Consider the following 57671-nt stretch of genomic DNA (forward strand, 5'->3'; position numbering starts at 1 on the left):
AATGGGATGTTAGCTCAGTTGGTTTAGAGCACCTGCCTTACAAGCAGGGGGTCACTGGTTCGAATCCAGTACGTCCCACAAAAAGAGATAAAGGGCATACCTAAAATATAGGTGTGCCCTTTTTTTATTGCCTGAAAATCAATTTTTTGTGTATTAAAGTTAATGTGAAAAAATTTATGTATATTTTAATTGATTTATCAATTTATGTTCTAACTTTGCTCGGCAAATAATCACAGTTAAATTATTTGCTTCAATGGCTATCGATCCAAGTAAAGTTTTGTACGAGGCACTCACATATGATGATGTGCTTTTAAGACCAGGTTTCTCACAAATCCTTCCTAGAGAAACTACTACAAAAACCATGTTAACAAAAAACATTGCGTTGAATATTCCTTTAGTTTCAGCAGCAATGGATACTGTAACAGAAGCTGATTTAGCAATTGCAATGGCATTAGAAGGAGGCTTAGGCTTCATTCATAAAAACATGACAATTCAGCAACAGGCTTCCCAAGTACGAAAAGTCAAGCGTTCGCAATCAGGTATGATTTTGGACCCAGTTACCTTAACTGCGAACAAAACATTGTTTGAAGCAAACGAGTTAATGAGGGAATACAGAATCGGGGGTATTCCTGTAGTTGACGAAGAAGGACTTCTAATTGGTATTCTAACAAACAGAGATCTTCGCTTTCAAAAAGACTTAAACATCGCTGTTAAAGATGTAATGACAAAAGAAAATCTTATAACAGCTGATGATGGTATCACACTAGATGAGGCTCAAGATATTCTTCAAGAGCATAAAATCGAAAAACTTCCAATCGTAAGTAAATCAAACAAACTTGTAGGTTTAGTGACTTACCGCGATATCTTAAAAAACAAGAACAGACCAAATGCTTGTAAAGACCAATATGGTCGTTTAAGAGTAGGTGCTGCCGTAGGTGTTACTGCAGACTTAATGGAAAGAGTTTCTGAATTAAAAGCAGCTGGTGTAGATGTTGTCGGTTTAGATACCGCACATGGTCACTCTAAAGGTGTGATCGATGCTTTAAAGAAAATCAAAAAAGAATTTCCTGACTTAGATGTAATCGTTGGTAATATCGCAACAGCAGAAGCAGCAGAAGCTTTAGCAGATGCAGGTGCCGATGGTATCAAAGTAGGTGTTGGACCAGGTTCAATCTGTACAACACGTGTTATTGCAGGTGTAGGTGTACCTCAGTTATCAGCTGTTTTTGAAGCTGCATCTGTTTTAAGAGAAAGAGGAATTCCATTTATCGCTGATGGAGGTGTTCGATTCTCTGGAGATTTAGTAAAAGCGGTTGCTGGTGGTGCTGATGTTGTAATGATCGGTTCATTATTAGCGGGTACTGATGAAGCTCCAGGTGATATGATCATCTTTGAAGGTCGTAAATTTAAAGCCTACAGAGGTATGGGATCTGTAGAAGCGATGAATAAAGGTTCTAAGGATCGTTACTTCCAAGATGCAGAAGATGACGTGAAGAAGCTAGTTCCGGAAGGAATCGCAGGTCGTGTTCCTTACAAAGGACGCGTTGAGGAAGTATTATATCAATTAGTTGGTGGATTAAAGGCAGGTATGGGTTACTGTGGTGCCGGATCTATTGAACAACTAAAAGATGCGAAATTTGTAAAAATTACTGGTGCTGGTGTTAAAGAATCTCACCCTCACGATGTAACAATTACAAGAGAAGCTCCTAACTACTCTTCAAAAGGGTAGTTGTAAAGATACATCACAAAACATGGGTTGAATACTATAATGGTATTCAACCCTTTTTTATTTACAGGAAAAATATTTTCTATTAAGCTTAATTAATGAGAATTAAATCAACTTTTATATTCAATTGATGTACATTTGTTATATATTTAAACAATTAAGTGTTTAAAAAATACACTTTTCTGTTTTGTGATTAATTTAAAAGAATGAAAACAATAGCAACTCCTTTAGCAGAAAGAATGCGTCCACAGACAATTAATCAAGTGGCAGGTCAGAAACACTTATTAGGTGTGGATGGTGTGTTTACGAGAATGGTAGAGAGTAAAACAATACCTTCTATGATTTTATGGGGACCTCCAGGTGTTGGTAAAACAACTTTAGCCAGACTTTTGGCTGAAGCAACTACCAGACCTTTTAAAACTTTAAGTGCTATTAGTGCTGGAGTAAAGGATGTGAGAGAAGTAATTAAGGATGCAAGCTATGCTTATGGTACCATCTTGTTTATTGATGAGATTCATAGGTTCAGTAAATCACAGCAAGATGCTTTACTGAATGCTGTTGAAAAAGGTATCATTACATTAATCGGGGCAACTACAGAAAATCCTTCTTTCGAGGTGAATTCTGCTTTAATATCAAGAAGTCAAGTATACGTGCTTGAGCCGTTGAAGAAAGAAGATTTAATATGGTTAATCAATAGAGCATTAAAGGAAGATGTAGTGCTAAAGAAGAAAAACATTGTCATCGATGAAAATGTCGCATTATTAAGATATTCTGGGGGTGATGCTCGTCGATTAATGAACCTTCTGGAACTTTCAATAGATGCAGCAAAGGAAGATGATAATAGTGAAATACATATCAATGATGAGTTAGTAGCCTTGGTAGCTCAGCAGAAAGCTGTTCATTATGATAAGAAAGGGGATTCACATTATGATATTATTTCAGCATTTATAAAATCGATCCGAGGTTCTGATCCAAATGCAGCTGTTTATTGGTTAGCAAGAATGATTGAAGGAGGTGAAGATCCTAAGTTTATTGCTAGGAGATTAATAATTTCTGCTTCTGAGGATATTGGTAACGCAAATCCAACGGCATTGATTATGGCTAATAATTGTATGCAAGCTATCAATTTTGTCGGCATGCCAGAAGGGCGAATTATTCTATCTCAATGTACTACCTATCTTGCATGTTCTCCAAAAAGTAATGCCTCGTATACTGCCATTAAAGATGCTCAGAAAATAGTGCAAAAAACAGGTGATCTACCAGTTCCTTTGCATTTGCGAAATGCATCTACATCTTTAATGAAAGAACTTGGATATGCTGATGCTTATTTATATCCACACAATGATCCACAAGGTTTTATTCCTCAAGAATACATGCCAGAAAGTATGGAAGGGAATACGATATATCAGCCTAAACAAAATGCTAGAGAACAGGAGATGTTGAAGCGTCTTCAATTAATGTGGAATAAAAAGTATAATTACTGATTAAAGGCTCTATTTTGTGCTGATGTTTGTCAATGTTTATTAACAGTGGTTTTATGATATTGTCTTAAAGCACAACTAAACAACCATTAAACACCTGTAATTATGATAAACTCTGTAAAAAGAAAGTTTCCTATCTATGATATGCGAGGAACTTTCGCATTAAGAAACACAGTTCGTATTCCATTTCTAGGAATGAATGTATCACAAATTCATGAAGGTAAGCCAATTTTTAACGCAACTAAAAGAGCTTTACAAATTGGGTATAGACATTTTGACTGTGCTACGAAGTATAACAACATAAATGGTGTAGGACAAGCAATCAAAGAATCTCAAATTGATCGTAATGATGTCTTTATCTCACTTAAAATTGGAGATGAATTTCAAGGTTTTGAAAATACAATAGAAGTGTATCATCAGCTAATAGCTGAATCAGGTTTAAGGTATATTGACTTATTATTGATCGAACATCCTCTAGAAAATGTAGTAGGAGAAACCTGGAGAGCTTTGGAGCAACTTTATGTTGAAAGAAGAGTGAGAGCCATTGGGGTTTGTAATTATACAAAACCTCAGTTACAGGAGTTAGTGATGCAAGCTGATGTATTTCCTGTAGTAAATCAAGTAGAGTTTAATGTTTTAAAGGCGGATCATGAATTGATGGAGTATTGTGTGGATAAAGGCATACAACTAGTCTCAATTGGAGCCTTAAAACATGGTGAAATCTTAGATCTTCCGGAAATACAAGAATTGGCCATAAAATATAAAGTAGAGCCATCTCAGATTGCATTAAGATGGATTCTGCAAAATGGTGTAGTTTCTATTCCTCAAGCTGAATTAAGAGAACACTTATTAATCAATTCAGCTCTATTTAATTTTGAACTTAGTGATGAAGATATGCTGCTTTTAGATCAGCTATCTCAAAAAGAATTAGTACAATTCTAATATTAATATTGTACTTATAACATTAAACGGTCTGATATTTAGTCAGACCGTTTTTTTTACTTAACTTCTCATTTGTTAATAAACGTAATTGGAATAAAGGTTGCTTGTATTAAACACAATCAACAAACTAGACTTAATAAGACATAATCTATCAACCATATGCGTATACAAGTAATTTGTGTTGCGTCTGATGCTATCGAAGCCGAAAACCACAGAGAGTTAGGGTATTTGATTGCAGATGCTCTTCAGGTTTCTTTTAGAGAAATGAAAAGAACCGATGTAGAAGTATCTGTGACTGTTGATCCTGTACCCAATGCCGAATTTGATATTGTAATTTGGTTACTATTGGGTGAGGTGGAAGAAGATGTAGCATTAAATTATTCGCAACGAAATTATAAAGTTTTATTGCATGATATTCACCCTGAACAGCAGCCAGCGTCTCTAGTTGGGGTAAGAAGTTATCATCTGTCAAAATTTGAGACTAGAATCGGAAAAACCGTTACGTTAACAGTTCCTTTAATTGAGGGGTACCGTGTTTATTTTTGGTTAGTAATATCGGACATCGCTCATGATATATATGACGACCTGAACCCTTCTGAAGTACCTAAAAGAATGATTTTTCTTGGAGATACTTCAGATGATTTAAGAATGGAGCGTTTACTTCTCAAAAGAGATTTAAAGGCTTTTGGCTTCGACTCACTACCTAAAAAAGATTATACCTCAGATACAGAACGTATATCTTTGGAGCAATGGCAAGATCTTGAACGTTCTGAAATTGCAATTCATTTAGCAGGAGGAAGAGAAGGAATAGCGTCAGATAATGAAGTTTATTCCATTCAAGAATGGCAAGAGAAGGTGTCAGAAACCTATATTAAACAAAAAGAAGGAAGCTTGAAAAAGCTGGTTTGGCTTCCTCCGACCATAAGATTTACATCAGATAAACGTAAGTTTTATGTAGAAAAACTATTGAAAAACATTGATGAGCATGAACTAACTTTGACTTTTAAGACAGACTTGGAGAAATTTAAGTCTATACTTCACAATGAATTAAGTGCTAATGAACAAGAAAATTCAATCAGCGACGTTGATGAAGTATATAAAAAGAAGGTTTATGTAATGAGTGATATAATGGATTCCGATAAAGTCAATGGCCTAGTAACTAAACTGGATGCTATGGGTTTTGGAGTACTTACATTAGCTCAAGGACAAGGTGCAAAGTTAATGCGCCGTCAACATCAAAGACATTTGCAGTTGTGTAATAGCACAATTGTTTATGTGGATCAGGCCCCAACGGAATGGATTATGGCCAAATTGCAAGATAATTTAAGAGCCTCTGGACTTGGAAGGAAGGAGCCTTTAAATATCAAAGCAATTGTTGTTTCCAGTTTTACAATGGCAAATGAGTTGACAAAAATGCTGGATGAAAATCATTTATATAAATCAGTTGGAGTTTTTACGGATGATGATGTAATGATTTCAGATGATTTACTTAGTTTTTTATCTGCACTTTAGTAATATTGTTGTAATTTTAAATGTTCTAATTCGCTGACTTTCTCTATGAATTCTTTTTCATCGACAAATACTGATGCACAGAAGTTGATGCTGACAGGGCAATTCAATCCATTCCCAGGATTGAGACCTTTCCGTACGGATGAGACTTTCTTGTTTTTTGGTAGGGATGGTCAAACCGAAGAGGTATTATGGCGATTAGAAAAAAATAGATTTGTTGCCGCACTTGGTGCTTCAGGTTCAGGTAAATCATCTTTGATTTATTGTGGCTTGATTCCAGCGCTTCAAGGTGGTTTTATGGAGAAGCAAGGCTCCAAATGGAATGTGTCAAGTTCTCGCCCGGGAACTGATCCGATAAAAAACCTTGCACTTGCTGTATTACAGTCCACTAAAAATTTCCATACAAAATCAGTAGAAGATCAGGAGTTACTCTTAAACGTAGCTGTCACTATGTTATTAAGTTCATCAAGAGGACTTGTGACATTAGTTGAAAGGCTACGAGAAGATGAAGGAGACAACTTCTTGATTTTAATTGACCAGTTTGAAGAGTTATTCCGATTCTCGAGATTAGAATCTGAAGACCTTTCAATGGGTATGGCTTCTGCCTTTGTGAAATTATTAGTTGAAGCAACTAAGCAAAGTAAAGTGCCAATTTATGTAGTAATGACCATGCGTTCTGACTACATAGGTGACTGTGCTCGCTTTCCTGAATTAACCTATTTGATTAATGAGAGTCATTATTTGATTCCTCAGATGACAAGAGATCAAAAACAAGAGGCGATTTTGGGGCCAGCGGCTGTAGGTGGTGCTAATATTAGTTCTAGGTTACTTCAGCGATTACTTAATGATTTAGGCGATACACAAGATCAACTTCCAATTATGCAACACGCTCTTATGCGTACGTGGGAATATTGGAGTGTGCATTCAGATTTAAATGAGGAGTTAGATGTTCATCATTATGAAGCAATCGGTGGTATGGCTGAAGCCTTATCACAACATGCCGATGAAGCATTTAGAGAACTTTCTGAAGAGGAAAAGTTGATTTGTGAGAAGATTTTTAAAGCACTTACCGAAAAAGGGGAAGACGGTCGAGGAATCCGTCGTCCAACGAAAGTGAAAAATCTTGCTGAGATTTCAGAATCAGAAGTGGCTGTAGTTATTTCAATTGTTGATAGATTTAGAACATCAGGTAGAACATTATTGACACCTGATCAAAGTATAGATATTGATTTTGATTCCGTAATTGATATTTCCCATGAATCATTGATGCGTGTATGGATACGTTGTCGTGATTGGGTAGATGAGGAATTTGAAGCAGTAAAAATATATAAACGTCTTTCGGAAGCAGCCACTTTATATCAACAAGGTAAAGCTTCTTTGTGGAGACCACCAGATTTATACATTGCCATACAATGGCGAGAGCGTTTTAAACCCAACTTATCTTGGGCGGTTCAATATGAACCTTCTTATGAGAGAGCAATTACATTCTTAAAAAGCTCTCAAGAGGAATACGAAGAAGAGCAAAGGGTAAAAGAGCGTCTTCAGAAACGTATTGTTAAGCGTACGAAGGTTATTGCATTAATTCTTGCAGCAGCAACTATTGGAGCAATTATGTTGGTAATTTTTGCACAATTGAAGGCAAGAGATGCAGAATTGGCTGCAATTGAGGCAAAAGAGTTTGGTGAAAAAGCAAATAAAAGTGCGAAAGCAGCAGCAGAAGCCTTAGCTAGAGCCGAAGAAGAGCAACGTAAAGCCGAATTAGCGGCAGAAGAAGCTCAGAAGCAAACGGCAATTGCTCAAGCTGCCTTAGATTCTGCAGAGTACCAAAAGAATTTGGCTATAGAACAGACACGTATTGCCTTGCAGGCACAACAAGATGCAGAGCAACAACGTCAAACGGCAGAAAAAGCAAAAGAAAATGCCATTGCCAGTGCTCAGATTGCGGATGATAGATCTAAGGAAGCAGAGATTTCTCGTCAGAATGCTGATAGAGCAAAAGCATCTGCGGATACATTAAGGTTCCTTTCTATTGCTCAAGCTTTAGCCGTTAAGTCTTTACAAATTAAGGATCCAGAACAGAAAGCATTATTAGCATCACAAGCTTATGCTTTTAATCAACAATACAAAGGGTTAAATCCTAACCCCGACGTTTACCAAGGTCTTTATCAATCTGTAAAAGGTTTTAAAGGTGAAGATTTCAATTTAATGAAAGGGCATGATGATTATGTGAGAACATTATATTATGATGCTGATCAAAATACATTATTATCTGCAGGTTCAGATGGAAGTATCCGTAAGTGGGACGAAAATTCATTAGAATCTGAAGTTTTATCAGGAGATAACGGAGTCATTAGAGGCTTGATAATCTCTAAGGATAAGGGAAGAGCTGCAATCTATTCTGAAAATGGAATGGTGAAAATCTTTACATATCCTGATTTTAAAACATTGAAGAAAATTAAAGTTACTAAAGGTCAATTGTGGGCAGGAGTTTTTGATCAATATGGTGATCGAATTTTCTTAACAGGACAAAGTAAAAAAATATATACTGTAGATACTGAAACATATTCAACATCTGTATTAACAGAATCAGATAAGAGAATCACAAATCTTAAAGTGTCTAATTTAGATGGTAGTATATGGGCAATGAAAGAATCGGGAGCGGTAGTGAAATACTGTCCTGATGATAAATGTGCCGAAACAACCATCTATGCTGATAAAGGTATTGCAGGTACTGCAATTGCATTTTCTAAAGACGGGAAAACGGTTGCTCTTGGCTTCGAAGATGGTAAACTAATTCTATGGGATAGAGTAAAAGGAGCAGAGATCGACAATCTTCAAGGACATGATACTAAGGTGACAAGTTTGAAATTCGATAATGAGACTAAGAGACTAGTTAGTACTAGTTTAGATGGGTCTGCTCGTATTTGGAATGTTATTCCTGGTAGAACTAATGAATCTCCTATCATCTTAAATGACTTAGGCTCATGGGCTTCTGAAGCATCTTTTGCAAATCAAGGAAGTGTATTATATGTAGGTACTTCAGGACACGACTTGAGAAGGTATGAATTAGATATTCCTACACTTTCAAACTCAGTATGTTCATTAATGCCTAGAAAAGAAATGACCGATAAAGAATGGGGACGTTACGTTGGTGAAGGTATTGAAAACCGTAATGTTTGTGATGGAGGAGATGTAGAATAAATTCGCTTTTTATTCAATTATTTATGTTGACAAAACTGATAGACCAAAAATTACTTTTTAGCATCACTCTTATTTTTTTATTATGTAATTCAGTGTTTGCTCAAGAATGTGAAGAGGCTTATAACAGAGCCAACACTCTATACGCGGAAGGTAAGTTATTACAAGTCCCATATGAACTTAATAATTGTATTGAAAGAGGATTTGAATCTTCTGCAAAACAATTAAATGCAAGGAGACTAGTAATTCTTTCGTATTTATATTCTGATAGAGTAGTCGAAGCAGAAGATGCTATGCTTCAACTTTTAAAAGAAAATGCAGAGTATAAGCCAACTTCATCAGATCCTGCTGAATTAAGAAACCTTTATGAAAAGTTTAGAACTCGTCCAATAATGTCTTTAGGATTAGTTGGAGGGGCAACTTATAATCAGGCAACGGTTTCAAATACTTTTGGTGTAGGAGCCAAAGAGAACTATTCTAATGTAGAATACCAACCTCAAGTAAGCTTCAAAGCAGGTGTTTCCTTCTCTTTCTATTTAAGTCAGGTGATCCAAATTAATATATCACCTACCTATGAGAGTATAGTGTTTGAGACTGTCGAAAGACCTTTAGATTTCTCTACGACTACCATGAGAGAGAATCAAAATTGGTTGCATTTTCCTTTAACAATGAGGTTTGTAATTCTTCCTAAACAAAAAGTAAAACCTTTTATAGGACTAGGAGGAAGTGCAAGAATGCAGATGAATGCGAGCATAGAAGGTACTCAGGCATATGACAGTGAAGAAATTGCAGATATAGAAGCCACTACTATTGATATTTCTAAACAACGACAAGAAATGCTTTACGATGCGATTGTCCAATTGGGAATTCAGTTTAAAACACGTTTTTCTCACTGGTCAATTATTGGTTCATACAGTTATGCATTTCAAGATTTTAATAAACCTAATTCTCGATATGATAATAGTGAACTAATTTTTAGTTACGGTTATATTGATAATGATGTAAAGATGGATGTTATATCATTGACTGTTGGTATAGCATACGACTTTTACAAACCTAAGAAATATAGAAAATACAAAACACTGGACTAACATGATCAAACGCTTAGCATATTTTCTGATAATTTTATTGATGGGTTGTGAAACGGTAGATTCATATACATCAGAAGAAACATATATCAAGTTTTATGGAACGGAAGGTGAAGAAATTGGTCGTGATTTACTCGTTCAGGATGACGGTATGTTACTGCTGGGGACTACATCGTCTTCATCGTATTTAACTTCGATTTTATTGATCAAAACAGACCTAGCAGGAAATGAAATATGGTCCTTGGAATTGGTAGAGGATTCGACACAAACATTTATTATTGATGATGCTGTAGGTTTACTTCAGACGTCAGATAACGAAATTGTTGTGCTTGGTAATAGGGCTGTAGATGGAGAAAGATATGGAGTTCTTTTCACTATCAATTTAGAAACACCTTCAATTACTCTTTTCCAAGAAGTAAGAGCAGAAACTAAAGATGTTAACCAAGCTGTATTTAATGATATTGAAAAAATCACAGAAGGTGGATTTATAATAATAGGAGAGGTGAGAAACTTTGAAAACCCAAGTGTTTCGAACTCTGATTGGGATGTGATTAGTATTAAATATGATGAATCTGCAGGTAGACAATTGGAAAGGATCAATGGTTTTCAAGATAACCTAGATGATTACGGAGCTTCTGTAGTAGAAGGAGAAGATGGTAATTTTTATTTGTTTGGATCAGTTACCATCAATAAAGTGAATGATCAAGGGGCAACAGTACCTGTTTCTGATATTAGAACAGTTCGAGTGAACTCTTTTCTAGTGCCTGTTTGGGATAAATATTACGGGACAGCTAAAAATGAAATAGGTAATGAAATTACAACTTATAACAGTGATAGATATGTAATGGGTTCTCAAGAAAACTCTGAGAATAATATGGATATCATTATTTCGAAATTAGATCAGGATGGAGATCCAACCCTTTTTCAAACTATAGGAGAGGAAGGTATTGATCAAGGTTATCATATGGAAATTCATCCTTCTGGAATATATATTACAGGTAAAACAAACTCAGGTAGAGCAGATTTTAACATTTTTATCATGAAAATTTCTTTCCAAGGCGAATTGATTTGGACAAAGAAATTTGGATTTGAAGGAGATGATGAAGGTAGAAAAATTAATATTTTAGATGATGGTTCAATATTAGTTGTAGGTTCAGCTGTTTTTGGTAATTCAAGAAAGATATGTCTGTTAAAGACTGATTCTGATGGTAATTTATCGAAGATACCTACTAATACTGAGAATTAACTGATATCAGAATAATACAAATACTTACATCGAATTTTGTTAAAATGATAAACATATATCCTGAAACTTACGTAAATTATTAAAAGTTAATAAAGTTTAATAAGTTTAAGGGTTATAGGTAATCATCTATTTATTCTATCGAATACTTATCATCATTTAAACTAAACACATATTAGGCTTTAACGAATTTCAAAAGTCGCTGATACTATTACTATGAATAAATACTACTCCCAAATATTTAAATTTTCAATTGCATTTATTTTCTATTTTTTCAGTGGTTCAATATATGCTCAATCAGTTTCGAACTTTGACAGAATTCTTTCTGGATCAAATAGAACAAGTTCGGCAGTTCTTGCCTATGAACTTCATGGATCTGGGCTTAATCCATCAACTTCAGATTTTACTGTTGAAAAAGATGATGGAGGATGGACAACAATTACTAGTAATGTAGAGGTTTTTCTAGTTCAAGTAACTGTAAATACGGATTATGATGTTTATATCTTCTTAGCTGGAGAATATGAAGATGGATTAGATTATAGAGTAAATTATTCAGGAGATGGTCTAGATGAAGATTCTGAAGTATATGAGATTGATATAACGGAGGGTGATGAGTCTACAGTTGTTTCGAACGCATTAAGTCCAACAGCAGATTTAGGTTCATCAAATACAGATAAAATTACAAGCTTAGATCGCTTGGTATTTACTGCAACGGCGACATCAGGAGAAACAATTTATATAAAAAATGGGACTACAACGATTGGTAGTACAGTTGCAACAGGAGGAGTGGATTTAATTGTGACAACCTCTTTAGCAGAAGGAGATCATGACATCTTTGCCTATAGTATTGATACTGATGGAAGATTGTCTTACACATCAACACCAATAGCAGTAACTATCGATCTAACTGACCCTGCTATGCCAGATGAGCCTACTTTTTTAGCAAACTCGACAAATGATACAGGTCCTTTATCTAATGATAAGGTAACGAATAATACAACACCAACTATTAATGTAGATAATATAGATCATGTATCAGGTAGTCAAATTGTGATCACGAGTAATATTGATGGTGAAGTTGCAAGAGTATCGACTTCAGGTACTGATCAAGATATTACTTTAAGTGCTCTTAGTGATGGAGAACATGAATTAACAGCACATATCGAAGACTTAGCAGGTAATGAAGGAGATGCTTCAGATCCATTAACCAGAGTAATTATCGATACGGATGCTCCAGAGAAACCAAGCTTAAGTTTAACAACAGACACGGGGTCCAGTGATTCTGATTTAAGAACAAAAGAATCTTCTCCGTCATTCTCAACGGATGCCGAAATTAATTCACTAATCACTTTATTGGAAGGGAGTTCAAATGTTGGGACTATTAAAAGTACAGGAACTACAAGTATTACTACAAATACAGCCTTAACATCTGCAAATACATATAATTATACAGTTACCGCAACAGATTCAGCAGGTAATGTTTCTACAGCATCAGATATTGTAGCAGTTGATTTTAATAATTCAGCTTTATCAAATATCACAAGTGTTGCTTTAGATGGTGCCTCTGATTCGGGATTAGGAGGGGACTTTATTACAAATATCAACACCCCTACATTCAATTGTGTATTTCCTAGTGCAGCAAATACACTTGTCGTGACAAGTAATTTGGATGGAAATGTTGGTGGAGGAAGTATTTCTTCAGTTAACCAGTCCTTTATGTTGTCAACCCTTCAAGAAGGCAACCATAGATTAACTTTCTATTTAGAAGATGTTTACGGTAATGTGAGTGGAAACACAACAGTTGATCTTGAAATAGATAGAACAGCTCCATCTGTACCAACGCTTGCTTTTGATCATAGTAGCTCGGACTTGGGAAGGGATAATATGGATTCTAAAACCAGTGATAATACACCAACATTTACAGTTACTGGAGATGTTGGTTCAACAATTAGAATATATGTTTCAGGTTCGCCAGTTGGCAATGTTTTCTGTACAGGAACAAATAGTATAACAACATCAGTAATTGCAAATGGTAATACTTCCTTTACTGCAAAAGCTATTGATGATGCTGGAAATGAATCATCTTCTCCGGCTGCAGTTCTTGTAGATATTAAAAATAATACATCTATTTCTGCACCAGCTACTTTTACATTAAAAAGTACTTCAGACAGCGGATCTTCTAATTCAGATAAAATAACTAATAATACAACACCTGAATTTGAATTAACAGGTGTTCCTAATGGTGATACCCCAGAAGTTATTATTTCTAGTAATATTGATGGGGAAGTAGCAAGAGTAGCGACTTCACTGACAAGTTTAGACATTACATTGCTTTCAGCATTAAGTGATAATACACATACACTTTCTGCTTATGTAGAAGATATTTATGGTAACCAAGGTGCAGTAGAAATGGAAAGTATCACTATCGATACTACACCACCTTCATTGTCAGCGGTGTCGATAAGCTCTGATAATGGTGTTTCAACTTCATTAGCTGAGAATAATGATGATGTTACTCTTTCATTTACCTCAGATGAAACATTAGTAAGCCCTTTTTCAGCAACCTTAGATGGATCATCGATAGCTGCTTCTGTTTCAGGTCTGAATTATTCAGTGGTAAAAACAATGTCCGTAACTGGAGGTTCATCTTATTCTCCTATATCGTTCTCAATTGCAGCTCAAGATATTGCTGGTAACACAGCTTCTGCGGTTACGTCAACCAATGATGCTAGTAGCGTGACAGTATTTCCAAACTTATCAAGCACTATTACAGCACCAGCAACAACTAATTATTGTGATGGTGAAAATACAGGGTATACGATTACAGGTACTGCTGTGGGTGGTGGATCTGGATCCTATTCATATGATTGGGAAAGAAGTAAAGATTCTGGTCCATATGCATCATTGACAAGCTCAGGTGTTAATTTCACCGAGAATGAAGTGCTAACATCAGGAACATATAATTATAGAAGAAAAGTAACAAGTGAAGGCATCTCAGGTTATTCTAATGTTATTTCAATCACTGTTAATGATGATATAGCCAATAATATTGTTGATACTCCTTCGGATGATGAGTATTGTAACTCGGTGGCTGCGAATGCAATTTCACTTACTGCTCAAACTCCAACTGGAGGTACAGGAACTTATTCATATCAATGGGAAATAAGTTTAAATAATGGGTCATCTTGGTCGAACGCAGGTACTTCAGCAGATTTGACGTATGGTTCGGCAATCAATACTCTAGGTACAATTCTTTTTAGAAGAACTGTAACAAGTAGTGGTTGTTCATCTGTTTCCAATGAAATTGAAATAAATATTATTCCAAGCATCACCGATAATACATTAACTAATTTGTCTGGTGGAGCAACGATTTGTATCAACGAACCTATAGTTATTATTGGTTCTGCTCCAAATGGAGGTACTGGAGGGTATTCTTATCAGTGGCAGCAAAGAATTGGAATGGGGTCTTTTACCGATATTTCTGGTGAAACGTCTCAGAGTTATTATAATGCTTCTGTTTCAACTTCAGGTAATTACCAAATAAGAAGAGTAGTTACTTCTGGAGAGTGTAGTCATACTTCATCTCCAATTATGATTTCAGTTCCTAGTGAACCGTCAGGTTATGCTTTAACTCCATCGACAACCAATTATTCCGATCAAACTTCAACTGCGATTGCGTTGAGTGTTACAGGCTTAGTTTCAGGGGAAGATTTTTACTGTTCTGGACCAGGTGTAATTACTTTAGGAGAAGGTGCGGGTAATAATTCATTTTATCCAAATATTGCAGGAGTGGGTAGCCATACTATTGATTATCATATTACATATGGTGATTGTGAAAAGGTTGTACCTGTATCTTTTACAGTATATGATGGATCAACAGTAATGAACTTAGATCAATTGTATTGTGAGGATGAGTCTGCAATCACATTGGATATTCCTGATGAGTCTTCATTTCCTGGTACATCACCATATACTTTAGTAGATTTTACAGGACCAGGCGTAGCTCCAAGTGGAGGTGATTATGTCTTTACTCCCGAAGATGCATTAAGTATGGGGGCCGCAGACGGTGCGACAGAAACAGTTACAGTTACTGCAAATTACACGGATGCATTAAGTGTACCTTTCTCTATTACTCAAGATGTATCTATTACCAAAACACATGTAGCTTCAATTAATTTAAGTGACCCTTCATTTTGTGTTACAGATGCTGATGTTACCATTAATGCAAATGTTGACGGAGCGTTACAGACAACAAATGGAGAATTTCAACTTGGAAGCGGGCCTGTTGTAAATAATGAGATAACAATATCGCCATCGTCAATGACTCCCGGGAGTCATGTTTTAACATATACTTATCGTGATGTGAATGGTTGTACTGCAACTGATGATATCACAATCGAAATTAACGAATTACCCGATGTCAGCTTCAGGTATTTAGATCCAGCCGATGATGGTAATTTCTGTTTCGACGAAGGATTGATCACTTTGGTGGGTGAGGTAGATGATATGGATGTGACCTCAGGAACTTTCTCAGGGAACCCAGGTATTACAAATATTGGAAATGGTCGAGCAACATTTGATCCTTCTTTAGCAGGAGGTGAATTATATGATGAAGATGAAGATTTTACAATCACTTTTACATATACAGATGGTACAACAAACTGTCAAAATAGTGTTGACTCTACTGTAAATGTATTTGGTTATGATGAAGTATTTATCGCATCAAACAATGCAGATTCTGTATGTTTTTCTGTTGAAGAAGTGATTTTCACTCCAATGGAAGGTTTCTCTCAATATTCAGGATCTGGCTCATTTACGATTGATACGGGTGGATTAACTAGTAATCCAGATGGTACGGCATCATTTGATCCAGAAACTGCTGCGATTGCTGCAGGAGAGACAAGTACTGGAGATTATTCTCGTCACATTCTTACGTATACTTACAGCAACTCAAGAGGTTGTGATTTAAGCATAAAGGATACGATTTATGTGAGACCATTACCAGAAAAACCAACATTAGTATCTACAATCCCTTCTTACTGTTCTGATGATACGGACTTAGCCGATATTCAAGTAACAGGGGAGTCAGGTGCACAGTTTACTTGGTATTCTGATTCTGATCTAACTTTAGTTTCTAGTACAAGTAATATCCTTGAACCTAGTGATGCTCCTTCGATTACTTCAGATTCTGTTGTTACATACTATGTGAGACAAACAAATGTGGAGACATGTACCAGTGATACTTTGCAAGTGCATATTATGATTTATGCTAAACCACTTGCACCATCATTATCAATAGCCAACGATACGGAGTATTGTTCAGGTGAAACAGTAACAGCACTATCTGTTGCTTCAGCAGGACAAAATATTAAATGGTATACTTCAAGTGCATTAGGAACGCCTGTAGGTTTAGGAGATACATTTACTCCTGTATTGAATACAAACGTTTCAAATGATTCTACGGTAAGTTATTATGTTACAGAAACTATAAATGGTTGCGAAGGCCCTTATTCTGTTTTAACGATAGATATCAATAAAACACCGGATGCTCCAACTGCTAACTCGGTACCTCAGGTATGTTCAGGAGGAGTTTTACCTCAATTAAGTGTATCCACAGGTAGTGATGTAAATTGGTATGCAAGTGCAGATAAATCAGGTGGTGCATTAGTTACAGGTACTACAACCTATACACCATCTTTTGATACCAATGTAGTGAATGATTCCACAGTGAGTTTTTATGCTACAAGTACCTCATTAGATGGGTGTGAAAGTGATGTAACTCAAATTGATGTTGTTATTACCGCATTGCCTGCATCTCCAAGTATTAGTGCAATAACTCCTTATTGTGAAGGAGATCCATTGCAATCTATCACAGCAACTGGTGAAGTTGGGGCCACATATACTTGGTATTCAGATGAAAGTTTAGACCCATTATATGTGGAGTCGACATCGCAGGTGTTTGATCCGATGAGAGACGCACCAAGTTTTGCAACTTACGATACATTAAACTTTTGGGTAGTTCAAACGTCAGGTGGTTGTACTTCTTTAGCCACTAAAGTTGATATTCCTGTATATCCTACTCCAGCAAAACCAACAGTGGATAATATAAATCCGATCTATTGTTCTGGAGAAACGATAAATGCTATTAATGTTACGTCTGGATCAAATATTAGATGGTATAACGATCCTTCTTTAACAACAGTCATATCATCTAGCACATCATATACACCAATTGATCCAAATGCATCCAATGATTACACTCAAAAGTATTATGTAACACAAATACAGAATGGTTGTGAGAGTGATACAACTGAGATTACTTTGGTCATTAATAAAAAACCAGATGAACCAACGGTAATTGGAGATATGAGCTATTGTTCAGGCGAAACCGTTTCGGCTTTAGCAGTTACAGGGTCGGTTGATAATGATGTGAGATGGTATACTGCTGACGATAGGGTGAATCCTGTATCCACAGCACTAACATATACTCCTTCAATTTCTACTGTAGTTACTACAGAGGAAACACATCTATTTTATGTGACTGATTCACACCTAGGTTGTGAGGGACCAGCAAGAGAAGTAACAATCGTAGTACACCCACTACCTACCTTAAGTATTGTAGGTTCATTAACTGAAGAAACTACATATTGTAAGAGTGTAGGTAATGTAGGTATGACAGGTACGCCAGCTGGAGGTAACTTTATTTCTCCTACTGGTGCAGTTGTTAACCAATCTGGTAGTACGTTTAATATCGATATGGAAGACTCACCACTAGGTAGTCATACGGTTAGATATATTTATACAAACGATAATAATTGTCAGGATTCAATTGATTATACATTCAATATTGTGGATGTACCAGAAGTTGATTTCTCATCACAAGTATTCTGTAATACACAACAAGTAGAGTTTACAGATTTAACAACGATTGGTGATACAACGACTATTGTATCTTGGACTTATAACTTTGGAGTAGATGGGGTAGTAGTTCTTACTGACCCTGATCAAGCAAGTGTTTATACTCATGACTTTGCGACTCCTGGAGATAAAACGGTTACATTAACAGTAGAAACCAGTCAAGGATGTACTAATATTTCTACCACTAAAAATATATTTATCGGTTCACCTCCAACGGTTGAATATGAATGGTTAGTTTCTGAATTTGATGCCAACATGTTGTTTACCGATATGTCAGCACCTGCAGACAGAGATACTATTGATTCATGGGACTGGGATTTCGGTGATGGTAATTCTGAAATCATAACTTCAGCGAGTGGAGCAACGGATGGTAGTACATCTTATAGGTATTCTTCTCCAGGTGTTTACGATGTTACATTAACAGTAAATACAACAAGAGGTTGTTCTAGAGTATTAACTGAAAGCGTATATGTTCTTCCAAGAGTTTTCTTAACATCTGAAGATGATGAATATATCCAAAACTTCAATTTAGATGATGGTGATTGGGTGCCTCGTGGAGATGATTATAGTTGGGAATATGGTATGGCAACAGGTGAAAACCTAACATCAACTTCTAATGCTTGGGTGACAGATTTGACATCAAATTACAATATCAATGAGGAGTCGTATTTACATACACCTTCTTTTGATCTTAGCGGTTTAAGTAGACCAATGATGACATTTGATATGCAATTAGATGCTGAAACAGGAGCCGATGGTGTTGTACTTCAGTATTCATTGGACTCAGGACAAACATGGTTAGTTCTTGGAGCTGTTTCAGATCCTATCAATTGGTATAATAGTAGTAACATTCGATCAAACCCTGGTAATCAATCATCAACTTCTGAGGCTCCAGATCCAATTGGTTGGACGGGTTCAGCCACTGAAGATGGCGGTATATTTAATAATTCATTATCTATTCGACATAGTTTAGACCAATTTATTGGTGAGGAACACCTTAGGTTTAGATTTGCCTTTAGATCTAACTCAGATTTGGAAGATGAAGGTGTTATGATCGACAACTTCTATATTGGGAATCGTCATAAATCTGTTGTTATAGAGACCATGACGAATGCAGGAGAAGCATCAATTAATAGTAATATGGTCACATTAGATTCGTTGATGAATCCATTAGCGCTTGATGTAATCTCTATTAATTATCATGTGAAACAAGATGGATTGTCTGATTCATTGAACTTGGATAATCCAGAACCGCCATCTGGACGTACTTTCCAATATGGTATTTCAGATGCTCCAACTACTATTGTTGATGGTAATGCATTCTTAGGTTATACTTTTGATTTTGTACAGAACAATAATCATATCAATCCGATCATGTCTAGAATATTATTGGATCCTGAATTCGATATTTCTATCCAATTGCCGGATGTAGGTGGTGAAGATGAGATTGAAGTAAGTGTTACGGCCAACAAGGCCTTCTCTTCTGATGAAGTGGAGATTGTAGTACATTTAATCACTGTTGAAAGAGAGATTAATGGTATCGAAACTTCTGAGGGCTTCTTAACTCATAAAGATGTTATGAAGTCTATGAGTCCAGCTCCTGGTTCTGAAGGAACAAGTTTTGTAGGTAGAAGTTGGGAAAATGGAAGTGCCGAAACATTTACTGTAGCATGGGATAATCCACAAGTTTACAGTACTGATCAGGCAGAAGTAATCGCACTAGTTCAGGATAATATCTCAAGAGAAATTTATCAGGCTATAAGAGTAAGTGTTTCTGATCTAGTATCAACTGATCCGAAAAATGTCACCTCAATATCAGATGATTTAGAAGGTTGGTCACTGTATCCAAACCCAGCAAGTCAGTCTGTTAAAGTTTCTGCCCCATCATTGTTGCAAAATTGTGAGTGGATTTTATCAGATATAAATGGTAAAAAAGTAGCTGAAGGTGCTTTCTCTGGAAACAATTATTCTATTGATCTAGATCGTTTCCCTACAGGTGTATATGTGATTCGACATATTCACGATGGAGATAAAATTGGAAATGCTTTAAAATTGGTAATTACAAAATAGAATTTCCTTTTTACATAAATTCAAAAACACACACTCTTACAGCAGTGTGTGTTTTTTTTATTTGTATGGAAATGTTAGAAGTATAGATTGAAATTATGTTTAATCTCTCAGTGATTCATTCTATCTTTGCACAAATTTTAAATCTATGATAGAGACATTAACAGCAGAACAGGTTAAGCTTCAAAAGCGATTACATAAAAATGTTTGGAAAGCAATTGATGACTATAAGCTTATTGAGGATGGAGATAAAGTGATGGTTTGCTTATCTGGAGGAAAAGATAGTTATACTATGTTAGATATATTATTACATATTCAGCATACAAAAAAGTATGATTTCGAGATTATTGCTGTTAATCTTGATCAGAAACAGCCGGGTTTTCCAGAGCATATTTTACCCGAGTACTTAGATAAATTAGGTGTTGATTATAAGATTTTGAATAAAGACACGTACTCGATTGTAACTGAAAAGTTGGGTGAAGGGAAGACGATGTGTTCTTTATGCTCTAGATTGAGAAGAGGTACTTTATATACTGCCGCAGAAGAATTAGGTGTAACAAAAATTGCATTAGGTCACCATAGAGATGATATCATTGAGACATTTCTGTTAAATATGTTTTTTAGCGGTAAGTTGGAAGCAATGCCACCAATCTATAAAACAGACGACCAAAAACATGTTGTTATAAGACCTTTGGCATATTGTAAAGAGAAAGACATTGAGGTGTTTTCTGAATTAAAGGAATTCCCTATTATTCCATGTAATTTATGTGGCTCTCAACCAAAACTTCAACGTCAAATGGTTAAAAATATGTTGAAAGAATGGGAGAAAGATTATCCAGATAGATCAGAAGTTATTTTTAATTCATTGAAAAACACTTCTCCATCTCACCTATTAGATAGAGATCTTTATGATTATCAAAACTTCAAAATGATAGAACCACCTATCAAGAGTTAATTGATATTGTATATAAATATGAAAAGAGGCATTTTAAATATTAAAGTGTCTCTTTTTTTGTTTGCTTTTATTCTTCTATCTTAATACTAGAATTAGAAGGTAAGGAAATATGGACTCACTCTGGCACATGCATAATTTTGATTTATATTCAATTTTATGCCCAACGAAAATTAACAACTACTTTAAAAATAATGGCTTAATGTTCAAAAAAGGAGAAGTGATCTACTTCCCTGAAGACGAAGAACAGAAAATCTATTTAGTGAGTAAAGGAAAGGTCAAATTATGTAAATACAATCAAGATGGGGAAGAAATAGTAAAACTGATTTTATCTAAAGGTGAAATATTTGGAGAGAAAATTCTTCTAGGTCAGCAGAAAAGAGATGAATATGCAATTGCTGAGGGAGATAATACTGCCCTATGTCTTTTATCTATTGAAAAAATGAGAAACTTAATGAGAGATAACGAACAGTTTGGTTTGTATATCTATAAGCTCATCGGTTTGAGGATAAAAAAAATAGAGAGAAGATTAGAAATTCTTGTATGTAAAGATGCTGATGAACGCTTGATTGAATTTATTAAAGATATTTTTGATGATGATTTTAGCGATGGAAATACTGTAAAACACCATTATTCTCAGAATGATATCTCGAAGTTAATCGGAACATCAAGAGAAACCGTTTCTAAATTAATGAGCAAGTACAAGAAGTTAGATATACTAGATTATACACGATCTTCTATCACTTTAAAAAACAAAACGAATTTGTTACAGATGCTTGACACCGAATAACCTAATATTTTCCATAAAAAGTGATGATTTTACACTAATCAAAAATGTAAAAAATACAATTTATAGTATCTAGATTCTTTGTGTTATAAATAAAACATGCTTTTGATATTTTGTCATAATTCATCTTATAAATACGAAATATTCATTATAATGTGGTATTTATTAATGATTTATTAAAAAATACTCTTATATTTGAAAGTGTTGTGAACGTAAAAGCTTTGTGAGGAAAGAACAAAATACAAATAGATAGTAATTATTATTCTTAGATTCTTAAAAATTAGGATTGCTATATAGCTAACAACAGACCTCCAAAGTCCAACAATTATCGAAAATCGGAAGACGCTTTATTTATGGAACACAGATTAACGGCCTTTAAGGACAATTGTGGTTTTGGTATGATTGCCAACTACAAGAATCAGCCCTCAAGGCAAATGACTTTAGACGCTATAGAAGCCTTATCAAGAATGATTCACCGTGGTGCAATTGCAGCAGATGGTGTGAGTGGTGATGGTAGTGGTTTCTTATTCTCAATGCCAGATAAATTCATGCGAAAAGAAGCTGAACTTAATGGTATTGACCTTCCGCAACGTTATGCTGTTGCAATGATGTTCTTGACAGATGCGGATAAACAAAAAGAATTATTTTCTGAATACTGTGAAAGAAACGATTTAAAGGTATTATTCACTAGAAATGTCCCTTTAAATACAGAAGTATTAGGTAAGCAAGCTTTTGAATTGCTACCAGATATCGTTCAAGCATTTGTAGTACCAAATGCCTTGATGTCTACGAAACGTTTCTCAGCTCTCTTATACCTTACAAGAAAAGAAGTAGAGCATGCTTTAAGAGAAGACGAAGGATTCTATATTCCTTCATTCTCAGAAAAAGTAGTTTCGTACAAAGGATTAGTAATGCCAACTCATATCAAAGAGCTTTTTGTTGATTTACAACAAGAAGAATTTGAGGTGTCATTTGCTGTATTCCACCAACGTTTCTCAACGAATACATTACCTCAGTGGAGATTAGCTCAACCATTTAGAACATTAGCTCATAATGGTGAGATTAACTCTATCCAAGCGAACCGCTTTAATTTCTCAATTAAGCAAGAGGTATTAAAATCAGAGGTATTTACTGAAGAAGAATTAGAAAGAATCTTCCCGATTTTAGTACCGGGTGGATCAGATTCAGCTTCATTAGATAATGCTTTTGAATTCCTAGTAACGGCTGGCATGGATTTCTTCCAAGCAGCTCGTTCAGTAGTGCCTGCACCATGGCAAAACGTACCAAACTTAGATGCTAAACTTAGATCATTCTATGAATATGCAGCAAGTAACTTTGAGGCATGGGATGGTCCAGCAGCATTAAACCTATGTGATGGCCGTCACTTAGGCTGTGTGCTAGATAGAAATGGTTTAAGACCTGCAAAATATATCATCACCAACGATAACAGAATTGTTATTAGTTCTGAGTATGGTGTAATTGATCTTGAGGAAGATAATATCAGAGAGCAAGGTAAATTGCAATCTGGCCAAATGATTGGTATTGATCTTCGTTATGGGACAATTTTAAAGCATGATGAAATTAATACATACCTTAAAGAGGCTAGACCTTGGGGTAAATGGATTCATGAAAATAGTGCATATCTAATGGAACATGTGGATAAGAACTTCTTAACCATGGACGATTATAGATATGACGATATTGTAGACAAGCAACGTTACCATAACTACACAAACGAAGTGTTAGAAGGTGTTGTTCGTCCGATGATTGAAACTGGTAAAGAAGATACAGGTTCTATGGGTGATGATACACCATTAGCTTGTTTCTCAAATGTTCAAAGAAACTTTACTGATTTCTTCCGTCAGAAATTCGCTCAAGTAACCAACCCACCGATTGACCCACTACGTGAGAAAATGGTAATGTCAACGGCAGTTACTTTTGGTAGAAATAACAACGTATTAATTGATGGGCCAAACAATGCACATCGTTTGAAATCAATGTCTCCAATTCTTTCTTATGAGCACTTTGATGTGTTAAGAAGATTCGGCTTGAATAACGATTCGTTGTATGATCCACATTACACAAATAAAACCTTCAGTACTGCTTTTACTACAGATTTAGAAAAAGCATTACATGATTTAGGTGAAACAGTAGAAAACTCTGTAAGAGACGAGGATACTTCTATTGTGATGTTAGATGATAGATATTTATCTAAATCACAAAAGCTGATCCCAATGCCAATGGCTGTTGGTTATGTAAGTAACCACCTTGCTAAAAAAGGCTTAAGATCTCAAGTGTCTATCGTTGCAATTACAGGTGAGGTGTATGACTCCCACTCAGCAGCCGTTCTATTAGCAACCGGAGCAACAGGTATTTACCCATACCTATTGTTTGGTACAGCACTTCAAGTAGCAGAAAACTTAGGTGCAGACTCGTACATGACTCGTAAGAAATCATTAATTAAAGTTCAAAAAGCTTTAAATGCTGGTTTATTAAAGATCATGTCGAAAATGGGTATTGCAACAATTGAATCTTACCAAAACTCATCTCTATTTGATGTGATTGGTCTTAGCAATTCAATCGTTGATCAGTGTTTCCAAAGAAGTGAAGCTCTAATCCCAGGTCTTGACTTCTCTGATATTGAAGAAAGAATTGAAGCTTATCACAAAGCTGCTTACAAAACAAGATTCATCAAAAAGATGTATCCTCTTGAAGTAGGTTCTTTCTACAAGTACGCTGAAAATGGAGAATATCATGATTTCGCTCCTAAAGTAGCACAAAGTATCAGAAAATTTGCTGTAACAGGTAAATCTGAAGATTATGCTGAATTAAGAGATCAGATTAATAATAGAGGTTTACGTATGATTCGTGACTTCTTTGTATTCAAATCTGATAGAAAGCCGATTGATATTTCTAAGGTTGAACCAATTGAGGCAATTACAAAGAGATTTACATCTGCAGCGATGTCTCTAGGTTCAATTTCACCAGAAGCTCACGAAGCTTTAGCAGAAGCAATGAATACAATTGGTGGTCAATCTAACTCTGGTGAGGGTGGAGAAGATCCTAAGCGTTTCAATACAATCAAAAACTCTAAGATTAAGCAAGTTGCTTCTGGTAGATTCGGTGTAACACCACACTACTTAAGAAATGCTGAAGAAATTCAGATTAAAGTAGCACAAGGAGCCAAGCCAGGTGAAGGTGGACAGTTACCAGGTTCAAAAGTAACATCTTTAATTGCAGAATTAAGATGTACAATCCCAGGTGTAACACTAATTTCTCCTCCTCCACACCACGATATCTACTCAATTGAGGACCTTGCTCAATTAATCTATGATTTAAAGCAAGTGAACCCTAAGGCCCGTATCTGTGTTAAGTTGGTATCAACTGCAGGTGTAGGTACTATTGCAGTAGGTGTAGCAAAAGCATATGCAGATAAAATTATTATCTCGGGTGCTGATGGTGGTACTGGTGCAGCTCAATTAGGTTCAATTAAGTTTGCAGGTAACCCTTGGGAACTTGGATTGGCTGAAGCACACAATGCACTAAAAGTGAACTCACTTCGTCACTTTGTAGAAGTACAAACTGATGGTGGCTTGAAAACGGGTCTTGACCTAGTAAAAGCTTCAATCATTGGTGCAGAAAGCTTTGCATTCGGTACATCATTATTGACAACTATTGGTTGTAAGATCTTAAGAGTTTGTCACCTTAATAAGTGTTCAGTAGGTATTGCAACTCAATCAGAGCAATTGAGAGCTTACTACATGGGTACTGTAAAAGGTGTAGTGAACTACTTACAAGCAATGGCTGAAGAGGTTAGAGAAATCTTAGCAGAATTAGGATATACTTCATTAGATGAGATCATTGGTAAAACTCATTTATTAGATGTAATTGACAATGACTTTGCGAAGAAATTTAACTTCAAGGATGTTCTTTACTATGCAGAAGGTAAAGACATTAGAGAAAAAGCTTCTAATGAGCCATTTGATCCAAACGAATTCGAACAAGAGATCTTGTCAGAATTGATGCCAGTGATCAAAGGACCACATTATAGAACAGTTCTTGATAAAGAAATTGTAAACACTAATCGTAGTTTTGGTGCAAGAATTTCAGGTCAAATCGCAGAATTCCACGGAAAGAAAGGTTTACCAAAAGAACTAATTACAATTAATCTTACAGGTACAGCAGGACAATCATTTGGTTGTTTACTAAGCCATGGTATGTTATTATCATTGAAAGGTACTGGTAACGATTATGTTGGTAAAGGTATGAGTGGTGGACATATTATCATCACTCCAAAAGATGGTATTACTGAAGGACGTAACTTAGCAGGTAACACTTGTTTATATGGTGCAACTGGAGGTAAACTATTTGTTAGAGGTGAAGTAGGTGAACGTTTTGCCGTAAGAAACTCAGGAGCTTTAGCTGTTGTAGAAGGAACAGGTGATCACCCATGTGAATACATGACTGGTGGTACTGTAGTTATCCTTGGAAAAACAGGTAACAACTTCGGAGCAGGTATGACTGGTGGTGTTGCTTTTGTCTATGACAAAACAAACTCATTCATCGATAAGATGAACCAGGAACTTATCAAGGCAAGACGTATTGATACAGATGAAGGAGATGAAGGACGTTTCTACTTACAGAGAATCTTACGTAGCTACTTGTTCCGTACTGGTTCTACAAAGGCGAAACATATCCTTGATCATTTCCGTGAGGAAGTAAGATACTTCTACATGGTAACATCTAAAGATATGAAGTCTCCATTAAACCCAATGGAAGGCAATTAGATTTAAAGATGTGGGTATTTAATTACCCACATTCTTAAAAATTTAAATCCATTCACCTCAACAAAAGAATTTAGAATTATGTATGAATTCACTAAAATAGAACGTATTACACCAACTCTTCGTCCTGCAGATGAAAGAGTAGGGAACTTTGATGAGATCAACGAAGTATATACTACTTCTGAAACGGCCTCACAAGCTTCACGATGCGTACAATGTGGTAACCCTTATTGTTCATCAGTAGGTTGTCCATTAAGTAATTATATTCCTCAATGGTTACGCTTTATTGCTGAAAAAGATTTAGAGCAAGCATTTAAAATTTCTAACGAGAGTTCTCCTTTCCCAGAAATCTTAGGTAGAATCTGTCCACAAGATCGTTTGTGTGAAGGAGCTTGTACTCTAAATGATGGTAATGAAGAAGAAACAATTGGAGCCATTACTATCGGTTCAATTGAGGTAGCAATTAGTGAAAAAGGCTTTAAAAAAGGTTTTAAACCTGAATTTGCTGAGAAATTAACAAACAAAAAGGTAGCTATCGTAGGTTCTGGTCCTGCAGGTTTATCTTGTGCTACTTTCTTATTAAGAGCTGGTGTTAAGCCAGTAGTTTTTGAAAAAGCAGATAAAGCTGGTGGATTACTTACTTATGGTATTCCTGGTTTTAAACTTGAAAAACATGCTGTAGAAAGAAGAATCGAATTACTTCTTGAAGCAGGTATGGAATTACATACAGGTGTAGATATCGGAAATGATGTGACATTAGAATCATTAAATAAAGATTACGATGCAGTGTTCTTAGGAGTAGGAGCAATGGCAGGTAGAGCTTTAGGTAATGAAGCTTACAATTCTGATAACATCTACATGGCTGTTCCTTTCTTGACGAATATCCAAAAGAAAATTGAGGAAAAGCAGTATGATAAAAAATATAGTGTTGAAGGAAAACGAGTAGTTGTAATTGGTGGTGGTGATACCGCTATGGACTGTGTAAGAACTTCAATTAGAGAGAAAGCAGCAAAGGTAACATGTTTCTATCGTCGTGACGAAGAGAACATGCCTGGTAGCCGCAAAGAAGTGAGAGCAGCGAAAGACGAAGGTGTAGAATTTAAGTTCTTAACATCTCCAAAAAACTTTGTTGCTGATGATGAAGGTAATGTTTACGGAGCAAAATTCGTAGATATGAAACTTTCTGAACCAGATGCTTCAGGTAGACAGGCTGTTTCTGAGGTTGAAGGATCAGAGGCAATTGTTGAAGCTGATGTATTTATCCTAGCTCTTGGTTTTAGTAATGAAAAATTAAAATGGATTACTGATGCAGGAGTAGAAACAAACGAGTGGGGAGCGATCAAAACTAACGACAAAGGTGAAACATCATTAAAGAATGTATTCGCTGGTGGCGATAGTGTAAGAGGGGCTGATTTAGTTGTTACTGCAGCTCTTGATGGTAGAGAGGCTGCAATGTCCATTTTAGAATCGATTTTCGATGAAGAACCTGTAACTGTTTAATAACGGTAATAGGTTTATATTTTAACCCACTGAGAAAAGCGTCTCTCAGTGGGTTTCTTTTTTTAGAATATATAGAGAGAGATAAAAATCTCTAATGAAGCAACTAGGGCAATCACAAAACAGTGAATGTTGATAGCAACAAAGACTTTCAATAATGTCTTTTTCCAACTTTGTTTATAGAATTTCCTGAACATTAGAGTAGATATAATCATCCAATAAATAAGTAATGGAGTGATCAAGACGTTGATACTAGCAAAATGAATTTGACCTAAAATTATACACAAAGTGAAAATGAATAAGGCAAAGGCATGCAAGTGTATTGAGAATATAAAATGTTGTATATACCTGTTCTGAACTTTCTTTTTTCTCACATACAGTACTTTAAGATATAGAGCAAAAATAGGTACTAACAACATAATAGCTATTGATATATTGCTCAGAACGGTTTGAAGAAATAATACGGCATTATCTTCATAGATGTATTTAGCTTGCTTAATTAATTTTACCTTATACCAATCATGTACTTGTAGCGTATCTTGAATAAAAGATTCTTCTAAAGTTTCCCTTTCCCGAATAGCATCAAAAATCAAATTGAGCTCCTTTGTGAGTTGGTCACTCAATGAATCATTATCTACATTGACATTAATATACTCTTTAGCGTATTCCGTAGAATCTATATCATAATAATCCTTGTATGAGTCGTTAGGTTCTGTTTTAAACTGCTCCTTAACCGTATCACCTGTTTTAGCTAATAACTCTTTAAAGTCGATTTTGAAACCATGCTTATCAATAAGTAGGTTATTAAAAGTGAAAATAAAGAGTAATGAACAAAACAAATACAGCCTTAGAGGAAGGACATAAGTAACCCTTTTACCACTTAAAAATTCTTTTGAGAGGTAAGACGGATTAGTAAGAAATGGAAGAATGGTGTGTTTAATTCTTGAGTCATAACCAAACGCCTCTTCAAGAAAATCTTCTAAAAGAATGCGAAAGTTGATGTTGTAGTTTTTAGTATTCTGACCACATTTATGACAAAATTGATCATCCTCATTTATTGGAGTATTACAGTTTTTGCAGTTTAGCATAAAATAGTAGTTATTCTTTGAATAGAGTGAATTGGAAGAATAACAATATTAGCTATAATTTTTCAGATAGAGGTAGAGTTATTGTAAACTTTGTGCCTTTATTTACCTCAGATTCTAAATCTACTTTCCCATTGAGAGTCATCAGAGTTTCTTTAACAATGTAAAGCCCTAAACCAGTGCCTTGGTTATTATCTGTTGCTCTATAGAACATATCAAAAATTGATTCTTGATCTTTTTCTTTGATGCCAACTCCATTATCCTGAATCACTACAGTTCCAACATTGTCCTTTGAAGTGAATTTAAGGCGAACATAGGACTCTTCTTGATATACATTGGCATACTTAATACTATTAGATATTAAGTTCGATAGAATCAATTTTAGACGGTATTCATCAGAGTACCATTCAAAGTCTTCATTTACCCATTGAATATCAACTTTATTGAAGTTGGGTAAAAATTGTAATGCATTGACAACTTCAGACATTAATTTATTCAGATTGATTTTATTACTGTTTAAAGCAATATTCTGAATCTTTAATGTATCTATGATTTTTGAAATAAAATGTTCAAGCGTATGAAGGCTTTTACTAATTAATTCAAGGTAATTTTTTTGTTCCTTCTTGTTTTCATTTTCACTAATGAGTTCAAGTAAGCCTAAAGCAGAAACAACAGGTGATTTTAGGTCATGAGAAGCACTATACATAAACCTGTTAATTTCCTCATTAACTCTATGTAATTCTTTGTTCTTCTGATTCAGTTTTACCTTTTCTTTTTTGATTTTCTTGAGTTCTTTTGAATCAGAAATATCTACATGATAGCCGATTAACTTCTGAGGTTGCCCCTCATCAGTCCATGAAATGATCTGCCCTTTACAATATACCCAGATAGTTTTATCATTTTTTCCTTTCCATCTAGCGATATTATGGAAACTACTTTTTCCTTTAGTAGCTACATGTTGTTCAAAGGACCTCATCAGTTCTTCAAGGTCATCAGGATGTATCATTTCTTTCCAAGCTGATTGAATATTTGGAAATTCATGATGTTCAAAGCCAAGCATTTTAGTATAAGAAGGAGTAAGGAACTCTGTATTAGTAGCAAAATCCCATTCCCAATATCCTTGAGCACTTTGATCAAATAGAGATTTAAAGTTATTGGTGTTGTCTTGGGCTTGTGATAGTTCTTCGTACTTTTCCTTCCATAACAATTCTCTCTGATAAGTAGTGCTCAATTCCTCTATAAGTTCGTCTTTGCTTAACCCTCTAATATCTTTCTTATTGATAGTATTCTCCAAAGTAGTTATAGGTCATAATTATTAAGAAATAAACAGTATGCTTTTAATTTAATAAAAAAAGAAAAGCCCTCTAAGTAAATAAAGGGCTTTTCTTCTTTAGATGTATGATTTTAAGGATTATAGACGTCTATAAAGCTTCTTGATATCTTCTTTAGTCCATTTTTCTTTCCAATCAAGGCCAATTGCATGATTCCACATGTGAGGAAGATTGTAAGCTACTTCAGCCATTGCATCAATTGTTTCTTCAGACCACTCTTTAGAAAGTCCTTGAGGAAGATCAATATTGTGCTTTTCAATCATCGATTTGAATTCGTTGACTGCATCGCCATAGAATTCTTCTAAATGATAGAAAGCTAAACAGTTAGCATATCCATGTCTAGTACCTAAGATCTTAGATAAACCATATGATAAAGCATGGCAAGCACCTACTTCAGAATATGTTAAACTTAAACCACCAAATAATGAGGCAATCATAAGTTTTTCGTCGTTTTCTAAGTTTTGGCCTGCATTATCGCCTAAGTAAATTTCTCTACAAAGTGATAAAGCTTGGTCACCATAAGCTTTAGAGTAAGCATTAAAGTATAAGCCACTCTCCGCTTCAATACAGTGAATGTAGCAATCCATACCAGTGTAGAACCATTGGTTACGTTCTACAGTTGATAATAATTCAGGATCTAATACAGCTTGGTTAAATACTGTCCAATCACATTTTAAACCTAATTTCTTAACAGGTCCAGTTAATACTGCAGTCATTGAACATTCAGCACCTGTACCAGCTACTGTTGGTACACCCATATGGTAAACACCAGCTTTCTTCACAAGGTTAAGACCTTGATATAACTGTGAAGAACCTTCGTTTGTTACCATTAATGATAATGCTTTAGCGATATCCATAATAGAACCACCACCAATACCAATGATACCTGCAGGAATACCTTTTTCTGCTAAGATTTTATCACGAAGGTTGTCAACTTGATCAGTAGTTGGCTCATATTGATCGATATCTTCGAAGAATACTAAATCCTCAGCATGAGCAGGAATACGATCAGCTAATTCTTTACCTTCGAAATATTTATCAACGATAAATACCATGAATTTATCGTTTTCAACACGTTTAGGAGCTAAGATGTCATCAATTTGATTGAAAGACCCTTTACCGTAAACGATTTTGTCTATGTTTTTGAAGTTCTTATGCATAGTCTTAGTTATTAACAGCTACAACAGAGTTTAATGATGCAATTAATTTATCAGCAAATGCATGGATTTCTTCCTCTGTCCATGTAGCTCTAATACCAATTGATAATAATCTGCCAATGATATTTTGAGATTTTGGTAACTCAAGGTTATTCCAGTCTTGACGGTGCTCATAATCATGAATAGCCAATTTATATGGAGAATTCAATGATTTTAAGTGGTCCCATTGATTAATGAAGTGGTACATGTTAGTATACCAATAAGCGACACCAACACCATCTTTACCACACTGATCAGCCGCAGCTTTGGCTAATTCAGGAGTTTCCATAAAGAAGTTTAAGAAAGTTGCTGAATCACCTTCTTCGTCTGGTAGACAACGGAAAGTAATGAAAGGCACTTCTTTTAATCTATCTTTAAGAATAGCTTTATTCTTTTTGTTTTGCTCACGGATCATTTCCAATTTACGCATCTGAGCAACAGCTACAGCAGCATTCAACTCACCTAAACGGTAGTTGAAACCTAAAATTGGATGTGGTTCCATACCTCTGTTATCGCCAACGTGAGAGTGACCATGATCAGAGAATTGAGCCATAATTTCATATTTTTCAGTGTCATTTGTGAAACAAACACCACCTTCACCAGCTGTAGTAATTTTGAAGAAATCAAAAGATACAGCACCAGCATCACCAAACAAACCTACGTGTTTTCCTTTGTAGAAAGCACCTAAGGCTTGACCTGCATCTTCTAATAATTTAATGTTATGCTTATCACAAACCGCTCTGATACCATCAAGGTCTGCTGCAGCACCACACATATGAATTAATAATACAGCTTTTGTTCTTGGTGTAATTGCAGCTTCGATAGATGCAGCACTTAAGTTAAGTGTTTCATCAACTTCTGCAAAAACAGGAATACCACCTGCGAATAAAACGGCTTCGATAGGAGCAATGAAAGTAAAAGGAGTACAAATCACCTCATCATTGTGACCGATTCCAGCAGCAGCCATCATACAAGCTACGGCAGCAGAACCACTAGAAACAGCGTGAGCATGTTTTGCACCAGTATAGTTTTGGAATAACTCTTCAAATTCTCTTGCTTTCCAATGACCATTTCTTTGGTCATCATGATTGTATCTAAAAAGCATACCGGACTCTAAAACGTCCATTACTTCTTTTCTTTCTTCAGCACCAAAATATTCCGTTCCTGGCATAATTATCTATAATTAATTTTGAATATACTTTGTCAGTTAATTTTGTGTCGCAAATGTACAAAATTATAATGAGTAAATGTTTTTATAAATACATTTCTCAATCAAACACCCGCTTAATAACAATTGAAGAGCGGTTTTTGTCAATTATTCATTGATAATATTTCTTTATAACAAAAAAAGGAGCCCTGAGGCTCCTAGTATTTTTATGATTAGTGATTCAAAAGTTATTTAACTCTTAACTTTTGTCCAACTTTTATCTCGTTGTTACTCATGTTGTTGAGTGATTTTATTTGCGACACATTGACACCATACTTTCTTGAGATGGAATATAATGTATCACCTGAACCAACTACATGAAACTCTTCAATCTGTTGAGGTGAAGCAGAAGCACTCTCTTCAGTAATAGCACTTTCTGGTGCAGTTAATTTTAATACCTGACCAGCGTTTAAGGCACCATTTGAAGGAAGGTTATTCCATTCAATTAAGTCTTTATGATATACCCCATATTGTCTAGAGATAGCAAAAAGAGTTTCACCCTGTTGTACTGTATGTGTTGTTGCATTTGCTGTTGAAGAAGTACTTGCAACTGCAGGTGCCGTTACTGCCGTTTGTTGAGTTACTGTTGCGGGAACTGATTCTTTTTTCGGCTCTGCTTTAACTTGTGCAGGTTGGTTGTATATATCATTTGCTGGCTTTGTGGATGCATAAGCAACAGGCTCAGCAACAGTATTTGACTGAGTTTGTCGTTGAGGAATCTGTAATAACATTGGAAGACGGTGATAGTCTCCTTGATTCTTCAATACAGCATTATGCTGAATAATCTCCTCTGTAGTTACATCATATTGAGCAGCGATTGATTCTAACGTTTCCCCTTTTTGCACTGGATGTTGAAGAGTATGCGTTGAATAATTTCCAGTACTGTTAATAGAAGGATTAGAAGCAACAGAATTAACTGCATTTGATGCATTCGGGTTTGAAACATAAATTTCATCCCCTGGGTGCAATTCTTTGTTATTGTTCCAAGCCATAAGATCTGTTGCTGCTACACCATGCTTTCTAGCAATAGCATAGTAGAACTCGCCTTTTCCAACAGTATATTTCTCAGGAGCAGTTGGCATGGCTTCAGCAGGAGCATCATTGGCCACTGTTAGAATTGTAGTGGTTGCTGCTACAGTAGCTGCTGTATTTGCAGCGGCTGGAGAAGCTTCACCAACGGTGATCGTTTTACCTCTAGCATTCATTTGAGAATTAGGAGCAATATCGTAAGCAGCATTGTCAATTGCTGGTTGCTCAGTAATTTCTTCAATAACTGCCGTTTCTTCAGCTACCGGAACAGATACAGCTTCGGCGGTAGTGGCTACACTTGAGCCTTCTTTTCCGACAATTAATACTTGTCCTTCTTCTAATGAAAGATTGTCGCCAATGTTATTCCATTCTTTTAGTTCTAACATAGTGACATCATACATGTGCGAGATAGTGAAAAGACTTTCTCCATCTTGTACTGTATGTGTTTTAGAAGAAGGGTCTACAGCGTTAGCAGTAGAATCAGCTGGAATTGAAATCACAGCAACACCAGTGGTAATGGCAGCAGCAGAATCAATTTGTGCTAATTCTTCTTCAACAACAGGTTCTTCTGCTGGTGGAAGATCAATGACTTTAGGAGGAACAGATTTTGGTCTAGTTTTTTGTAAGAATAAAACTCTACCTCTAGCCAAAGGCTCATCAGATTTCATACGGTTTTTCTTAGCAAGTTTAGATAACTTGATACCATACCTTTGTGAAACCTCCCATAAGTTCTTTTCTTCATCAACCGTATGATTAGCTACAGTTGCTTTACCTTTTTTAGCTTTTAAATAATATACATGCCCTTCTTGAAGATCATCATAGGCATCCATATCATTGTATTTGTATATTTTCTTTACATCTATTCCTAATGCTGTTGCGATAAGCATTAAGTTTTGATTTGGCCCAGCGATAAATGCAGGGATAGCGTTTGCATCAACTAATGTAATTTCTTCACCATTAACTTTTTTAGTATGAACGTTAGTGATGATAGGGTAAGGATTGTCAGTTTGGTGAGGCTGTTGAACAACCATAACATCCTTATTTGGGTTTGAAAGTTTTAATTCAGAACTATTGAAAGAACTAAACAGTGTACCAGCGCTTAAGAGTAGACTTATGGAATATATTTTTTTCATAATAGGCTAAAATCGACCTTGAAAATATGAGAGATGTACAATAAAACTGAGCTCTCACAAAAATAAATTAGTGATTATGCCACTAAATTACAATTTTTGGGCCATTAAAATACCATCTCGTAATGGTAAAATGAAACTTTGTACTCTTTTATCAGAAGTTACTTTTTTATTGAAGTCTTTTATGGCTATCGTCATTTTATCTTTTGCTTCAGGATTAACGACTTTACCTTTCCATAAAACATTGTCAATCAGAATGAAACCTCCCTTTCTTATTTTGGGAAGGCAAGCTTCATAATAAGCATCATTATTCATCTTGTCGGCATCAATAAATACGATGTCGAAAATATCATCTAATTCATCGATAATGTTAAGTGCCTTACCAATGTGTAGTTTGATGACATTGTCCAAATTTGCTTTAGTGATATATTCAGAGATGATCTTTTCTTTTTCGTCATCTACTTCGATAGTATGAAGTGTTCCATTTTCTTGCATTCCTTTAGCAAGTGCTATTGCTGCATAACCTGTAAAAGTACCAATTTCAAGTACTTTAGAAGCGTTCATGCTTTTTGCTAGCATAGTAAGAAATAACCCCTGAGGGTGTCCCGAAACCATGTGAGGCATATTTTCCTGAAGGTGTGTATCTCGATCTAATTCTTTTAGAATAGGGTGTTCTTCAGTAGCTACTTCCTCAATATATTTATCAATCTCTGGATTGGTAATATGCATCATGAGTTAATCAATAAAAGGATTTTTATCTTGTTTGTCTTCACTGCTGAATACTCGGATAGCAACTACATCAGCTTCTGCTGTTTTCACATCACCTGACCAGGATTCACATTTCATGACTACTTTTTTACCTTTTCTTTCAGTAACAGTAGCGATGAGTTTAATAGGAATATTGATAGGGGTAGGCTTTAAAAACTTTACGTTTAATGTTCCAGTAGCATAGCGATAATGAGGGGCGGAGTCTAATGCTCTACCTTCTTCTCTATACGCATCAGCCATGGCTGTACCCATACAGTGACAATCAATAATTGTAGACAAAATACCACCGCTGAGTAAGTTGGCCCAACCGTGGTATTTCTCTTCTGCATTCCAAATACAAATGGCTTCTTCTCCTTCCCAGTAACTTTTAATATGAAGACCGTCATCGTTCTTCATTCCGCAGCCAAAACAAACGTTGCCATGCATATGGTCTTGAAAATAGGGAGAAAGCATAAGTTTATTTGAATTTTCTTAATTGAGTAATCAAAGCTCTCATATCTTTTGGATAATCAGCTTCTATTTTAATTTCAGTACCGTCAACATCCTTGAAAGTAAGCGATCTTGCATGAAGGGCAACCCTAGACATTAATGGTTGTTCTTCAGTTCCGCCTTTCAAGTTGAATTTTCTTCCTTTAATCTCAGATAAGTAAGGAGACTTACCTCCATAAACTTCGTCAGAAATAATAGGAGAGCCCAAATAAGCCATATGAATACGTATTTGGTGCATTCTACCCGTTAATGGCTTACATGCTACTAGAGAGTGAAACTTATATATTTCTTCAGTCTTTACTAAAGTTTGAGAGGGTTTACCTTCAATATCAATTCTAACATTTCCTCTTCCTGAGACTAAAATGTTACGATCAACCATTAAACCATCGAAGTTTTCTACTCCATCAACAACAGCATGATATACCTTTTCAACCTGACGTTTCTCAAATTGGATGGCTAGGTTTCTATAAGCTTCTGGGTTTTTAGCAATAGCCATTACTCCAGAAGTTTCTTTATCCAATCTATGACATAATTGAGTATCACCTGCATATTTCTTTGCTTCCTGATATACCGTTGGTAAGGTCTTATCACGATCTTCTAAAGATGAAATATAAGGTGGTTTATTAACTAGAATGTAATTGTCGTTTTCAAAAATGATCCACTTCTTAAAGTTCGGAATCTTCATATTCTTCTTCTTTCACTAATGTTAAATCAAATGAGAATGTAGAACCTTCCTCTGGTACACTTTCAAGCTGAATAACAGCGTCATGTCTTTCGAGAATGTGTTTACAAATAGCTAGCCCTAAACCAGAACCGCCCTGTTTCTTAGTTCTACTCTTCTCAACACGGTAAAACCTTTCGAAGATTCTATTTTGATCTTCATGAGGAATACCCATGCCATTATCTTTTACTGCAATAGTAACAGTATCTTCATGAACATCCAAAATTACTTTAACCCATCCATTTTTGTGATTATACTTAATACCATTAACAACTAAATTAATAACTACCTGTTTTAATCGGTTATAATCGGCATTTATGTAAATAGGATCATCAGAAGGAGCCTCTAAACTGACAGTTATATTTTTCTTTTCTGCTTTTTGTTCAATCTGCTCTAAAACATCAACAATCATAATTTGTAGATCAAACTCTTCAAATTCCATGTTGATTTCTCCAGCTTCTATTTTGGATACTGTTAATAGGTCTTCAACTAAAATATTTAAAGCATTTAAAGACTTTGCTGCTTTCTTTAGGAAACGGTCTCTCACACTTTTGTCATCAACGGCACCATCTAATAGTGTTAGAATAAACCCTTGAGTGGCAAAAATTGGTGTTTTTAACTCGTGAGAAATGTTTGCAAGGAATTCTTTTCTGTATTGCTCCATTTGTTTTAACTGAGCAATCTCGTCTTCCTTCATTTTAGCATAGTTCTTAATCTGAGACTTAATGCCAACAATTGGATTTTTCTCTTTCTTCGAAAGTTCAGGGTGAACATCTTTAGTCGTTTGATTACTTCTTAGCTCATGAATTTGTCTATGAATGTTACCAATTTCTTTGAAAAAGATAAACTCTAAAACAAAGTAAGTGAGAAGGAAAGAAGATGAAAATGAGATCATCAAGCCTACTATTGTTCCTGTTTTTGAGACATCAGGAATAATAGAAAGGAAAGCTGCTGTAACACCTCCAATACACAATGCAAGTAGCAATGAAACTGACTTTGCGTTAAAAAACATATGTATAAAATGTTGTTAGAAAGAAAAACCTCATTAACCATTATGGAAATGAGGTTCGTAAATATCGTTAAAAGCTTATTAAGCTTCAAATTTATATCCTACACCTTTTACAGTTTTGATATAGCCATCACCGATTTTTTCTCTTACTCTTCGGATATGTACATCAACTGTTCTGGCTAAGACATAAACATCAGCACCCCAAATATTTCTCAACAGATCATCTCTATTGAAAACTTTATTTGGACTTTCTGCTAGGAAATAAAGAAGTTCAAACTCTTTTTTCGGAAGTGTCTTCGCTTCTCCATCCACATATAGCGTATAGCTTGATTTATCAATTGAAAATTTACCAATATTGATAATATCTTTTTTGGTAGATGATGATTTGCTCTTACGTTTAAAGATAGAACCAATACGCTTCATTAATGCTCTTGGCTTAACAGGCTTAACGATATAATCGTCTGCACCTACATCAAAAGCAGCAACTTCTGAGTATTCTTCAGCTCTTGCTGTTAGGAAAATAATATGTGCTTCAGAAAGCTCAGGATTTTCTTTTATTTGGCGACAAGCTTCTACACCATCCATAACAGGCATCATAATGTCCAGAATAATTAATTCTGGATGGAAATCTTTAGCAATGTCTACTGCCTGTTTTCCATCATTTGCTGTTTTTACATTATAGCCTTCTTTTTGGAGGTTATAACTAAGGATCTCTACAATATCTGGCTCGTCGTCTACTACGAGAATTTTACGATCTGCTTCTGTAGCCATTTTGCTGTTAACTTAATTGAAATATTTATGATTACAATTTACACCAATTTATAGATATGATATTACTCTTCAAAGAAATATTAGTATCTGTAATGATATACTTGCAATGAGTTTACAATTAATTAATCTATCTTATTAAATGTTTTGAAATTATAAACTTTCTTGACTTCTGTACAGCGATTGAAGGATTGTACTATCTACAGAAACCTGATGTTTTTGATGTAAAGACTCTAACCAAGTTTTTTCTAAATGTTCTTGATAATCGGCAATGACACTACCCTTAGCCTCTTCAAATAACTTAGGACCTTTTGGTAGAAATTCATTAACGATACAAATGATATATCTTTCTTGATCCTCGAAAATATATCTACCTTCTTTCATCTGAATATGATTGGCAAAAGGAAGTGTCGCTTTAGTATATACACCTTCTTCGAAATTGACTGATAAATTACTTAGCTGATTCTTGGTGTGAACATAATTTGACAAGTCTTTAGAGTAGAAGGAAACTTTTACATGTTGTTTCTTTCCTTCTGTAAACTTGATGTTAAATTGATTTGGGTCCACTTTAGAATCTAACAGATTCTTTGTCATCTTATCTTTTCTATTGTTTCTTAACTTAGTGCCACTTTTTGGAGGCATTTGTATCTCAATAGAAGCAATAAGGTTATTGTCACTAACTAAGGCATCACTAATTGTCTGTAAATCTTTTAGTGTGTTTTTATAAAGGTATGAACTGCCATCTTTGAAATATAAAGATTGAATCTCAGTAGGGTAAACCTTATAACGACCAGAATCTAGCATAAATAGAGTTTCATCTTGAAGTTCTTTGCTGCCAGTATTATAAACACTCATCGAAACTCGATCTTCCCACTGGTACTTATTAATGTTATTATTAAAGTATGCTTTTAATCCTTCTTTATCAGTTGAAGCCTTATTCCATACACAGTCTTCCATTACTCTGAAAAGTAACAAACCATCTTCATATTCTTTAGCTAAATGCTTGTATTCAGGATATTTTGAAGGAAGCAATTCTTTTTCGGTAGCGATTAATGTTTCATCAACAAACTTCTCATAATAGTTGTTGGTAACTTCAAGAAGACTGTCGTTTTTTGTCTTCTTTTGATTATCAATGATGTAGTTGTAGAAATCATTGGCAATGACCTTTTTTGAGGTCAGAGTGAATAATACTTTCTTTTGATCTTTTGTAGAAAGCTCCGTTGGAATTGTCCATTTACCTTCTAATAAAGTGGTGTCTATTAGAGAAAAAGCATGTTCTTTATTTTCATCATTCTCAATAAAAGAGTTATCCGTTTTTAGTTTATTGATAAACTGCGCTCTACTTGTTGATGATCTGCTGTCTTTTTTCACTTTACGAACTAAACTCGGATACATTTGTTCATATGGTAAAACAGGTTCTTTTTTATATAGCCTAATAATATGCCAACCAAAATCAGTTTGAACAGGTGCGGAGATATCTCCAATTTTGTCTAACTCATTTACACCTTTCATGAATGAAGGAGGGAAGCGAACTTCACTAACCGGTGGTAAAATACCTTTATTATTAGATGATCTTTTATCGTCAGAAAAGTTGAGACATAGAATATCCCAATCTCCACCATTTTGTAAGCTATCATAAATGGCCTTAGCTTTTAATTTACTTTCTTCTTGTTGCTGTTTCGGTTCTCTAGATGAACTTTTGATCATAATATGTTGGACTTGTAAAGTACCGAAACGAGGTCTTTTTTCTTTAACCAACAATAAGTGGTAACCAAAACGAGTGCGAATTGGACCTGCAATATCTCCTGGAGTAGTTGTAAATGCAGCTTCCTCAAAAGGATAAACCATTTGTAGAGAGGTGAAAAAACCTAAATCTCCTTTATTTTGTTTTGCAGAAGGATCTTCCGAATATTGAAAAGCTAACTTTCCAAAGTCTTCACCCTGATTAACTTTCTCAAGAAGTTCTAAAGTTCTATTGTAGGCTTTTAAAGTATCTTCAGGAGCAGCATTATCTTTGACTTTGATTAAAATATGTGCTGCACTTACTTCTTCTTTTTGACGTTCATAGGCCTGTTTTACAAGGCTATCATTAAATACAGATTCAGTAAGGTAAGGTTCTTCCAATTGTGTCATATACATATTGTATTCGTTTTGGAAGGCCTTTAGAGAGTCATAGCCTAAAGCATGTGCTTCAGCAACTTTTAGTTTGAAATTGATAAACAGATCAAGATACTCGTCTACATTTTCTTTCTGATAAAAAGCACTATCATTATTGTAGTTTTTCTCATATAAATAAACGAAGTTTTCTTTCGAAATAGGCTCATTATCGATGGATAATAGAGTTTCTTCTTTTTCTATTTTTTGTGAACCACCCATTGGCATTGTACATGAGAATGCTAAGGAAATGGCTGTTAAGCTGATCAGTTGTCGTTTAATATATTTAAAAAGCATGTCTGTCTAAAAAATATTCAAAAAAATAATGCTCGAACAATAAATATGAGTCATTCAAATAAAAAAACAAAAAAAAGACCGATTATCTAAATATAATCGGTCTTTCAAGAGTGAAATTTTATTCTTTCAAGGTTTCTGGTTCTTCATCTTCCCTTTCAGATTCCTGAATCTGTTCTAGGTTTTTAGAACGTTTTCTACGCTCTTTACGAGTCGCCTTAGGTCCTTGTTCAATTTCTTTTTCAGCTTGTTCCTTAGTGATCTTACCAGCAGCAGCTTCAGCTTCAATCTTAGCTCTTTCTTTTTCCCAAGATGCTTTCTTCTGCATGTGCTTCTTTAGATCCTTATCTACACTGCTCTTTAGTTTAGTTGCATCAGTGTAAGCACTAGATTCTGAATATCTTTCTCCAAACTTTTTATAAGTTTCAAGCGATGCTTCATAGCGTTCTTGTTGCTTATTAAAAATTGACATCTTACCTAACTCGTACTCTGCTTCCATCTTTTTATACATGGCTTCAGGTTTGAAATCTGAATCAGGATAATCCTTCATGAAGTTTTCATAAGCAATTGCTGCAGCTTTGTAATATCTTAAATGAGAATACTGTTTTGAGATTTCGAACGCTTTAAGTTCTAATCTTGCTCGTAACTCATTAATTAAATCATCACATTGTTGAGCATATTGACTAGTAGGGTATCTGTTGATAAAGTTTTGAAGTTCTTCAATCGCTTTGTCAGTACCAGACTGGTCAAGATTGTAATCAGGAGTATCTTTATATAAAGAATATCCGTTCATAAATAATGCTTCTTCGGCAAAAGGTGAACGGTTATATGTTTCAAAGAAACTTTTGAAATGGTGTGAAGCAATAAGGTATTGCTTTTGTTCAAATTGACTGTAGGCATAATAGAACTGAATTTTTTCGTATTCAGCTGCACCTACAAATGCTCCCATAATGTCTTCGAAAAGAACTGAAGCTTTGTAATAGTCTTTATTATCGTAATAATTAAGAGCGGCATCATATTTCTCATTGATGTCACGGCTCTTAGATATTCTAGAAAACTTACTACAAGAAAAGGAGAAAGTGCCTAAAATTGCACAAATAAATATAATTCTCTTACTCAACATAACTGCAAATCTAGATTTGAGGAACCGGATAAAAAAAAGTTTTATGATTGATTACTGTTAAAAGTTGATAATAAGCTAACAGTAAGCAATTTAAATTTAGCGGAGATTCCTCATTTTTTGCTTCGTCAATAAAATTCTCACAAATATAATAGGATAAAAATACGCTCTAATAAGAAAGACCCCCAATTTTTAGAAAAGGAGGTCTTTGATTGATTTTTTTTTGAACTAATTCAAGTTAGTTGAATTTAATGCTTCCATACGAGGACTTTACACTTACGTTTTTACCCGTATTTTTCTTCAAATGATAACCAGAAAACTCCGATGAGGTATTTTTTTCAATCTGAGTTGTGATGGTGAGTCCATCTATATTAGACTTAAAGCTTCCGTATCTTGTATTGGCATCAAAATTAAAAGGAGCATCATCTTCGAAGGCGATTTTTATTGACCCATAAGATGAAGATGCACTAATGTCAGTAAATTCCTTTGTAACACCTTCTACTTTAAGAGTACCATAATCAATATCATAAGATAAGGCATCTTTTAGCTGCCCAATAGATAGGGTAGAGTAATCAGATTCACCTACAATAGTACCTGCTGTTCCGATTTGGATATTACCATACTTATCATCGATTTCAACATCGTTCGCTTGTCCAATTTGTAAACTTCCTAAATAACGAGTTCTGATTGAACCTTTCTCAATAAAATCGATTTCACCACTTCCGTAAGAGATTTCAATGTGATTATTCTGACTACTTAAATCTTTTGCTGTCAGATTTCCATAGGCCACCTTTAGATGTGAATCTCCTTTTAAATCATCTGTGATAATTCCGCCGTACTTATTGTATAATTCAGTTCTAATGTCTGATGGAGCCAAAACATTATAAGTAATCTTAAATCCTTTCTTACTGTTGTTATTACTAGAAGAAGGTGTAATTGTACTTAAGTTAATATGTCCATCTGAAGAGTTGTCTTCAATACTGATAGACTCTAATGTGGATTGTGCCTTATTTGCAGATGTATTCCATGCCTCCATGGTAACTTTTACATCCACTTGGGAAATACCATCTCTAGTTTCAATGACTACATTTCCGAAAGCATTGCTAATTTCTAATAATGTATTACTATTAACGTTGCTATAACTTCTTTCGAATGTTTTTGATACTAAATTAGGGTGTTGAGCATCAGCGACCTGATGCACCACCATTAAAAAGATCAGATTAAATATTATATTTCTTAACGTCTTCATGATTTTCTTCTTTCTTATTGTGATCAATAATGATCTCCATTTGTTTATTCAGCAATTCAATCTGTAACTCAAGAACAATGACCATTTGCTTTCTGATGAGTTCGGGTTGTTGAGATGAATCGAGCTCTTTTTTCAACCCTTTGTAATTGCGTTGTAATCCTTTTAACTGATTATTGAAATCATTTAGAAGTTTAATGTCTTCGAAATTTAATTGTTTGATCTGCAGTTGTTTTGTTTGTATTACATTCATGTAGTACCCTTCTGCAGTATTCCACTCTTTGTCAGCTTTCGAAGCTTTTACTACATTTTCAGAGCCAGTTTGAAACTTACCAAACCAACCAATTCCTACACCAATAATAATTGCTGCAGCCAATGAAGTAATCCACTGATAATTGATTTTGAATTTTACCTCTTTTGCTGAAGATGTATTATTTTCTTCTTTCTGAGTGTCTTTATCTAGATCATTTGATATTTTATCCCATAAATTGTTTGACGGAGTATATTTATCAAATTCTGTATTTCCTTTTATATTCTCTAGTGATAACTCTTGATCACTTAATTCTTTTTCGATTCTATCCCACACATCACTTGAGGGGGAATGATGATCTAATGATGACTTATTTACAATAATATCACCTTCAAATTGATCATTGAGTAAAGATCTAAACCTTTCATTACATTTATCTGAAGGAGATAAAATGTCTAATGAGGATTTATTTTCTATGATATATCTTTCTAATTTATCCATAAGTCAAAGTTTTAAAGTGAAGCACTTAGGATGTCTTTTAGCTTTTTCTTTGCTCTACTGTATTGTGATTTTGAGGCAGACACACTGATATCTAGAATTTCTGAGATTTCATTATGGTCATAACCTTCCAATAGATACAAGGAAAATATAGTTCGGTAGCCATTCGGGAGTAATTGGATTGCCTCGCGAATCTTGTCAATATTGTAGATTAACTCATTATCAACAGGAGACTCGTCTTTTACTTGGTCAATTGGGTGAGACTCTGTATCCACAAAATCAAGACGTCTCTTTTTTAAGTGGTTGATTGAGTGATTAACGACAATTCTTTTTAGCCAAGCTCCAAAAGTGGAGGATCCATTAAATTTTTCAATATTTCGAAAGGCATTTAGAAAAGCTTCTTGCAATATATCTTCAGCTTCTTCTAAGCTGTTTACAATTCTCACTGCAACATTGAACATTGCTTTAGAGTATTGTTGATATATTTCAAACTGTGCTTGTCTATCGCCTTGTTTACATCTTTCTAGCGTAGCGGTCATTGTTCTGACGATTGATTCACTTTAAAGACATAATTCATAGTAGAAGGTTGCATGCTTTTCAAAAAAAATTAAGCATTGCAATTTTTACACACACCTAAAATGAGAAAATTTGTTTCAGAAGCAGTATAGCCGTCGGGTAATTGAACAGATTGAATCGGTAAATCATCCATACATTCTGTATCACCACATTTCTGACATTTGAAATGAACATGTTCATGACTGTGTTCATGTCCTGAACAGTGTTCAGCGTTACACATAGCAAATTTCACAACGCTATTTTCATCAATTACACGGTGTAAAATCCCTTTGTCAATAAAGGTTTTGAGAGTTCTATAAATTGTTGCACGGTCACAAATACCAGCCAAGCGTTCTTCGAGTATATTTTCACTCAAAGCTACATTGGTATCCATAAATATTTTTAGAATACTAATTCTACTGGCAGTCCTTCTTAAGTCTGCACCGTTTAAAATATTGATTTCGTTTGTGCTCATAATGCAAAAATACAAAAAGCGAGTAATTGTTATTTACTCGCTTTTAAAAATATTCTTAATTCTTGTAATCTTATTCAACTACATCACCAGATCTGATGACAAATGAATCGCAGAACTCTTGGAAAATTGGCACATTGTCGATTTCTAATTCAACACCAATTTGTCTAATCTTAGCAAGTTCTACTTCAGTGATAGCTCTTTCATTTAACAAATCATCGTCTTCTTCCATAAATAAGAAAGAAAGGAATTTTACAAAAATAAACGGAGCGTTTAGGATATCTCTTTTTAAATCACCTGTTAAAGCCTGAGGGTTCTTTAGTGTATCAAGCACTACATTGTTGGCTTTAAGAGAAGAGTGCATCGTAATTTTGATTAACTCATAAAAACGATTTTCCCACTCTGAAAAATTGTAAGCTAAATATCTTAATGCAGGAGCAAGAGGATCATTTTTTTGGAAGAAACTTCTTCTCGATAGTTTTCTTGCTTTTCTTCTTAAAGTAATCTCTTCATAGTGGCTTACGCTACCATTTGCAAGAGCAATACCAATTGAAGGAGAAATTAAAGTGATTGAAATAAAATCGTCATCACTTAAATCCATAAAAGCGGGATCAACTTTTAAGAAGTCTTTCTTCAATGCAGTCATTGCATTATAAAGGTCAACATCACGTACTAAAGTGATTAATTCGCTACCTGTGATCATATTTATTTATTAGTTATTACTATTTCTTGTCTTTCTTTTTTTCTTCTTTCGGAGCCTTGTCCTTCTTACCAAATACGGAAAAATGGACATAACGTTTAGGATGCGCCTTAAAATCAATGAATAATGAATCAAGATCACTCATTGTGCGTACCATTTGGTCATGCATTTCTCTCTCAGTTAATAAAGCACCAACCGTTCCTTCTGGGTTGTTGATTTGCTCAAGAGTTTTATTTGTATTCGCTAATAACATTTCTGCCTCTTTCACTGTCTGAGTAAGTGGCGCGTTGTTTATAGAGTCAGCAATATGACTCATTTTAGCTAACAGTGGTTGTAATTCTTGAGATGCACTTTTAAACTCTTCAGATATATCTCTGAAGTTATGTAATGTTTGGTCTAGTCCGCTAGAATTGACAGTATGAACCGTTTCTGTAGTTTCAGCGAGTAAGCCATCTAATTTAGCACCAGTACCCTTAAAGCCATTTAATACGATTCTAGCCGTATCTAATGTTGCTTCTAGTGACGCTAATAATGGGTCAACTTTCTCGGATAATTGGGCAAACATTCCATTCTCAACATCTCCATCTAAGATACTCCCAGACTTGGCAAGAGCATTATTTTTTTGATAGATGAGTTTTACCTGTTTATCACCCAACATACCTTTATCGGCAATAACAGCTTTTGTGTCTCTATATAATGAAACGCCTTCCTGAATATCTAAAGTAACTCTAACCTTATTATTTTGGTCTTGTAAAAGCTCCATATTTGAAACTCTTCCAACGATATATCCATTTACTGTGACATTATTAGAGACTTGTAGGTCTGGAGTTTTATCATAAATAACGTAATAAGTATTTTGGTTAGAAAAAACATCTATTCCTTTTAAGAATTTATAGCCTACATAAAGGGTTAAACCACAGATGATTGCAAATAATCCGACCTTTACTTCGTTAGATAACTCAACTTTTATAGTGGACACGATATTAAATTTTGATTTGAAATCTAAAAGTTCTAATTGTAGCTTGCAGTCTTGTTACGACTTCTCAAATTTATCAAAGAATATCATTTATTCTACATTTCTTTCAAAATTTGATCTTGAAGACTCAAAATATTACTGTAAATTTGTGAGAAGTCGATAGAAAAAAAGATCTACTGACTTTATGTTTAAGATTTTTAGTTGTCATTCATATATACTTAATTTTTTGCAAAACCTATTGTATGGACTTGCCTGTTTCATCTGTTTTATAACTCTAACTACAAATGAAGCTAAGGCCAGTGATAAGATGGAGGAAATGCCCGCTTTTTATCGAGTAGAAAGCGATACAGCAAAAAGTAGACAAGCTGTTAGAGAATTGTCTCGTACGATCAACTCGTTGAACGCTACTTCTAATAATGAAACTATGAGGAAGTACGCTCAGGTTTTGCATGCCTTTTCGGATTCTGTGCTTTTCCGTGGAGATAGAGAGCTTCAGGAAGTAAGAAAGGATATGAGTGATCCTGATATTGTAGAACAAATCATAAAATTAAATAATGCATTGATCTCAGAAGATGATGCAGAATGGGAAGAAGCTTCCGATTCTGGTGTCTTTGATGAGTTGGATAACATTATGTTGGAGTTTAGTAGTGACGAAAACTATGTTGGTCCTGAAGATATTTATGATGTATTAAATCTCTTTAAAACAGAAGGTGCTGACGCTATTACTTCTCCAAATGATGCTTTCGATTCGCCTGTTGAATATACCTCTGAATGGTCCAATTTTGAGATGAGGACGCAAACCATGTATATGCAAGATCAAGCAGAAGTGACGTTTGGTGAGCAGAAATTAAATGCGGGTGATATTCAGATGAACTTTGTGACTCACATTGTAAAAGCACAAGGTATTCCTGATTCTACTGGTAAGATAGTTCAAAAACCGATATTCAAGGACGGTCAATCTACCTTTAATGCCAACCAGATGATTTATAACTATGAAACTGGTAAAGGTCTAATTAAAGGTATTGTTACTGAAGAAAGTGATGGTATTATCACTTCTCAAGTAGTGAAAAAAACAGCAGGTCCAGAAATGTATATGTCGGACAACGTTTATACAACTTGTCGATTAGAACATCCTCACTTTGGATTTAGAACAAAAAAATTAAAGGTAGTTCCTGAAAAAAATATCGTATCAGGACCCTTCTTGGTGGAGCTAAATGAGAGCCCGTTACCATTAGGATTTTTCTTTGGATTGTTTCCTGCCACTTCTGATAATACTTCAGGATTTATTATGCCTTCTTATGGTGAGTCTACCGATAGAGGTTTCTTCTTGAGAGATGGTGGTGTATTCTTAGCATTAACAGATTACTTCAATTTAACAGTGTTAGGTACTGCTTATACATTGGGGGGTTGGGGTGTAAATGTATCATCACAATACCGAAAAAGGTACTCATTCAGTGGTAATACAAGGTTCTCATATGTCAACAACCTTTTTCAGGAAAACGATGGTTCTGTTTCAAGTAGAACAGATTATCAAATCCAATGGTCACACTCACAAGAAAGTAAGAAAAGTTCAAGGTTCTCGGCCAATGTAAATATTGCGAACTCTGACTACAATAGAAATAACTCTCAAGATGCCAATGATTACTTACAATCATCAATGAACTCATCAGTTAGTTATTCTAATAGTTTTGCTATTGGTAATGTAAACCTCTCAACAACAGCTCAAACGCGTTATCAACAAAACGTTCAAACGGGTGAGGCGACTTTAGCACCAGAAGCCAGTTTAAACATGGCGAGAGCGAGACCGTTTAAAAGTCTATTCAAAAAGTCGAATCCAATTTCAGAAATTGGTATTACATATAATATGAGTGCCAGAGGTGAGATGACGAACAAGCCTGGTGTTGGTAGTCTTCCTTTTGACGTAATTGGTGCGGAAGAGTCTACAGGAGATGGTACTGGTGAAGATGGTAAATATCCTGACCTTCTATCTAACTTTGGAGATTATACAGACAGCTTTCGTTGGGGTGTTACTCATGATATCCCGATGAGTACTCAGATGAAAGTATTAAAGTACTTTACATTATCTCCAAGTTTCAATTATAAAGAATATTGGCATCCAGTATCATACGATTATACCTATATCGAATCAGAAAATGCGGTACAGGTAGATACAACACAAGGATTAACAAGATACAATGAATATAGTACTGCCGTAGGTTTTAACACCAATATGTTTATGTTCTACAACATGAAAGGAGGTTCTATTATTAGACATACTATTCAGCCTTCTGTTTCAATGAGTTTTAGACCTGATTTTGGTGATCCTAATTATGATTACTACCAATGGGTACAAACTTCTTCTACAGATTCAAAAGGTAGACAAGTTTTTAGATCAGAAGGTGGTTTAGTAGGAAAACCTTCAACAGGTAGAAGTAATAACTTAAGTTTCTCTGTGAATAATATCTTGGAACTCAAATCGGGTAGAAAAGATGAAGATGGTAAAGCGAAAAAGACCATGCTCTTGAATAACTTTAATATATCTTCGGGTTATGACTTTGAAAGAGATTCTTTGAACTGGTCAGATATTAATGCCGGTTTCCGTACTACATTACTGAAAAAAGTAGATGTTAGTGTCAATTCTCGTTGGGATCCCTACCAATATATTGTCACAGATACAAAGTACGATGAGACACTAGGTAAAGAAGTTGTTACGTCTCAATACAAATCACAATATACTTTAGCTAGTACTGGTAACGGACTTGCAGCATTGAGTAATATGACCATTGCTGTGGGGACTCGTTTATCACCAAAAGGAGCCAAGGAGAAAAAAGAAAAGAAACTTGATGCCATGGAGCCAAGGAACGAGATGGAGAGACAGATGCTTGAAGAAATGCGTCGTAATCCAGACCTTTATATGGACTTTGACGTCCCTTGGTCATTAAGTGTTAACTATAGTTTGAACTACAGTAAAACAGGTTATGCTGAGCCAACTGTGACCCAAACACTGACGTTTAGTGGAGATGTGTCATTAACTCCTAAGTGGAAATTTGCATTCCGTTCAGGTTATGACTTTAAAGAAGGATCATTCTCTTACACATCTTTTGATATTACTAGAGACTTACACTGTTGGCAACTTACAGCCAATTGGATTCCATTTGGCCCAAGACAATCATATAACATTACTATCGCAGTAAAAGCAGCAATGCTTCAGGACTTGAAATGGGAGAAACGTAACTCATGGATTGACCGTAACGATAGATTCCAATAGAATAAATAAATGCCTTTTTATCACGATAATAATAAAAGCTATCCTAAGGAAACTGAATCAAGAGTAATCATTCGTTTTCAGGATTGTGACCCATTTCGTCACCTAAATAATGCAAAGTATTTTGATTACTTCTTTAATGCAAGGGAGGATAGAGTTCCTCAATTGTATGGATATAATATAGCCGATGTCTTTAAAGAATTTGGTACTGGCTGGGTAATTTATAATCATCAGATTTCATATTTACGACCTGCGGCAGTAGGTGAGTGGGTTAGAATCAAATCAAGTATTATCCATGTTGATGTCAACACTATTGTAGTAGAGTATTATATGATGGACGATGCAAAATCTTCGTTAAAGACAGTTTTATGGTCGACTATGAAATACATAGACCCTCGATCAGGAAAAAGTACTGATCATCAACCTGAAGTATTGGATTACTTGAATACGATTAAAAATCCTGATGTGAAATATGGAGAGATCACTTTTGATGAAAGGATTAGAGAAATAAAAGATAAGATTTAAACGAAAAGCCTCACTTGATATATTCAAGTGAGGCTTTTTTCTTTCAATAAAGTAAGCTAAATTGATTCGAATAAAATTTAATAAACCAAAAACAAAATTTAATGTTTTAGAGTAAGAAGCAAGCGTTATAATAACTGTTGTCAATCTAAAATAAAGTTATGAATTACAATAAAATAATGAACACACTTTTGTTGATGTTCCTCATGACAGGCATCACAAAAGCACAGGAAAATCTAAATAGAGAGGTATTACCTGTACTTCCTCCTCCAACAAAAAAATACCAAGAACTAGATGCAAGAAATACTACACCACCAGAAAGGTTTGAAGTAAAAGCTCCAAAAGAAGCACCCAATGTTGTAGTGATATTAATTGATGATTTAGGCCTTGGAGCAACTTCTGCTTTTGGTGGTCCTATTAATACCCCAACGATGGAGTCGCTTGCCCAGGGCGGTCTGAGGTATAATAATTTTAATACAACCTCTCTATGTTCACCAACAAGGATGGCCATAAAAACAGGACGTAATCATCATACTTGTAATACGGGGTCGATTATGGAGACTTCTACGGCTTATCCTGGTAACACAGGAGCTTTAACTCCAGATGTAGCTCCAATTGCTGAAACACTTCGATTAAATGGTTACAGTACGGCTGCTTTTGGTAAATGGCATGAAACTGCTGCATGGGAAACTAGTATTTCTGGACCATATGATCGTTGGCCAACAAGACAAGGTTTTGATAAATTCTATGGATTTATTGGTGGTGAAACGGATCAATATGCACCTTTGATTTTTGATGGAACAAAAAAAGTGAATCCACCAAAAACAGATGATTACCACTTTACTACAGATATGACGGATCAGGCGATCAATTGGATGAAAGCACAGCAGTCATTAACGCCAGATAAACCATTCTTCGTTTATTTCTCTACTGGTGCAGTACATGCTCCTCACCATGTGAAAAAGGAATGGTCTGATAAGTACAAAGGGAAGTTTGATAAAGGATGGGATGCTGTACGAGATCAATCCATGAAAGACATGAAAGCTGAAGGTGTGATTCCTGAAAACACCAAGCTTGGTCCTAAACCTGAAGATATTAAAGACTGGAAAGCTTTATCTGACGATGAAAGAAAGTTATTTGCAAGACAAGCAGAAGTATTTGCCGGTTTTGTGGAGATGACAGACTACGAAATTGGTCGACTTGTAGACGCTATTGAAGAAATAGGTGAATTAGAGAATACGTTGATCGTATTTGTTGCAGGCGATAACGGTACAAGTGCTGAAGGCGGAATGGTTGGTATGTATAATGAAATGACTTACTTCAATTTCGTTGAAGAAAAAGTAGAAGACTTGCTGCCACTTATTGACGATTGGGGTATGCCAAATACATTCCCTCATATGGCAGCCGGTTGGGCGGTAGCTTTCGACACTCCTTTTACTTGGACAAAGCAGATTGCTTCTGATTTTGGAGGTACTCGTACAGGTATGATTGTACACTATCCAGAAAAAGTAAAAGATAAAAATGGTATCCGTTCCCAATTTACTTATGCTACAGATATTGCTCCAACCATATTGGAATTAGCAGATCTGCCAGAGCCTAAAGTAGTAAATGGAGTGCCACAGACACCTATTGAAGGTACTAGTTTTGCCTATACTTTCGATCATCCTGATGCAGCTGAGCGTCATAATACTCAATATTTCGAGTTGTTTGGTAATAGAGCAATATATCACGATGGATGGTTTGCAAGAACAATTCATAGAGCACCATGGGAAATGAATGGATTTCCTCCGTTAGAAGACGATAAATGGGACTTGTATTATGTAAAAGATGATTTTAGTTTAACGAATAACCTAGCTAAAAAACATCCTGAAAAACTTAAAGAGTTGCAAGATCTATTTATGGCAGAAGCAGAAAAGTACAATGTGTTACCAATCGATGATAGAGTGGTAGAAAGAACAAACGCTGCGATTGCTGGTAGACCTGATCTTATGGGAGATAGAACAGAGCTGAAGTTATATGAAGGTATGGAAGGTATGATGGAGAATACGTTCATCAATATTAAAAACCGTTCATTCAGTATCGAAGCAAAGATCGATGTTCCAAAAGATGGTGCAAATGGTGTAATCTTAAGTCAAGGTGGACGATTTGGTGGTTGGTCACTTTATATGAAAGATGGAGTTCCAATGTTTACATACAACTTCCTTGGGTTAGAAAAATATGTGATCAAAGGAAAGAAACCTCTCAAAGAAGGAGAGGCAACCATAAATTTCCAATTTGATTATGATGGTGGTGGTAATGGTAAAGGCGGTGATGCTACATTATCAGTATCTGATGGAACAAAATCAAAAGGAAGAATTGATAGAACCCAACCGAATATGTTCTCTGCCGATGAGACAGCAGATGTTGGTTTAGATAATCAAACGCCTGTTGCTGAAGGAATAGGGTATGGACCTTATGAAACGAAATTTACGGGTAAAATCGACCAAGTTGTAGTGAAGATTAGCAAGTAATAAATTAAAAAAAGAACCCCAACTCATCAGTAAATGCGTTGGGGTTCTTTTTTATAAATATGGAATGTTGATGATAAATGAGGTACCTTTGCCAAGTTCTGATTTACAGGAAATCTTGCCCTCCATTTCATCAATATACTTCTTAACAATAGAAAGCCCCAAGCCTGTAGATTTTTCTCCACCTGTCGGTTTTGCTGAGAGTTTCTGATATTTCTTAAATAACTTTTTCTGATCTTCTTCCGAGATACCAGGACCTTGATCTGTGATATCAATGATGATATGGTCTTTAGTTTTTTCTAAAGTGGTGATAACTTGAGTACCATTAGGAGAAAACTTAATTGCGTTGGATATAAGGTTTTCTACAATCTGAATACAGTGTTGTTGGTTTGCTTCAACAAGGCCATCAGATAATAGATTAAACTTTAATGCAATATTTTTTCTATCAGCGGTACTACTAAAATCGTTAACGACTTGATCAATCACTTCGGAAATCGAGAAGATATCCTTTTCTGCTTCTTGTGTAGCCTGTTCCTTTTTGTTTGCAGAGACTCTTGCATCAAGGATTTCTTCAATCATATTATTCATACGATGCATTGCCTTAAGCGATCCATCAATACACATTTTCTCATCTTCATCTAAATTGGCTTCTGTAGCATTTAGCATTGATAATAATGTAATTGAACTCGCCAGCGGATTCCTTAAATCATGAGCTACAATGCCTAATAAATGGTTTTTATCAGCATTAGCAGATTGTAATTCATGGTTTTTCTCCTCAATCAATTCCTTTTGCTCAATGATATGGAAGTTGGCTTCCTTAAGTTTTTGTTGTTTCTCATTGAGATTACTAAATGAATTGGCATTCTGCAGAGCAATACGGATATATATAGCAAGGTTTCTTACAAGATTCAGTTTGTAACTATCAAAAGCATTAGGATCAAAAGATTGAACCGTAAATACGCCTATTGGCTTTTTGTGTTTAGCCACTAGAGGAATATAAATAATGGACTCTGCATTTTTACCTACAATTGGTTTTAGTACTTCTTTTACATAGTTACGGTGGTCAGAACTAAACTTTTGAATGAAAAATTCTTTTTTCTGATCATAGCACATTACTGCTAGTCTCATCTTATCATTCATATCATAAGCTTGTTCTTCAAGTACCTGGTTTCCTTCAAATATGTATGGGAACTTGAGCTGATTCGTCTTTTCATCAAATATGCCAATACCAAAAATAGGGGTTCCGATCAGCTCATTGATGCTTTCATAAGAAGTTCTAATAATCTCAGAAATATGTAGCTTAGATGTGATTTCTCTACCAATTCCACTAAGCTTTTCTAAATCGGTGTAGGCAGTTTTTAGAGACTTAGTCTGTTGATCAATCTCTTGGTTTTGTTGCTCTAGTTTATGATTAGATCTTTTCACGAGATTATTAAAGTGGAAAAGCATCACTAAAAGTAATAAAGTGACGGATAGTCCAACAACAAGAATATTTCGAATAGTATTCTGTTGGGAGATTTCCAATTCTTTTTGAGTTAATCGTAATAACCTGATCTCAGACTCTACAGTTAAAAGCCCGATTTCTCGCTGTTGGTTTCTTAATGTATCAATAAGACTATTATCTTCTGCAGAGATATCCCAAATTAGATCAGTGATTTTATCCCCTAAATACTTTCGGATAAGGTTATTGATGTATGGCTTGAAAGTAGGAGAGGCATAAAATTCAGATAAAGGATCCTTCCAAGTGGAATTTAACGGAAGAATTACAGCCAAACCACTATTTTCAGTTTGGTAGAACAATTGTCTATGTAAACGAAGTCCTTTAGATAATGCATAGGCATAGTTCGACAGTTGAGTATAACCCCATAAATCATTTGCCCTTGCTATTTTATTAATCATATCTTCTGCATTATTGACATAGGAATATTCTAATGCAGGAAGGTGTTCGTTTTTTAGTTTGACAATGTTACGTTCAAACGTTGAGTTTTTTATTGTCACTGCATGAAGAGACTGCATGGCAGAATTAAAGTTTTCTACTTTTTGAAAGAGTGGGACTTCTTCCGAAGAAACTATAATTTCTATATCAGGCATATATCTTGGAAGGAAGTCGAAATCTTTCTTCCTGTTCTCTGTGATAGTAATACCTGACATGCCAAAAACACCATCACCTCCGTCCGAGATAATGTCATATAATTCGTCCCATGAAGCGACTGATTCCCATTTAATATCAATTACAGCTTTCAGTTCTTTTCGTTTCTGATTAATTATCTCAGAAAACATTTCATACTCTATACCGCCCATAGAGCCATTGGCCAATGAATAGACAAAAGGTTTGTTCTGTATATAGTATACAGTGACACTTCCTTTTCTTTTTTCCTTGATCTTTTCCCAAGAGTCCTGTGCGTACAATGTGGAGATGCTAGTTAATAAAAAGAGCATCGACAGAGATAATTTTCTCAGAAACTGCATGATTAACTTGAATTGATATGAGCTATCAAAATTATTATATTCCTTTTTAATATAATACAATTAGGAGAGATTATTGTATGAATACCCCTAAAGAATATCAATCCGCCCTTATTTGTAAATATTGGGAGCACTAGGAATGAAACTGAATTATATTTGTAACAATTAATAATTAACAAGCACAACAGCATTATGTCAGAATTTTGGCTTTACTTACAGTTAGGGTTAGAGCACATTACAGACGTTAAAGGGTACGACCATATATTATTTATTTTAGCCTTAGTAGCGACTTTCAGCACAAGAGATCTTAAAAAAGTAATTTGGTTAGTCACAGCATTTACATTAGGCCATTCTATTACTTTGGCATTGTCTACTTTAGATATAGTAAATATTGATGCCGATTTAATTGAAACACTTATCCCGGTGACCATCATTATTGTTTGTATTTCTAATCTATTTAATTCTGTAGATCATAAAAACAGACCACATTATCTTGATAAAAGAATTCCATTTAGAAGATATTATATTGAAGCATCAGTATTTGGACTGATTCATGGTTTAGGATTTTCAAATTACCTAAAGTCTCTTTTAGGTTCTGGTGAAAATATTGTCGAACCGTTATTAGCCTTCAATTTAGGTTTGGAACTAGGTCAGATTGTTATTGTGTTAATTATTATGCTGATAAACCTGATTGTGATGAGAATGACAATGTGGTCTCAAAGAGACTGGAATTTCTTTGTGACAGGTGGAGCAATGGTATCAGCAATTTTGATTTTAGTAGGTTAACATGAGTAAGAAGTCAAATAGAACAGGAAACACCAAAGCAATAAATTTATACCCAAAGACTCCTGCTTTTTTTGCATTAGGGATATTTGTTTTTCTAATGGTAATGTTATCTGTAGGTACTGTTAGGTGGATGGATCTAGGAGGATTTGCATGGTATAAACTAGTATTATTACTTTCTTTTGTACTCCTTACGATCATGATGTTGGTGAGGATTATGTTTGCTTATAAAAAGGTGACCTTTAAGACAATGTCTGTGACGGAAAGCTATCCTTTACGTATTGGAGCAAAGGAAACGATTAATTTGTCAAAATATATTTTGTTTTGGGAAGTGACAAAAAAGAAAGTAGGTAAACAGGAATTTGATGTATTAAGCATCTATACAAAGATTTCGACACCTATTGTGGTGTCAGATAGAGAAATGACAAATTTTAAATCAGCAGTAAAATTTATGGAAGTAAAGTTTCCAAAATTTCATCGCTCAAAAGTGAAATAAGTCGTTGATCTTTCATAACTTACAGTAAATCATTCTATTGATTTACGAATATGACCAAAAAACTATCAATTACTACCCCATTTTCTCTTGTTGCTTTAATTGTTTTTCTCTGCATATGCCTTTTCACCAAGAGTGCTTTTATCACTGTAGCTCTTGGATGTATGTTTGTCATCACTTTTTATATTGAAAAAGAAAAAGGCGAAAAAGACGATAGAATCAATATATTTCAAAAACAACGACACAATATTATTGAGTTGATGTGTGATTTTGTGCTTATCATTGATCGACATAATCAAGTAGTAGAATTACATGTACCAAAAGAAATTAATTTCCCGCCAGATATCAATGTAGGAGATCGACTGTCTTTTCCTCTTCCATCTCCATTACCTATAGATTTTTTCGAAATCATAGAAAGAGCTAGATTGAGTAAAGAGATTTTCCA

Annotated in this window: 37 protein-coding genes and 1 tRNA gene (1 of these 38 running past the window's edge); 19 read left to right on the forward strand and 19 right to left on the reverse strand. The window is 35.0% G+C overall.

The window, feature by feature from the left end:
• Window positions 1-3: 3 nt before the first annotated feature.
• The 13 genes from QL232_RS22200 (at window position 4) to QL232_RS22260 (ending at window position 28195) form a co-directional block, all read left to right on the forward strand.
• Window positions 4-78: transfer RNA gene (locus QL232_RS22200), tRNA-Val, on the forward strand.
• A gap of 175 nt (window positions 79-253) precedes the next feature.
• Window positions 254-1729 carry an IMP dehydrogenase gene (gene guaB, locus QL232_RS22205; protein ID WP_168881385.1) on the forward strand — a complete coding sequence of 492 codons (1476 nt, stop codon included), beginning with the start codon at window positions 254-256 and terminating at the stop codon, window positions 1727-1729.
• A gap of 203 nt (window positions 1730-1932) precedes the next feature.
• The gene (locus tag QL232_RS22210; RefSeq protein WP_281615814.1) at window positions 1933-3210 is read left to right on the forward strand and encodes a replication-associated recombination protein A; all 1278 of its coding nucleotides are present in this window, start codon (window positions 1933-1935) and stop codon (window positions 3208-3210) included.
• Between the two features lie 102 nt (window positions 3211-3312).
• Complete coding sequence (locus QL232_RS22215; protein WP_281615815.1) at window positions 3313-4149, forward strand: aldo/keto reductase; 837 nt, start codon at window positions 3313-3315, stop codon at window positions 4147-4149.
• A 159-nt stretch (window positions 4150-4308) separates the two neighbouring features.
• Complete coding sequence (locus QL232_RS22220; protein ID WP_168881382.1) at window positions 4309-5661, forward strand: hypothetical protein; 1353 nt, start codon at window positions 4309-4311, stop codon at window positions 5659-5661.
• A 45-nt stretch (window positions 5662-5706) separates the two neighbouring features.
• Complete coding sequence (locus tag QL232_RS22225; protein WP_281615816.1) at window positions 5707-8859, forward strand: hypothetical protein; 3153 nt, start codon at window positions 5707-5709, stop codon at window positions 8857-8859.
• A 23-nt stretch (window positions 8860-8882) separates the two neighbouring features.
• Window positions 8883-9947, forward strand: coding sequence for an outer membrane beta-barrel protein (locus QL232_RS22230; RefSeq protein WP_281615817.1), 1065 nt, complete (start codon window positions 8883-8885; stop codon window positions 9945-9947).
• Between the two features lies 1 nt (window position 9948).
• Window positions 9949-11190, forward strand: a complete 1242-nt coding sequence (locus QL232_RS22235) for a hypothetical protein (protein ID WP_281615818.1) — start codon at window positions 9949-9951, stop codon at window positions 11188-11190.
• Between the two features lie 213 nt (window positions 11191-11403).
• Entirely contained in the window at window positions 11404-20175 is an 8772-nt protein-coding gene (locus tag QL232_RS22240) for an Ig-like domain-containing protein (protein WP_281615819.1), read from the forward strand.
• Window positions 20176-20320: 145 nt separating this feature from the next.
• Complete coding sequence (gene ttcA, locus QL232_RS22245) at window positions 20321-21127, forward strand: tRNA 2-thiocytidine(32) synthetase TtcA (protein ID WP_281615820.1); 807 nt, start codon at window positions 20321-20323, stop codon at window positions 21125-21127.
• A gap of 109 nt (window positions 21128-21236) precedes the next feature.
• Window positions 21237-21914 (forward strand): Crp/Fnr family transcriptional regulator, encoded by a 678-nt coding sequence (locus QL232_RS22250; protein ID WP_281615821.1) that lies wholly within the window; start codon window positions 21237-21239, stop codon window positions 21912-21914.
• Window positions 21915-22264: 350 nt separating this feature from the next.
• The gene (gene gltB / locus QL232_RS22255; protein WP_168881375.1) at window positions 22265-26698 is read left to right on the forward strand and encodes a glutamate synthase large subunit; all 4434 of its coding nucleotides are present in this window, start codon (window positions 22265-22267) and stop codon (window positions 26696-26698) included.
• 78 nt (window positions 26699-26776) lie between these two features.
• Window positions 26777-28195, forward strand: a complete 1419-nt coding sequence (locus QL232_RS22260; protein ID WP_168881374.1) for a glutamate synthase subunit beta — start codon at window positions 26777-26779, stop codon at window positions 28193-28195.
• 62 nt (window positions 28196-28257) lie between these two features.
• On the opposite strand, the gene QL232_RS22265 is transcribed toward QL232_RS22260, so the two are convergent.
• The 18 genes from QL232_RS22265 to QL232_RS22350 all read right to left on the reverse strand — a co-directional run bounded on the left by QL232_RS22265 (window position 28258) and on the right by QL232_RS22350 (window position 47193).
• Window positions 28258-29280, reverse strand: coding sequence for a DUF3667 domain-containing protein (locus QL232_RS22265; RefSeq protein ID WP_281615822.1), 1023 nt, complete (start codon window positions 29278-29280; stop codon window positions 28258-28260).
• A gap of 52 nt (window positions 29281-29332) precedes the next feature.
• The gene (locus QL232_RS22270; RefSeq protein ID WP_281615823.1) at window positions 29333-30571 is read right to left on the reverse strand and encodes a PAS domain-containing sensor histidine kinase; all 1239 of its coding nucleotides are present in this window, start codon (window positions 30569-30571) and stop codon (window positions 29333-29335) included.
• A gap of 117 nt (window positions 30572-30688) precedes the next feature.
• Window positions 30689-31768 (reverse strand): iron-containing alcohol dehydrogenase family protein, encoded by a 1080-nt coding sequence (locus QL232_RS22275; RefSeq protein ID WP_211093208.1) that lies wholly within the window; start codon window positions 31766-31768, stop codon window positions 30689-30691.
• Window positions 31769-31772: 4 nt separating this feature from the next.
• On the reverse strand, window positions 31773-32975 hold the full coding sequence (locus QL232_RS22280) for a DegT/DnrJ/EryC1/StrS family aminotransferase (RefSeq protein ID WP_168881371.1): 1203 nt from the start codon (window positions 32973-32975) through the stop codon (window positions 31773-31775).
• Between the two features lie 224 nt (window positions 32976-33199).
• Window positions 33200-35173 (reverse strand): LysM peptidoglycan-binding domain-containing protein, encoded by a 1974-nt coding sequence (locus tag QL232_RS22285; RefSeq protein ID WP_281615824.1) that lies wholly within the window; start codon window positions 35171-35173, stop codon window positions 33200-33202.
• 87 nt (window positions 35174-35260) lie between these two features.
• A complete protein-coding gene (locus QL232_RS22290) occupies window positions 35261-35902 on the reverse strand; it encodes an O-methyltransferase (protein ID WP_281615825.1) in 642 nt (213 codons plus the stop codon).
• A 3-nt stretch (window positions 35903-35905) separates the two neighbouring features.
• The gene (locus tag QL232_RS22295; protein WP_281615826.1) at window positions 35906-36391 is read right to left on the reverse strand and encodes a PaaI family thioesterase; all 486 of its coding nucleotides are present in this window, start codon (window positions 36389-36391) and stop codon (window positions 35906-35908) included.
• A gap of 4 nt (window positions 36392-36395) precedes the next feature.
• On the reverse strand, window positions 36396-37112 hold the full coding sequence (locus QL232_RS22300; RefSeq protein WP_168881367.1) for an RluA family pseudouridine synthase: 717 nt from the start codon (window positions 37110-37112) through the stop codon (window positions 36396-36398).
• Complete coding sequence (locus QL232_RS22305) at window positions 37093-38160, reverse strand: ATP-binding protein (protein ID WP_281615827.1); 1068 nt, start codon at window positions 38158-38160, stop codon at window positions 37093-37095. The genes QL232_RS22300 and QL232_RS22305 overlap by 20 nt, the downstream gene beginning before the upstream one ends.
• Window positions 38161-38238: 78 nt before the next feature.
• Complete coding sequence (locus QL232_RS22310; protein WP_168881365.1) at window positions 38239-38928, reverse strand: response regulator transcription factor; 690 nt, start codon at window positions 38926-38928, stop codon at window positions 38239-38241.
• A gap of 150 nt (window positions 38929-39078) precedes the next feature.
• Window positions 39079-41376, reverse strand: a complete 2298-nt coding sequence (locus QL232_RS22315) for a peptidylprolyl isomerase (RefSeq protein ID WP_281615828.1) — start codon at window positions 41374-41376, stop codon at window positions 39079-39081.
• A gap of 118 nt (window positions 41377-41494) precedes the next feature.
• Window positions 41495-42496, reverse strand: a complete 1002-nt coding sequence (bamD, locus tag QL232_RS22320; RefSeq protein WP_168881363.1) for an outer membrane protein assembly factor BamD — start codon at window positions 42494-42496, stop codon at window positions 41495-41497.
• Between the two features lie 235 nt (window positions 42497-42731).
• Window positions 42732-43742, reverse strand: a complete 1011-nt coding sequence (locus tag QL232_RS22325) for a DUF4097 family beta strand repeat-containing protein (RefSeq protein WP_281615829.1) — start codon at window positions 43740-43742, stop codon at window positions 42732-42734.
• Window positions 43714-44490 (reverse strand): hypothetical protein, encoded by a 777-nt coding sequence (locus tag QL232_RS22330; protein WP_168881361.1) that lies wholly within the window; start codon window positions 44488-44490, stop codon window positions 43714-43716. The genes QL232_RS22325 and QL232_RS22330 overlap by 29 nt, the downstream gene beginning before the upstream one ends.
• 11 nt (window positions 44491-44501) lie before the next feature.
• Window positions 44502-45026, reverse strand: coding sequence for an RNA polymerase sigma factor (locus QL232_RS22335; RefSeq protein ID WP_168881360.1), 525 nt, complete (start codon window positions 45024-45026; stop codon window positions 44502-44504).
• Window positions 45027-45094: 68 nt separating this feature from the next.
• On the reverse strand, window positions 45095-45517 hold the full coding sequence (locus QL232_RS22340) for a transcriptional repressor (RefSeq protein WP_168881359.1): 423 nt from the start codon (window positions 45515-45517) through the stop codon (window positions 45095-45097).
• 70 nt (window positions 45518-45587) lie between these two features.
• The gene (locus tag QL232_RS22345) at window positions 45588-46217 is read right to left on the reverse strand and encodes a hypothetical protein (RefSeq protein ID WP_168881358.1); all 630 of its coding nucleotides are present in this window, start codon (window positions 46215-46217) and stop codon (window positions 45588-45590) included.
• Between the two features lie 19 nt (window positions 46218-46236).
• Complete coding sequence (locus tag QL232_RS22350; protein WP_168881357.1) at window positions 46237-47193, reverse strand: MlaD family protein; 957 nt, start codon at window positions 47191-47193, stop codon at window positions 46237-46239.
• A 223-nt stretch (window positions 47194-47416) separates the two neighbouring features.
• Between QL232_RS22350 and QL232_RS22355 the strand changes: the two genes are divergently transcribed.
• The 3 genes from QL232_RS22355 (at window position 47417) to QL232_RS22365 (ending at window position 53487) form a co-directional block, all read left to right on the forward strand.
• Window positions 47417-50458: a putative LPS assembly protein LptD gene (locus tag QL232_RS22355; RefSeq protein ID WP_281615830.1), complete on the forward strand. Its 3042-nt coding sequence runs from the start codon at window positions 47417-47419 to the stop codon at window positions 50456-50458.
• Between the two features lie 9 nt (window positions 50459-50467).
• Entirely contained in the window at window positions 50468-50980 is a 513-nt protein-coding gene (locus tag QL232_RS22360) for an acyl-CoA thioesterase (protein ID WP_281615831.1), read from the forward strand.
• Between the two features lie 176 nt (window positions 50981-51156).
• On the forward strand, window positions 51157-53487 hold the full coding sequence (locus QL232_RS22365; RefSeq protein WP_168881354.1) for an arylsulfatase: 2331 nt from the start codon (window positions 51157-51159) through the stop codon (window positions 53485-53487).
• A gap of 51 nt (window positions 53488-53538) precedes the next feature.
• Here the strand turns inward: QL232_RS22365 and QL232_RS22370 are convergent, their stop codons facing one another.
• Window positions 53539-55923 carry an ATP-binding protein gene (locus QL232_RS22370; protein ID WP_281615832.1) on the reverse strand — a complete coding sequence of 795 codons (2385 nt, stop codon included), beginning with the start codon at window positions 55921-55923 and terminating at the stop codon, window positions 53539-53541.
• A 219-nt stretch (window positions 55924-56142) separates the two neighbouring features.
• Here QL232_RS22370 and QL232_RS22375 point away from each other — a divergent pair, with 219 nt between their 5' ends.
• The 3 genes in view from QL232_RS22375 to QL232_RS22385 are tightly spaced (at most 50 nt apart) and all read left to right on the forward strand, a layout consistent with a single transcriptional unit that may run on beyond the window.
• Window positions 56143-56736, forward strand: coding sequence for a HupE/UreJ family protein (locus tag QL232_RS22375; protein WP_168881352.1), 594 nt, complete (start codon window positions 56143-56145; stop codon window positions 56734-56736).
• A gap of 1 nt (window position 56737) precedes the next feature.
• A complete protein-coding gene (locus tag QL232_RS22380) occupies window positions 56738-57229 on the forward strand; it encodes a hypothetical protein (protein ID WP_168881351.1) in 492 nt (163 codons plus the stop codon).
• A 50-nt stretch (window positions 57230-57279) separates the two neighbouring features.
• A protein-coding gene (locus QL232_RS22385) for a PAS domain-containing sensor histidine kinase (RefSeq protein ID WP_281615833.1) crosses the window boundary here: on the forward strand, window positions 57280-57671 show its 5' end (the start). The gene runs 1276 nt beyond the window's last position; only the first 392 of its 1668 coding nucleotides appear in the window; it begins with the start codon at window positions 57280-57282; its stop codon lies beyond the right edge, outside the window.

This window comes from Flammeovirga sp. SubArs3, from assembly GCF_947387565.1.
Taxonomy (GTDB): Bacteria; Bacteroidota; Bacteroidia; order Cytophagales; family Flammeovirgaceae; genus Flammeovirga; species Flammeovirga agarivorans.

Coding starts and splice junctions, on each gene's coding strand:
- QL232_RS22345 (WP_168881358.1), bottom strand. CDS start 46,217: ATGATCACAGGTAGCGAATTAATCACTTTAGTACGTGATGTTGACCTT.
- QL232_RS22315 (WP_281615828.1), bottom strand. CDS start 41,376: ATGCTTTTTAAATATATTAAACGACAACTGATCAGCTTAACAGCCATT.
- QL232_RS22335 (WP_168881360.1), bottom strand. CDS start 45,026: ATGACCGCTACGCTAGAAAGATGTAAACAAGGCGATAGACAAGCACAG.
- QL232_RS22295 (WP_281615826.1), bottom strand. CDS start 36,391: ATGCTTTCTCCCTATTTTCAAGACCATATGCATGGCAACGTTTGTTTT.
- guaB (WP_168881385.1), top strand. CDS start 254: ATGGCTATCGATCCAAGTAAAGTTTTGTACGAGGCACTCACATATGAT.
- QL232_RS22260 (WP_168881374.1), top strand. CDS start 26,777: ATGTATGAATTCACTAAAATAGAACGTATTACACCAACTCTTCGTCCT.
- QL232_RS22360 (WP_281615831.1), top strand. CDS start 50,468: ATGCCTTTTTATCACGATAATAATAAAAGCTATCCTAAGGAAACTGAA.
- QL232_RS22375 (WP_168881352.1), top strand. CDS start 56,143: ATGTCAGAATTTTGGCTTTACTTACAGTTAGGGTTAGAGCACATTACA.
- QL232_RS22265 (WP_281615822.1), bottom strand. CDS start 29,280: ATGCTAAACTGCAAAAACTGTAATACTCCAATAAATGAGGATGATCAA.
- ttcA (WP_281615820.1), top strand. CDS start 20,321: ATGATAGAGACATTAACAGCAGAACAGGTTAAGCTTCAAAAGCGATTA.
- QL232_RS22250 (WP_281615821.1), top strand. CDS start 21,237: ATGGACTCACTCTGGCACATGCATAATTTTGATTTATATTCAATTTTA.
- QL232_RS22370 (WP_281615832.1), bottom strand. CDS start 55,923: ATGCTCTTTTTATTAACTAGCATCTCCACATTGTACGCACAGGACTCT.
- QL232_RS22325 (WP_281615829.1), bottom strand. CDS start 43,742: ATGAAGACGTTAAGAAATATAATATTTAATCTGATCTTTTTAATGGTG.
- QL232_RS22380 (WP_168881351.1), top strand. CDS start 56,738: ATGAGTAAGAAGTCAAATAGAACAGGAAACACCAAAGCAATAAATTTA.
- QL232_RS22210 (WP_281615814.1), top strand. CDS start 1,933: ATGAAAACAATAGCAACTCCTTTAGCAGAAAGAATGCGTCCACAGACA.
- QL232_RS22220 (WP_168881382.1), top strand. CDS start 4,309: ATGCGTATACAAGTAATTTGTGTTGCGTCTGATGCTATCGAAGCCGAA.
- QL232_RS22290 (WP_281615825.1), bottom strand. CDS start 35,902: ATGATGCATATTACCAATCCAGAGATTGATAAATATATTGAGGAAGTA.
- QL232_RS22225 (WP_281615816.1), top strand. CDS start 5,707: ATGAATTCTTTTTCATCGACAAATACTGATGCACAGAAGTTGATGCTG.
- bamD (WP_168881363.1), bottom strand. CDS start 42,496: ATGTTGAGTAAGAGAATTATATTTATTTGTGCAATTTTAGGCACTTTC.
- QL232_RS22215 (WP_281615815.1), top strand. CDS start 3,313: ATGATAAACTCTGTAAAAAGAAAGTTTCCTATCTATGATATGCGAGGA.
- QL232_RS22310 (WP_168881365.1), bottom strand. CDS start 38,928: ATGGCTACAGAAGCAGATCGTAAAATTCTCGTAGTAGACGACGAGCCA.
- QL232_RS22240 (WP_281615819.1), top strand. CDS start 11,404: ATGAATAAATACTACTCCCAAATATTTAAATTTTCAATTGCATTTATT.
- QL232_RS22230 (WP_281615817.1), top strand. CDS start 8,883: ATGTTGACAAAACTGATAGACCAAAAATTACTTTTTAGCATCACTCTT.
- QL232_RS22340 (WP_168881359.1), bottom strand. CDS start 45,517: ATGAGCACAAACGAAATCAATATTTTAAACGGTGCAGACTTAAGAAGG.
- QL232_RS22300 (WP_168881367.1), bottom strand. CDS start 37,112: ATGAAGATTCCGAACTTTAAGAAGTGGATCATTTTTGAAAACGACAAT.
- QL232_RS22235 (WP_281615818.1), top strand. CDS start 9,949: ATGATCAAACGCTTAGCATATTTTCTGATAATTTTATTGATGGGTTGT.
- QL232_RS22365 (WP_168881354.1), top strand. CDS start 51,157: ATGAACACACTTTTGTTGATGTTCCTCATGACAGGCATCACAAAAGCA.
- QL232_RS22305 (WP_281615827.1), bottom strand. CDS start 38,160: ATGTTTTTTAACGCAAAGTCAGTTTCATTGCTACTTGCATTGTGTATT.
- QL232_RS22285 (WP_281615824.1), bottom strand. CDS start 35,173: ATGAAAAAAATATATTCCATAAGTCTACTCTTAAGCGCTGGTACACTG.
- QL232_RS22280 (WP_168881371.1), bottom strand. CDS start 32,975: ATGCCAGGAACGGAATATTTTGGTGCTGAAGAAAGAAAAGAAGTAATG.
- QL232_RS22275 (WP_211093208.1), bottom strand. CDS start 31,768: ATGCATAAGAACTTCAAAAACATAGACAAAATCGTTTACGGTAAAGGG.
- gltB (WP_168881375.1), top strand. CDS start 22,265: ATGGAACACAGATTAACGGCCTTTAAGGACAATTGTGGTTTTGGTATG.
- QL232_RS22330 (WP_168881361.1), bottom strand. CDS start 44,490: ATGGATAAATTAGAAAGATATATCATAGAAAATAAATCCTCATTAGAC.